The sequence below is a fragment of the Vibrio sp. TRT 21S02 genome, assembly GCF_050113675.1.
Taxonomy (GTDB): Bacteria; Pseudomonadota; Gammaproteobacteria; order Enterobacterales; family Vibrionaceae; genus Vibrio.
The window spans coordinates 115,343-173,013 of sequence record NZ_JBNJOI010000010.1; the positions used below are offsets into that span (position 1 = coordinate 115,343).

The window sequence follows — 57,671 nt, forward strand, 5'->3', positions numbered from 1 at the left end:
AAAATCTTCTACTTCTACCGTTGTGGCATTAAAAAGCGAGCCACTAAATGTCCCGACTACTTCAACCCAGACACCATTTGCAAGCGAGTCACCTTCTAAAATAGAAGCATTACTATAATCTACCGTTACAAGGCCACCTATCGTAAAGGTTGATGACGTCAGATCGCTCACAACACCTTCAACTTCTGCCTGACCCAATAATTCCGAGTCATCAAATTTCACGACCGATAATACAATGTAACCACCGCTACCATCAGGAAATGCAGAAACCATTACCCAGTCCGAATTCTCTACTTCTGATGAAAGCCCGATGAAGGTGAGGGAGATACCATTCACCTTAAAGGAACCCGTCGAATAGTTGATCTCTGAAATAATGCCCGCAATGGTTGGTTCTAACTCTAAGTTAATGTGGTTACTGTAAGCCAACTCTCTTGTTTGCGTGCCAGAGCTTACAATCGCAATCATATCTTTACGGACATCAGATAAAGATAAGCTAGTTGCACCATAATTAACCGACGATACATCGTAAACGTGGCCATTGACGGTAACTTGGCTACCAGATATCGAATCGATAGTCCCATAAGCTGAAGATGGTATTGATTGAGTGCTGTTACTTTCACCACCGCCTCCTCCACATGCCATCATCATCAGGCACGTAAACATCACCAATAGACGACTCATCTTAATATCCCTCTTCATCAATGACGTACCAAGCTCTAAAGCTTATCGAACAACGTTAATGATAAAATTATAGACAACCTTAATGAGCACTATGTGAAAAAACTCAGCGAATTAAAGAACCTCATACTTCAATACGATGGATGTTGAACTGCATGCATTCAAAGCCTTGATTAGCGACAAGCCGCTACGAGAGCGGCTTCAACATTGAGTAAACTTATCGAACGGCATTTAACGTTACATCCGGATTCCACCATCGATCTCTAACACTCGGCCTGTCACATAATCATTTTCTAAGATGAATTTGACTGTATGAGCAATTTCGTTCGCTTCCCCCATTCGCCCTATCGGGATCATCTTTTCAAATCGCTCAATGGCTTCTGGCTTCATTTGTTGAGCCATGGCTGTATGAATTAATCCCGGCGCAATGGCCGCAGCACGAATGCCATATCGTGCAAGTTCCTTCGCCCATGTAGTGGCTAACGCCGCGACAGCAGCTTTAGATGCCGCATAATTGCTTTGTCCGATATTCCCGGCACGAGAAACACTGGAAATGTTAATGATCACGCCCTTAGTATGTGTTTCAATCATCTTGGCGGCGGCTTCACGCCCACACAAAAAAGTACCGGTTAAGTTAACGTTAATAACAGAGTTAAACTGTTCCAACGACATTTTCGTTAATTGACCATCTTTTGATTTGACCAACAAACCATCACGTAAGATCCCAGCGTTGTTAACCAAGCCATCAAGCTGCCCAAAGTCAGCCACAATATCGTCAAAAACCTGCACCACATCCGCTTCTTTGGTGATATCGAGTGAGTAACATAAGGCTTTAGTGCCCAGCATATTACACTGTTCTTGTGTGCTATGAAGGCCCTCTTCATTGACATCAATAAGCGCCAATTCAGCTCCTGCTTGAGCAAGTGTAATTGCCATCATTTGGCCTAATCCTTGCCCTGCTCCAGTAATCGCAATCACACTCTCTTTCAGTTCCATGTTACTTCTCCAATTAAGGCTTCGACTGTTGCCTGTAAAATTCAAACAAACTTGAAAAGTCTAGCTCTTCATTGCCATTCGCGTTATGAAATGCATATAAGTTTCTTGCCAGTGCCCCCATTGGAATAGAGGATTGGCTCTTAGATGCGGCTTCCAAGCCAAGACCAAGATCTTTTAGCATCAGTTTAGCCATAAAACCCGGTTGATACTGATTACTTGCCGGTGAATTTTCCATGATCCCCGGGCATGGGTTGTAAAGTTCCAATGCCCAGTTACGCCCTGAGCTCTGCAACATAATATTCGACAACACTTGAGGGTCGAGCCCATTATCAATACCCAGATTAAGCGCTTCACAAGTACCGGACATCAAAATTCCGAGCATCAGATTATTGCAGATTTTACCCATCTGTCCGTCACCAGCCTTACCGGCGTGGAAGATGTTTTTACCCATATGGGTTAAAACCTGCTCAGCTTTAGTGAATGCAGTATCACTACCACCAACAATAAAGGTTAATGTGCCTGCCTTTGCGCCTGCTACACCGCCAGAAACGGGGGCGTCGACAAACTCAAGACCATGCTTTTCAGCCTCACTTGCTACTAACCTTGCGGAATCTGGATCAATGGTTGATGAGTCAATCAAAAAGGTATTTTGTGCCACTAGCTTTAGTAGCCCCACACCACCACTATGATCGCCTAGATACACCGCACGAACATGCTCGCCAGCCGGAAGCATAGTGATCACTACATCGGCTCCCGCAACCACTTCCTCGGCACTGCTTGCAACTTTTGCTCCCTGCGCAGCAATACTTTCCGTTGCCGCTGTATTGAGGTCAAACACTTGTACTCGCTTACCAGCAGCAAGTAAGTTTGCTGCCATGGGGGCCCCCATGTTACCGAGGCCAATAAAGGCAATTGTGTTCATTTGTTTCCCCCTATTCTGCTTCCTGCCCAAGATCTTTTAATGGATGCTCACCTTCCGGCCACAAAGAGGTGAAGAGCTCGTCAATCACCTTTTCATCAACCGCATTAACGCTATTAAACATCCAGTTAGGTTGATCATCTTTGTTTATGAGCCGCGCTCTAACGCCTTCTTGAAACTCGCCGAGCAGAGCACTTCTAACGGATAGATTGAGCTCCACTTGAAAACACTCGGCCAATGATAAAGTGTGACAGCGAGTAACCTGACGAAAGCATATATGAGCGGTAATCGCACTGCCTTCGGCCAGAGTATGCTTCGCCTGAGACAGCCATTTGCTGTCTCCCTTCAATGACAAAATTTGTTCGCACATCACGCTAAGATCTTCACCTGAACAAATCTGCTTGATGGCCGGGAGATACAAAGTCATCTGACTGACTGGTACGTTGTCCCGAAACTGGCGTGATAAAGCTTCGATCACTTCGGTCACCGCAAGGTGGGCATTCTCTTTCTTATTCCAATGCGTACCTTGCAGCGTTTTAATGAGCTCTTCTTTTTGCTCGGACAATAAAAAATGATCCGCCATATTAATCGATAGCGCATCACAAGCATTTACTGATGCACCCGTTAAGCCCAAAAACAGCCCGACTCTTTCATCCAATTGATTAAGAAACCATGTACCGCCCACATCAGGGTATAGACCAATGTTGATCTCTGGCATGGCTAAACGTGAGGCTGGAGTGACGATCTTATGGCTCGTTCCCATAAAAAGCCCCATTCCACCGCCCATAACGATGCCATCACCCCAACCAATAATGGGTTTAGAATAAGTATGAATGCGATAGTCACATTCGTATTCGACGGTAAAAAACTCGGTGCAGAAGTCTTGGGTTTCTTGCTTTGTTTTGTCTCGCATCACGTTGTGCATCGTCCGCACATCACCACCAGCGCAAAATGCTCTTTCACCCGCACCTTGCATGAGCACACAGACGAGATGCGCGTCATCTTCCCAAGCCTTTAGCTGCTCATTAAGCTGCTTGAGCATCGTCAGTGTTAGCGCGTTGAGTGATGTAGCGTTGTCGAGTGTCGCAATGCCAATTTTATGCTGACCATCACTACAATAACGTTCTTCAAAACTCACCCTATCGACCATAAAGCCTCCAACCTGATTTTCATTGGTTCTTCCATTGTGCTTTTCGTTTTTCTAGAAACGCTTGAACGCCTTCCTGCTGATCTTCGGTATCAAACAAGTTGATAAACAGTTCTCGCTCTTTTACTAACCCATGTGATAACGGCGCATTTCTGGTGTTTTGGATCAATGTTTTACAAGCAGCAACTGACGAAGGAGACTGATTAGATACTGAACTGGCTAATGCAATTGCTGTCTCTAACGACTGGCCTTTTGCCACAACTTCTTCCACCAAACCAATCTTGTACGCTTTTTCTGCACAAAGTTGCTCGCCACATAAAATGACCCGTTTGGCCCAACCTTCTCCCACCAACGCAGTGAGATTCTGCGTTCCTCCAGCACAAGGCAATAACCCGACTTTCGCTTCCGGAAGTGCCATTACCGCTTGCTCTTCGACAATACGAATATCACAAGCGAGTGCCACTTCGAGTCCGCCACCCATGGCGTAGCCGTTAATTGCGGCAATCGAGACGCCACGAAACGCAGACAGCGTTTCAAATGCTTCGCCAAAAATGCGCGACATCGTGACAGCAACCGACTTATCACCACTTGCAAACAAATTCAGGTCGGCCCCTGCTGAGAAAAATTTCTCACCTTGCCCGGTTAGGACTAAGGCATAAATGTTTTTATCTTTATTTAACGAAAGGATAAGCTGCTTTAATCCTATGAGGCTCTCTGCCGTCCAGGTATTCGCAGGAGGGTTGTTCATGGTGATCACGGCAATGTGACCTTCGATTCGAGACTCAATTGCAGCTATTTCAGACTGTGGCATCACTCACTCCTTGGTTAATGACGGCTGAACTTAAAGTAGCTCTGCACTTTCCGTTAATAATCGGCGGGCGATAATCAAGCGCATGATTTCATTAGTACCTTCCAGTATCTGATGCACACGAACATCACGAAAATAGCGCTCCAACGGATACTCTCGGATATATCCGTAGCCCCCATGTAACTGCAGCGCCTGATCACACACTTTAAAACCCACATCAGTCGCAAAACGTTTTGCCATTGCACAATAAGCGGTCGCATCATCACTGCCTGCATCCAGCTTGCTGGCGGCGTAGCGAACTAATTGGCGCGCAGCCACTAACTCCGTCGCCATGTCTGCCAATCTAAATTGTAGTCCTTGAAAGTCAGCCAATGGCTTGGCAAATTGTCTTCGCTCTTGCAAGTATTGCTTGGTGTTATCCAATGCTTGTTGCGCCGTTCCTACAGAACAGGTTGCAATATTGATCCGCCCACCATCTAACCCTTTCATCGCGAAAGTAAATCCTTCGCCCTCTTGGCCTAAAAGGTGGCTGGCGGGAATGGAAACCTTGTCGAACGTGATCATTCGGGTGGGCTGGCTGTTCCAACCCATTTTAGGCTCTTTCCTGCCATAGCTAATCCCTTCTGCATCCGCTGGTACCACAAAGGCAGAGATACCTTTGGCTTTTTCGTCAGAAGTTCGCGCCATCACCACTAATATTTGGGTTTCACCTGCGCCGGAAATAAACGCTTTACTGCCGTTTAGCACATAATGATCACCCATTTTTTTGGCCATTGTTGCTAGCGAAGCGGCATCTGAGCCTGCATTGGGTTCTGTTAAACAGTAAGACCCTAAATACTCACCAGTGACTAACTTCGGACAGTAGGTTTCGTGTACCTCTTTTGAACCAAACGACGCCACCATCCAACTCACCATATTGTGAATGGTCATAAAGGCTGTGGTTGAGGTACAACCCATCGCAAGTTGCTCAAAAATGATCGATGAATCCAAACGGCTCAATCCAAGGCCGCCTTGCGCTTCCGGTGTATAGAGGCTCATAAAACCTAACTCGCCTGCTTCGCGTAACACATCCACTGGGAAATGCTGTTTTTCATCCCATTCAGCGGCCATTGGCGCTAGACGCTCCTGCGCAAATTGTCTTGCTGTATCGGTAAACGCTCTTTGATCTTCGTTTAACTCAAAATCCATTTCGCGCCCCTTTTAACGTCCACTTATTGATGGTCATAAACACGTACTCCGATGAATCAGCCACTATTTAAGCTGGATCGTTAAGTTTGGGCCTGTTGGAATATCATCATCGAACCATCGCGCCGTCACCGTTTTTGTTTCGGTATAAAAACGAACGGCTTGTTTCCCATAAGCATGCAGATCGCCATAGAAACTGCCTCGCCAACCGGTAAAAGAAAAGAAAGGCAATGGAACCGGGATTGGCACATTGATCCCAACCTGACCCACTTGAATTTGGTGCTGGTATTTGCGCGCAGCAGCGCCGCACGCAGTAAAAATAGACGTCCCATTTCCATAAGGGTTGGCGTTGATCAGCGCAATCGCCTCTTCTAGGGTTTCGACTTCCATGCACAGCAGAACTGGCCCAAAGATTTCTTCTTGGTAAACCGACATGTCGGTAGTCACACCGCTAAATAACGTTGGACCAACCCAGTTCCCCTCAGGAAAACCATCAACATGGCACTGGCTTCCATCCAATTCACATCGAGCACCCTGAGACTTCCCTTCCTCGATTAACCTTAATACGCGCAGCTTCGCTTGCTGACTAATCAACGGTCCATAAGCAGCATTTTCATCATCCCAAGCGCCGGGACACATTTTTGCCATTTCATCGCGAAGTTCACCAATCCACGCCTTTGAACTGCCAACAAATACCGCCACCGAAATCGCCATACAGCGCTGACCCGCAGCACCGATGGATGAACCAACAAGGTTGTTGATGACCTGCTGCTTGTTCGCATCCGGCATCACCACCATATGATTTTTGGCTCCGGCAAAAGCTTGAACCCGTTTAAAGTGTCGCGTGGCCTCGGTGTAAATATACTGCGCCACAGCAACCGAGCCGACAAACGACACAGTGCGAACATCAGGATGTGACAGTAGGTAATCCACCTGCTCTTTGCGGCCATGCACAATTTGCAACACACCTTTCGGAGCACCTGCTTGCTCAAACAATTGCGCGAGCCGAATGGAGGTTAACGGTACTTGCTCAGAAGGTTTTAGGACAAAGGTGTTCCCAGCGGCAATGGCGATAGGAAACATCCAGAGTGGGATCATTGCAGGGAAGTTGAATGGTGTAATGCCGCAACAAACACCGAGTGGCTGGATCATCGAGTAACTATCAATATCCGTCGCCACATTCTCAACGGTTTCGCCCATCATATTGCTGGCTATATTAGCGGCTTGTTCCACCACCTCAATGCCACGCCATACATCCCCTTTCGCATCGGCAATGATCTTACCAGTTTCTTGAGACAGCAACTCAGCCAGTTCATCGTGGTGCTCTTTTAACAATTGTTGGTAGCGCAGCATCAGCCTTGCGCGTTCAGACACAGCAACTTCTTTCCACGTTTCAAAAACCTGAGCCGCACTCGCAACGGCTTCAGCCATTTCATCCTCGGTGGCACATGGCAACATGGCAATTTCCTGATTGGTTGCTGGGTTCGTAACTTCAATCCACGTTTCGGTATCTGATTGACGAAACGCTCCAGCAACAAATAATGGCACTGGTTGTGACATAGTGTTGTCCTTATGCTTTCTGGCTATCACATGTGTAATAGCCATTCAGTTTAAACCGGTATCTCGATTCCAATAGCGGTCGCTTCTCCGCCACCAATACAGAGTGATGCCACACCACGCATCACCTTTCTTTCACCATGATTCGATTCGGAATCCGCTTGTTGTAACTGCCGCAGCGCATGCGTTAACGTAACAATAATCCTTGCTCCGCTAGCACCAATAGGATGGCCAATTGCACATGCGCCACCTTTTACGTTCACCTTATCTTGAGAAATACCGAGCTGCTGAATCGCAATTTGAGTCACAACCGCAAACGCCTCGTTGATCTCCCATAAGTCCACCTCATCCACTGCCCAATCAAGCTGTGACAAAAGCTGTTCAATGGCATAAACAGGCGCGATGGTAAATTCTGCAGGTTGGCGTGCATGTGATGTATGACCGCGAATAACAGCAAGTGGAGACAAGCCATTGTTTTGCGCTTGTTCCGCCTGCATTACCACCAGTGCCGCTGCACCATCTGAAATTGCGCTTGAGTTGGCCGCAGTGACGGTACCATTGGCATCAAACGCTGGCCTAAGCATGGGAATTTTATCTGGGTTTATCGTGGTTGGGTGCTCATCAAAATCCAACACTTCTTCACGGTTTTTCCGCTTATGAAGAATAGTAATTGGCACGATTTCATCATCGAAAAGCGATTGTTCCTGAGCATTTATCGCCCTCGTCAATGACGTTTTGGCCCAAACATCCATCTGTTTACGTGTATATTGGAATTTATCGGCCGTACTCTGAGCATAAACGCCCATGAGCTCGCCTTCGTAAGCATCTTGTAATCCATCCAGAAACATATGGTCAAAAGCCGTGCTGTGCCCCATTCGCATGCCTTTACGACTGTCTTTGAGCAAATAAGGCGCATTGGTCATACTCTCCATGCCACCCGCCACTGCCGAGCAAATGGTGCCCGCCTTAATCAAATCATAAGTCAGCATGACTGCCTTCATCCCGGAGCCACAAACTTTGTTGATGGTGGTACAGGCAACATGCTCACCCAACCCAGCCCCTAAAGCCGCTTGTCTTGCTGGCGCTTGGCCGATGCCGGCAGGCAGCACACACCCCATGTACACTTCATCCACCAGTGAGCTCAAACATACATCAGTCGCTAGCGCACCTTTAATCGCATACTGCCCCAGCTCTGGAGCTGAAAATGTCGCTAACTTTCCTTGAAAGCTACCAATTGGTGTTCGTTTTGCTGCAACAATCCAAATTTCATTTTCCATGACGTCTTCTCGGTATCCTCACTATTCGGAATGGCAGAAGAGAAAAAAGCGCATGAGCGTGAATTTCTTATCTATCGACCTACCAACAACCTATCCGGATTTCAAACTTGACGTTTACGTAAGCATAGCACTAACATTTACGTAAACGTCAACAAACAAACCGATAACACAGTTAGATTTAGAAAATTCCTTGTTAAATAAGCAGTTTTTGAAGCCAAATTAATTTACATGATTGGGGAACGTCACCAGGTGGAAACATTTAAGATCAGTGAACTTGCAAAAGAGTTTGATATCACAACCCGAAGCATTCGATTTTATGAAGATGTCGGCTTAATTCAGCCCGATCGCAAAGGGAAGATTCGTGTTTATCAGCGCCGGGATAAAGTGCGCCTTAAACTTATCTTACGCGGCAAAAGGTTGGGGTTTTCCCTTGCCGAAATTAAAGAACTGTTTGCGCTTTATGATACCCACCAGAGTGAAAATCAATTGATCAAAATGCTCAAGATCATTGATGAGAGACAAGCATTATTGCAAAGACAACTGGATGATATTCGCGTCGTAATGGATGAACTGAATACAGCAAAGCTGCGTTGTGAGGAAGCCTTAAAACGCACTGAGGTCAGCTAATTCAATTGAATGGTTCATTCATACGCTCTCGTCTACGCTGAGGAGAGGTTATGAAGAGTCACTATAGCGCACTAAATTTTGGTCATGACGAAACCCTCAATTTACTGCGAGAACATGTGAATGCGTTTGCCGCAGAGCATATTGCGCCAATCGCAGCTGATATTGATCGAGACAACCAATTCCCCACCCCTTTATGGCAAAAGCTTGGGGAAATGGGGCTGCTCGGCATCACTGTCGACGAAACGCTCGGCGGTGCGGGTATGGGATATTTGGCTCACACCATCGCAATGGAAGAAATTAGCCGAGCCTCGGCCTCTGTTGGCCTAAGCTACGGTGCCCACTCCAATCTCTGTGTTAACCAAATCTTTCGTAACGGGAATTCTAATCAGCGCAAAAAATTCTTGCCCAAACTCATCGATGGAAGTCATGTCGGCGCACTGGCTATGAGTGAAGCCAATGCGGGCTCTGACGTGGTCAGTATGCAATTAAAAGCGGATTTGCACGGCGATCATTTTGTCCTTAACGGCAACAAAATGTGGATCACTAACGGCCCAGACACAGACGTGTTAGTGGTGTACGCCAAAACCGATCCAGCGGCAGGTTCCCGTGGTATTACGGCTTTTATTATCGAACGCAAATTTGCTGGATTTAATCATGCTCAAAAACTCGACAAACTGGGTATGCGGGGCTCAAACACCAGTGAGTTGGTTTTTGAAAACTGCAAAGTTCCTATAGACAATGTGCTTGGCCAAGTAAATCACGGTGTCGAAGTGCTGATGAGTGGGCTCGACTATGAACGCGTCGTACTCGCAGGTGGCCCACTTGGGATCATGCAGGCATGCTTAGACTTGGTTGTGCCATATATTCATGATCGTAAACAGTTTGGTCAATCTATCGGCGAGTTTCAGTTAGTTCAAGCCAAGCTTGCCGACATGTACACACGCACCAATGCTGCCAGAGCTTACGTTTATACCGTCGCATCTGCCTGCGACCGCGGTGAAACCACACGCAAAGATGCCGCAGGAGCCATTCTCTATAGCGCTGAACTAGCCACCCAAATTGCACTCGATGCCATCCAACTTTTGGGCGGCAATGGTTATATCAATGAATTCCCTGCGGGCCGTCTTCTGCGTGACGCCAAATTGTATGAGATTGGTGCTGGTACTTCTGAAATACGACGAATGTTGATCGGCCGAGAGCTGTTTGACGAATCTCATTAATTCATTGGGTTACTACCTTTATTGGAGAAACACATGGCCATTATTCAAAGCAGAATCAAACCAGAATCCGAATTGTATCAATCCAATCACAGCATCATGTCTGAGTTGGTGACGAACCTAAACTCAAACTTAGCGGCGATAAAACTGGGCGGTGGTACCAAAGCCATAGAACGGCAAAAAAGTAAGGGGAAACTTCCTGTTCGAGAACGTATTAAGGCTTTGCTGGATAAAGACAGTCATTTTCTTGAAATCGGCGCATTTGCTGCATGGCGCGTTTACGACGAAAACGTACCATGTGCTGGTGTTGTGGCTGGTATTGGATTGATTAACAATGTGCAATGCATGATCGTGGCAAATGACCCCTCGGTTAAAGGTGGTACCTACTATCCACTTACGGTGAAGAAACATTTAAGAGCGCAGGAGATCGCTCAGCGCTGCCACTTACCTTGCCTATATTTGGTTGACTCCGGAGGCGCAAACCTGCCTCACCAAGCCGAGGTTTTCCCTGATAAAGAACACTTTGGCCGCATATTTTTCAATCAAGCACGGATGTCTGCCTTAGGCATTCCCCAAATCGCGATTGTGCTTGGTCCCTGCACCGCTGGTGGCGCGTACATTCCGGCGATGGCGGATGTGTCTATTATCGTGAAAGAGCAAGGCACCATTTTCTTGGCCGGCCCTCCTTTAGTCAAAGCCGCGACTGGTGAAGTGGTCACTGAACAAGCATTAGGCGGCGCTGATGTTCATTGCAGAAAATCGGGCGTCGCTGACTATTATGCTGAAAGCGAAGCCCACGCATTTACCTTAGCTCGTGAAGCAGTGTCCAGTGCCCATGCCGTGGAGATTTCGCCTTCAACATCGGCTCTACCTCCTCGTTATGGCAATGATGAACTCTATGGCATCGTCAATGCCGATTTAAGACTTTCTTTTGATGTTAGAGAAGTGATAGCCCGGCTTGTGGACGATTCCAACTTTGATGAGTTCAAAGCTCTCTATGGCGCCACGCTTGTTTGTGGTTTCGCCCAGCTCAACGGCTTCCCCATTGGTATTGTGGCAAATAACGGCATTTTATTTTCAGAGTCAGCCCAAAAAGGCGCACACTTTATTCAGTTGTGTGCCAAACGAAAGATCCCACTGCTCTTTTTGCAAAATATCACTGGATTTATGGTTGGTAAAAAAGCCGAGGAGCACGGTATCGCCAAAGATGGCGCCAAATTGGTGATGGCCGTGGCCTGCGCTGACGTCCCCAAATTTACCGTGATTATCGGTGGTTCTTATGGTGCAGGAAACTATGGCATGTGCGGACGAGCTTATGATCCCACTATGATTTGGATGTGGCCAAACGCACGGATCTCGGTGATGGGCGGTGAGCAGGCCGCAGGCGTTCTCGTCCAAGTAAAACAAGATAAGTTACATCGTCACGCAGAGAATTGGAGTGATGAAGACAAGCAAGCCTTTCGCAAGTCAGTGATCAAACGATATGAATCAGAAGGTCACCCTTTCTACGCCAGTGCGCGCTTGTGGGATGATGGCATTATCGACCCCAAAGAGACCAGAAAGGTACTTTCTCAAGCACTATCGGCAACACAAAATGCCTCCACTCAAGAGAGCCAATTTGGTATTTTTCGCATGTAGGGAACCAGCTTATGTCCACCGAACAACAGAAAGATCCATTGTGTGAGGTTAATGACTACGGTGTTGCGACATTAACGTTAAATCGAGTCGATAAACACAATGCATTTGACGATCAACTCATTGCAGGCCTCACCAACCAGCTCAAACAACTTCAGCAACTGCCTAACGTTCGAGTATTGATATTGCGTGCCAACGGAAAGCATTTTTCCGCCGGTGCCGATTTGCACTGGATGAAGTCAATGGCACAACAAAGCCATGAAGCAAACTTGAGTGATGCACGCGCTTTGGCTCACTTAATGCGAACGCTCGATACCTTTCCTCACCCAACGATTGCCCTTGTTCATGGGTGCGCCTATGGCGGAGCTCTGGGACTCATATGTTGTTGTGACATTGCGATCGCTGAAGATCGATCTCGATTTTGCCTGAGTGAAGTGAAGTTAGGATTGCTCCCTGCCACCATCGCGCCCTATGTGCATCGCGCAATAGGAAACCGCCATTCGCGACGTTATATGCTGACTGCCGAAGCCATCACAGCTCAAACCGCAAAGGACATCGGCTTGATCCACGAACTGGTCGACGTTGGAACATTAGACAGCGCACTCTCTCCCCTTATTAAACACATCCTTAAAAACAGCCCTGCGGCCATAACCCAAGCAAAATTGCTGTGCGCCAAATGTTATCAGCAAACCATCGACAACGACCTCATCAACCACACCAGCCAGTTAATTGCCGACATACGTGTTTCCAAACACGGACAGGAAGGATTAGACGCCTTCTTTTCACAGCGCCCTGCGAGTTGGGTCAGAACAACCGGAGATGACGAAGATGAACATCCAACTTCCTGACTCGGTCACTATTGTCGAAGTCGGTGCACGTGATGGTTTGCAAAATGAAGCCAAAATTGCAACTCGTGACAAAGTCACGCTGATTAATCAGCTGTCACAAACGGGTTTGACACATATTGAAGCGGGTGCTTTCGTCTCCCCGAAATGGGTGCCACAAATGGCAGACTCAGATGCTGTCCTTACTCAAATATCACGTCAAACTGGTGTGATTTATTCCGCCCTCACGCCAAATCTAAAAGGCCTTGATCTTGCGCTTCATGCCAAAGCTGACCAGGTCGCCGTGTTTGCGTCTGCATCCGAAGGTTTTAGCCAGAAAAACCTCAACTGTTCAATCGCTCAAAGCTTAGAACGATTCGCACCTGTGATTGAAAAAACCAAGCAAAGTAACATCAAAGTACGTGGTTATTTATCCTGTGTAGCAGAATGCCCCTATGACGGATTCACAACGCCAAAACAAGTTGCCACCGTTGCCAAGCACCTGTTTGATATGGGCTGCTACGAAATATCTCTCGGAGATACGATAGGAACAGGAACACCTTTACGTATCGCTAAAATGATTGAAGCCGTGTCAAATGAAGTTCCTGCGTCGCACCTTGCGGTCCATTTTCATGACACATGGGGACAAGCGCTGCCTAATATCTACCAAGCGCTACAAATGGGAATACGGGTGATCGACAGCAGCGTGTCTGGGTTAGGTGGATGCCCGTACGCACGTGGTTCAGCCGGGAATGTCGCAACGGAAGATGTATTATACCTTTGCCGTGGGTTAGGTATTAACACCGGGATAGATATGGATAAAGTCATTGAAGCGGGTCGGTTTATTAACCAAAAACTCAAGCGGAAACCGACGTCTAAAGTCGCCTTAGCTTACACGTCTCATACCCGACACAACTAACTTACTACACCTCATAGTTGGACTTTATCCCAATATCAAAATGCAATGGCATGCGCCATTTAGCAAAAGAAAGGTAGCCCATAACAAGTGAAGAAAAAGCAAGTGCAGCGGATGCGATCATCGGTTGTTCAAACCATATCGCAAACGCAGAAATGGCGAGTAAGACAGGAACCGCCTTTAGGCCAAACACCTTAAAGCAGAACGATTCCTTTAAAGCGATACCGGAAAAAGTGATAAAAATAAACCCCAGAGACATGCCCATACGAACCTGTTCTGGGTCGCTGATCATCAAGGCTAACCCAATCCAAGCTGACCAACTGATAGCCGCTCGTACATGTTTGCTGTAAACATGAATATTCGCCGCACACAGTGCCGCAGAAACCGCAATCATTAACAACGCTGGATTAGTGAAGCCAATCAGCCCTTCAACCTTGCCAGACAAAGCCCCCGCAAGCAGTAATATCGATAAAGAAAATAAGCTAATACCGGTGCGATAAAGACAAACACTGAGTTTATCAAGACTATCCAATGTTTCTTTGTATTCTGGGTTCGCCATAATGTGCTCTAACAACATCCACCTAAGTGCACAATAGTATCAAAGTAATCGCTCAACTTACGACTCTAGTTTGCTAAAGAATTACTGTACATCAGTAATTTCAGTGACCCCATAACAGCTTGCTTATATCTTTCATTGTAGAAGTTATCGAAGTCCGTTTGTGTCCCATTACAAATAGGGTGATTTGTATTACCGAATCCCTCGTTGCCACATTTACCATAGCTTGAGAAGCCTTGTTTCACATCGCCTTTATAATGTGGATATACCATCCAATAATCTCGCCAAGACAACGACTCATTAATATCACCGTCAATGGCTGCTAATGTGTTTTGAGCCGTTTGCTCAAGGATTTCGACAGGCGTTTGAATGTGTTGAAGCATCGACGAACATTCAGATTCAGAAATCGTCAGCACCACTGCATCTTTCGGAGAATAACCATCAAAGGCATCTTTTTGCGTGGAAAGATGGTAGATAGGTGCGACATGAGCTGGGACGGCCATATCTTGGATCAAATGCATTAAGTGGCCAATGAGTTCCAGCGATTGGTGACTAGCCGTTTCTTTTTGCTCAAGTAACTTATTAGCTTGTTTAACAAAATAGGGATGTAACGAGCGATTCATGCCAATTAAATTAGGCAAAATTGAGCCGGGCTGCATTTTTTCATAATCAAAGCGTGCATCGTAAAAGTGCCAGTTCCACAACCGGGAGAAGGTAATGTTGTCCAAGTCTTTATTCGCGTCGGCAGTATAGTTGGCCTCTTCATCACCAAATTCAGTTTTCAATTTATCTGGCATCAATTGCTGGCAGGTTTGGTATAACTTAAACGCATCGAGAGACGGTTGTTTATGCTTTTCCGCATCATATGCCATGGAAGGTAAAGGAAGAAACAATACGGGTAGAAGGTAGCGGCACAATGATCTCATTTGTTCTCCTTAGAGTGTGTTGCTGTAAACCTAGAGTCAGCATCACCATTCATTAACAAAACCGATAACTCAACAAACTTTTATAAAGTCTTAAAATCCTTCATCAAAATCCATCTAGCCGCCTTCATATGGAAGTAACATCACACAATGTAAAAGCCCCTTCATATCGATAAGGGGCTTTCAATAAAATCCGTTAACGTTGAATGTTAGTGCTATAAATCAATATATAAGCGAAGCATGTCTTTGTGCTGAATGCCCTGCTCCATAATGGGTTCAGGATAATGATCCAGAAAATAGTCTTTCACCACTTTATCAACTCGAAACCCAACGCGTTGATAATAGGTGAGTTGATAACCAAAGCTACCAGTGCCCAGCTCGACACGTCTCACCTTCTCTTCTGCTAATGTCGCTAAAGCAAACTTTAAAAGTTCTGAGCCAATACCCTGCCCTTGGAACGCTGGCAATACCGCAATATTTAGCACTTCAGCACTGTACTCATCAATCTGTTTGACGACACAAGCACCAATGATCAGATCGCAATCTTTTGCCACATAGCAGGCCGATTCCAAAGGATAAGATTCGATACTAGCTTGGCTTGGGTCCGCTTCTAGTAAAAGTAACGTAGGTATTTTGTCTATCGTAGTTCTTATATATTCCATAGATGACTCGCGTTATTTTATTTCAACACGTTATTAGTCAAGATTAGCACGTTAACTAAATGCCAGTTACACAAACCTCAGTACGGGAGCTATGTCAGTTTTATGCTGAATCTGCTGACAGGACTCATTGCCTATTCATTTCAACCTAAAAAGCCGAGTATTAAAGTGACTCGGCTTGAAAAAGATGCGCTTATGCAGATCTGAGATTAGGCTAGTGTGGTAGCGGATAAAAAAGTAGATTCGACTCTACTTCTAAGCCACCTTTATTTTTAGCTCGCTGTGGGAACATTTCAAAAAAGAGAAGGTGTGATTGTGAAGTCGCCTCCGCCACCGATTTAGCTACAACTTCACCAGTAAAGTCCCGAATAGTCACTTCGTAAGTTGCATCGAACCAAAAGTCATTTTCCGATACAAAATCTACTGCTAACAAGTATGAACCGTACTCAACAGGCTCACCATGACAGTGTTCCCAAGCATAAGTATGTCTCCCTGCTGCAGGAGATGAAGAACTTAGGTATATTGGCGTTTCCTTTGTGAGGATTGTACTGATATAACCGTCCCAAAGGACCCGTTCATTGCTCTTACTTTCAGAAAATCTACCAGCATCGCATGCAATGTAATCGATCTCATCGAGATACAGATCATCTGGTGTATTATCACAGTAATAACTTCTTTCAGGGTCATTGTTTCTCTCCTCAACACTCATACGATCAATAAAACCATAATCATGGCGAGTATATCCACCTCTCGAGATATTCTGTTTAACTTCAACTTCAAACATGTAATCTTCCCACTCAGGGACTGTTACTTCATCAAATGCTCGATGCATAGATGATTGCACATCAATTTGCGGATAAGGGGGTAAATTAGACAAGTATGTAGCATTTAGCCCATGCCCAAAACCGAACCAATCATTTGAACCGTCAAAGTCCATAGTAAATGTACTCGCTATAGGGGTTAGGCTTGATTCCTGTAAAATACGAATTACAAGATCTTTTGAATTGAGGTGATGCTCACCATTAAGTTGGATCGAAGCTGGCGCAATATGCACTACCTTCACATTCTCATCACTGTATCCGTAGCTATCGGTAACATAATTATACGCTTCGTTTAACCACAAGTTACCCTGTGAATGCGCAACAAAAACGAATCCATTACCAGCTAGAATTCTGTCATCTAACAGTTCTTTATGCTTATTTCTAACCTCGTGGGTATTTGGGGAGCTGCTAAATTGTTGAAGAAGAGATGTACTTGCAGCAGTGATTAGCTTGCTTAAGTCTTGTCGTAAGTCCGCAACCAATAAATGCCATATTGCAGAGTCAGTGTCTTGATTAAACAAAGTTGTCTCACCGTCAGGTGATTTAAGCTGTCCATCCAACATCATCCACATGATTTCCCAACGCTCAGACTTGGAGTCAGTTAGATTTAATTCTCTCAACCGTTGGTCAAATGTCTCAACAAAATCTTCAACGGTGCTTAACCCACCACCCGTATCATTATATAATTGTAATGGCTCACTATCCTTGGAGGTTCCCGATTTCGCCATGCTATACAGTCGAAACATATCTTGGCGTGCAGTTCTCAATGTGGTTACTACACCATTTAAGTATCCAAAAGTATATCCCTTCTCATTCGAGCAATAGGCAAATGCAGAGCTATTGAACAGAAAGGTAACAGTTATTATAAACATGATATATTTACTCACAGTCATCTCCTGTAGGCTCCGTACCTATAATAGCGGTACCATCTAACGCTTTATTGTAATGAACATAGTGCTCGCTTCTAAGCTTCGTATTTAGTGTCATGGCAAACAAAATATTCCCAGAACCTGTAGCATCATCCCAATCAAGATTCAGTTGCATCATACAGTGAATAACCGGATCAAGTGTAATTGCTCTCGCGCTTGCAACCTCTGTATCTATTTCGGTCCCCTCCGAGTAGTCGTAGTCAAATACCGTTTGTAAATGCCTTGCACTTTGCTGATAGTATCCGCGCTCATTTTCTGGGATTATCAATACATTAATAAACTCATCGATATCATCTCGGATGCCATTTTCATCGACATCAATACCTTTTAAAGTGTCATCTCGATTAAGGACAGGCTCAAAATTCTGATACAGATACGTTAATTGCTCTTTTGTTGTTGATGCGCTCTCTAAGGCTTGGCGGTCTTCTTCTGACAATATAATTTTGTATTCCTTATTCTCCTCAGGAATACACCCTACCAACAATAAACATCCAACCAATGCTGCAAAAGTTTTATTCATTTTAATTATCCTATTAACTTATGTATTAGCTTGGATATAATAACTTGCCTTTATTCTCATAATTTAGACTAGATTTAATTGAAGTCACTGAATTAACAAAGTGTGAATAAGATCTGGTTCTTACCATCATTTAATTATTCCTTTAAAGTCATTCTGTCCTTAGGTTTGTCATAAATACGGCCTATACTTTTCATAACTTACAGCAACAGTTCCCATCGAATACCAATTAACATTGTTCTTAGCATAATTTTGCGTTGTGGTTTGTTTTAAGCGAAATAAGTTTTAACTCCTTAGCATGACGTTCAAAAAACACTCACGAAAGATCAAGATACCCTAGCCAGATTCGCAAGAATTTCTTTTCGTCCTTGTTTGTGACAGATTTTCTTTAGGAAGCAATCAAAGAGTATATTTGAGAATAGATTTCGTTATATAATTACAGCTTACTTGCACTTTGCTTTGATGCTTAGAAAAAGCAACTGACGGTTCATCACAGAACTTTAATAAGATCATGTCCTGTATTCTTAAATAGTGTGATGGGCCTGAGATTTTTATTAATTAATTGCTCACTAAGTACACAACCATACATTTATAATTACCTATCTTTTTATTTATGTTAACTCATTGTTAATATTATTTCTTAAATGTTAACTACGACCCTCCCAAATCGCCGATAAAATCACATCACACTAAAAATTTAACAATATCGCAACACAAAAACACCTATCGATTAACATTAACGTGCTTAGATCACAATGAGACATCAAGTACTCAAACTCTTATTGAAAGGCACCTTAAGATCGTTTCATCGATTCACCTTACCCCCTACCCATAACAATTAAAGGATTGATGAAGATGAAGAAGGTCTTATTAAACGTGGCAGCTTTAACGCTCGCCCTTGCTGCTACAGCTACTCAAGCGAAAGATTATGAAATCGTAAACGTGGTTAAAGTTTCGGGTATCCCTTGGTTTAACCAAATGAACAAAGGTATTGAGCAGGCGGCTTCAGATCTAGGTGTTAACGCACGCCAACTGGGTCCATCAACTCCTGACCCAGCTCAACAAGTAAAAATTATTGAAGATTTAATCGCCAAAGGTGTGGACGCGATTACCGTCGTACCAAACGACGTGACGGTACTAGAACCTGTGTTTAAAAAAGCCCGGGAGAAAGGGATCATTGTGTTAACCCATGAGTCTCCGGATGGACATGGCGCAGATTGGGACATCGAAACGATCGATAACCAAGCGTACGCAAAAGCGACCATGGATGAGCTAGCAAAAAACATGGATAAAAAAGGTGGCTACGCCATTTATGTTGGCTCATTAACTGTGCCACTACACAACAACTGGGCGAATCTTGCGATCGATTACCAAAAGAAAACCTACCCAGATATGCATGAAGTAACCAGCCGTATGCCAGTTGCAGAAAGTATCGACCAATCTTATGCCGCAACCAATGATTTGATGAAAGCACACCCAGATATGACTGGTATCATCTCTTACGGTTCACTCGGTGGGATTGGTGCTGGAGAAGCTCTTAAGAAGAAACGTGCTAAAGACAAGATCAGCGTAGTTGGCATTATGATGCCAAGCCAAGCCGCACCTTACTTAGCGCGTGGCGAAATCGATAAAGGCTTCCTATGGAACCCTGCGGATGCGGGCTATGCCTTAGTGGCTGTCGCTAAGCAAATGCTTGAAGGTAAAGAAGTCTCTCAAGGTGTAACCGTTCAAGGCCTTGGCGATGCAGAAATCGATACACAAAACCGCGTAATTAAGTTCAACAAAATCCTAGAAGTCGACAAAACCAACGCTCGTCAACTAGGTTTCTAAGCACGGCACTTTCTGTCGTAAATGGGCGGTGCAATGCCGCCCCCCTCATTCGTCCTCTCATTGTGGAAATGGTTATGTCTGATACTCCTTTTATTACCCTCAAACAGGTATCTAAACACTTTGGCTCGGTGAAGGCATTGGATGGAATAGACCTTACGTTCAATCAGGGTGAAGTGCACTGCTTAGCTGGCAAAAATGGGTGTGGTAAAAGCACGTTATTTAAAGTTATTTCCGGCGTTCACGCACCAGAAAAAGGGGCTAAAATCATACTGGGTGACAAAAGCTATTCTCGACTCTCCCCGCAGCAATCAATAGAACACGGCATTCAAGTTATCTATCAAGACTTGTCTCTATTTCCGAATTTAACGGTCGCTGAAAACATTGCCATTCAAGATCATGTTGAGTGGGCCAAAGGATTCGTCCAAAAAAAGCGTATCCAAGACATTGCAATTCGAGCGATGGCAAAAGTAGGCGTCAAACTGCCGTTAGAAAAACGCATAGAACAGCTTTCGATTGCAGAATGCCAACTTGTTGCGATATGCAGGGCAATGGCATCAGACGCTAAACTGATGATCATGGACGAGCCGACGGCATCACTCACACGTACTGAAGTAAACCAGCTAATCGACGTTGTCGCCGATCTGAAATCCAAAGGGGTTACTGTTGTATTCGTGAGCCACAAACTTGATGAAGTGATGGAAATTTCTGACCGAATCACCGTTATTCGCGATGGTCGCACCATTGGAACCTATCAAGCAGATGACGTCGACAGTGATGAGTTAGCGTTTTTAATGACCGGACAACGCTTCGAGTTCACTCCCCTCCCGAGTTATCATCAGCAAGGTGAAGTCAAACTGGACGTCGAGAATCTCTCTAAACACGGTCAGTTTAAAGACATTTCATTTCAGGTTCGTGCAGGTGAAATTGTTTCTATTACTGGGTTACTTGGCGCGGGCCGCACAGAACTATGTATGGCGCTATTTGGCATAACGCAGCCAGACAGTGGTGTGATACGCGTAAATGGTCAGCCCACGAAATTCAAATCTAATCGAGATGCAATTTCTCAAGGCATTGGTTACGTATCTGAAGATCGAATGTCGACGGGACTAGTGATGGACCAAGCCATTCAAGACAATATCACAGCCTCAGTCATGCCACGCCTCAAGAAAGCATCTGGATTTCTTGATCACCTAAAAGCAAGCAAGCTTGTCGATAAGCTAATTTCTTCGCTCTCAATCAAAGTGGCTGATCCAATGCTGCCCGTGACCAGTTTATCTGGTGGTAATGCTCAGCGTATCTCTATTGCAAAATGGATCGCCGCAGAGCCTGATGTCCTTATCCTCGACTCACCGACTGTTGGTGTCGATGTTGCCAATAAAGAAGCAATTTACACCATTGCTAAAGACCTTGCGGCAAAAGGAATGGCCATCCTTATGATCAGCGATGAGATCCCAGAAGTGTTTTATAACAGCCACCGCGTGATTGTGATGAAAGAAGGACGTTTCACTCATGACTTCCAACCAACCCACTCTACTGAACAAGAAATCATGGAGGCTGTTAATGCTTAACCAATTTCGTTGTTCTTTATCTTCATTCGCCAAACGTCATGAGTTCTACTTATCTTTAATGATTGTGTTGATCGTTAGCGTGCTGACCTTCATCTCAGATGACTTCCTGACTCTGGGCAATATTTTCGATATGTCAGTCAGTTCAGCATTACTTGGCATCATGGCTTGTGGTTTGTTTGTTGTGCTCATCGCAGGCGGCATTGATATCTCCTTTCCCGCGACCGCCGCGATCGCTCAGTACATCACTGCAACGTACATTTTGACGCTTGGCGGTAATTTTATGATTGCGTTTGCGATTGCAACACTTGTCGGGGTTTTACTGGGCATGATCAATGCCACGCTGGTATACAAACTCAAAGTACCAGCGATCATCATTACTATTTCAACACTTAACGTTTTCTTTGGCTTACTGATTTACTTTAGCAACGGCGAATGGTTATACGGTTTTCCTGACTGGTTTATGGATGGTATTGAGCTATTCACATTCACAGGCAGCGATGGATATGACTATGGTCTATCACTTCCCATCATGACCGTAGTTGCCATGATTGCTCTCACTTCATTTTTGATGTCTAAAACACGCTTAGGTCGTCAGATCTATGCCGTAGGAGGAAATGCAGACGCTGCGAGTCGTATTGGTATCAACCTCTTTGGTATTAATCTCTTTGTTTACGGTTACATGGGGGCGCTAGCTGGTATTGCCTCTGTTGTCCAAACCCAAATCACCCAGTCCGTAGCTCCAAATTCTCTTATGGGATTTGAGCTCACGGTATTGGCCGCTGTTGTGTTAGGTGGGACCAGCATGACAGGCGGTAAAGGCACACTATTTGGCGTGGTTCTTGGCGTTATTTTGCTCGCCGTTGTGAAAAACGGCCTAACGTTACTCAGTGTGCCTTCTTACTGGCACACGGTCGTAACTGGCTTAATCATTGTTTGCAGCATCAGCATGACCGCAATCAATGAGAAAAAACAGACGCTTAAAGGAATATAAACTATGGAACACATGCTAAATAGTTTAAAACTGCCAACCGATAAGAACATTCGCTACCTATTGGTTATTTTGGTCGGCATCCTCGTGGTTATGGCGTTTTCAAGCGGACAAGCCTTTTTCTCGATTGATAACTTACAGTCAATGTCGTCACAAATGCCATTACTCGGCCTACTCGCACTTGCAATGGCGGTTTGTATGCTCACTGGTGGGATCAACCTGTCGATCATTGCAACGACGAATGCGTGTGGTTTGGTCATGGCGAGCATCATTACGCAAGCTCCAGATAGCTCAGCAGTACTCATCCTCGCGCTGATTGGAGGACTTATTACGGCCATTGTTGTCGGTTTGCTCAATGGTGCATTGATTGCCTACATAGGTGTTTCTCCTATCCTCGCAACGCTGGGGACCATGACACTCATCAATGGTCTCAACGTTTTGATCTCCGGGGGTAGCGTCATCTCAGGTTTTCCTGAAGCGTTGCTAGTTCTGGGGAATGGCACCGTATTTGGCGTACCAATGCCACTGATTTTATTTATTGGCTTTGCCATCGGCTTATGGGCGCTACTTGAACACACCAGTTTAGGTAAAACTATCTACCTCATGGGCTCTAATGAAAAAGCCACTCGCTTTTCTGGTATCAACACACACAAAGCCATTTTGTATGTTTACGTTATCTCCTCGGTGCTCTGTTGGGTTGCTGCTATTGTGATGATGGCAAAGTTCAACTCAGCCAAAGCAGGTTATGGAGAGTCTTACTTACTGATCGCGATTCTTGCGTCAGTGCTTGGGGGAATCAACCCTGATGGTGGCTTTGGACGCATTGTCGGCATTGGCCTTGCACTTATCGTATTACAGACACTAGAAAGTGGCCTTAACTTACTAGGGGTGAGCAGTTACCTCACGATGGCACTGTGGGGCGGTATCTTGATCTTATTCATCTTCTTACAAAAAAATAAAACTTAACGGAGCGGTATATGAGTATTTATTTTATCGGCGTTGACGTAGGCAGCGGCAGTGCTCGAGCAGGCGTATTTAACGCCGAAGGTCGCAAAGTGGGAGAAGCCAAACGCGATACCTTAATGTTCACACCTCAAGCGAACTTCGTTGAACAATCATCCGACAACATCTGGCAATGTGTGTGTCTTGCGGTAAAAGACGCCGTATCAAAAGCCAATATTGACCCTATCCAAGTCAAAGGGATTGGTTTTGATGCGACCTGTTCATTGGTTGTATTAGATAAAAGTGGTCAGCCGCTAACCGTCAGCCCTACTGGACGCAGTGAACAAAACGTTGTTATGTGGATGGATCACCGCGCAATGACCCAAGCAGATCGAATCAACAAAACTCAGCACCCTGTTTTAGCTTACGTGGGTAATCGTATCTCACCCGAAATGCAAACACCTAAACTGCTATGGTTAAAGCAAAACATGCCAAACACATGGGCGAAATCTGGCTACTTCTTTGACTTACCAGACTTTCTTACGTGGAAAGCAACATTTGATGCGAGTCGTTCACTGTGCTCAACAGTATGTAAGTGGACATACCTAGGTCATGAAAATAAATGGGATAAGGATTTCTTTGAGCTGATTGGTCTAGAAGAGTTACTAGAAAACGACGCCAAGGCTATCGGCGATAGAATTTTACCAATGGGCCAACCTGTAGGTAATGGCCTCACCGCTCATGCAGCAGATGACTTAGGTTTAATAACCGGTACGGCTGTGGGCACCGCTATTATCGATGCTCATGCTGGCGGTATAGGAGTGCTAGGAGCACCTGGCATGACAGGAGAAAAAGTGGATTTCAATAAACGGTTAGCGTTGATTGGTGGTACTTCCTCCTGCCATATGGCCGCGTCCAAAACAGCACGGTTTATTGATGGCATTTGGGGAGCGTATTACAGCGCTATGATTCCGGGATATTGGCTCAATGAAGGTGGACAATCGGCCACAGGAGCACTCATCGACCATATCATTACGTCGCATCCACTTTATGAAAGCACGAAAGAACTAGCGAACAAGCAAGGTAAAACGGTTTATGAATACTTAAATGACCACCTGTTAAAGCTTGCTGGAAATAAAGAAGACATCGCTTTTCTAACCAAAGATATTCATGTACTGCCTTACTTCCATGGCAATCGCTCTCCACGAGCAAATGCACATTTAACCGGTTCCATCACAGGGTTAAGGATGTCCAAAGTACTGGATGATATGGCCCTTCAATATTTGGCCACCATTCAAGGGATTGCACTTGGTACTCGCCATATTATCGAAGTGATGAACGAAAGCGGTTATGACATCGACACCATCATGGCATGTGGCGGAGGAACCAAAAACAGCATCTTCCTGCAAGAACATGCCAATGCGACGGGATGTATCATCCTTCTTCCTGAAGAGAGCGAGGCCGTCATACTAGGTTCGGCAATGTTAGGCTCGGTAGCCGCCGGTTTTTACAGTGACATCCCTGATGCAATGAACGCTATGAGCCGAATTAGCAAGAGCGTGATGCCACAGACTGAAAAGATAAAACGTTTCTACGACGCCAAATATCAAGTCTTTCACAAAATGTATGAAGATGACATGCGCTATAAACGGCTAATGGCAGATTTTTAAAAACACCGAAAACCGAACCAACAAGCGAGCCATATAGGCTCGCTTTTAATAGTCAATTTGGCTTGGAGTTACAGTAAATCAACAAATTGGTGTTCGATGACGGACTCCTTGTTAGTTTGCAATTTATTAGTATGTTTTGTTCTAACATGCTTTTGGACAGAGCTAATCTTCAAATAATCAAACATTAGTAACTCATAAATTAATGTAAGTATGGCAGTGTTACGAAATTAGTAACCCACCGATGTTAGTGTAGTCACGTTTAGCATATCGAATGATGAAACTCACTAGAGTTATAAGCTAGTGCACTTAAAATCAGGCTGCATCACTAAGACGAAGGCTTTCGTAATAGTCTTCCGCTAGAGCAGTCATTTTAAACTCAGCATCTACTCCAGCGATCTTTTCAACAGCGTCTTTAATATCTTCTAGATCGACATTAAAAAACTCCTTACGAAGATTAACTGCATTAACACGTTGAGAGTGGAACTCACGGTGTAATGCTGTTTCGAGTGCAGGCGCATCATCTGTATAAATCATGGCATGTACATCAAACGGGAATGGTACACTGGCATCACCAAGTTCTTTAACCCTATCCATCGGCTCGAGCCGGCGCGTTAAACCTATCTTGTAGATATCTTCACCAAACGAGCCAATGTTACTTATCACATAGACATGGCCTTTGCGAGTTTGCTCAGCCATACTTTTAGCACGCTCTTCTTTAGCTTCGGCTGCGGCTAGTTGTTGTTCTAAAATCGCTATTCTTTGTTCCATTTCAGTACGTTCTTGCTCATTCGCTTGAGCAAGCTCTTGCTGAGCTTTATCAAGAAGGTTTCGATACATTTTTTCTTCTTTCTCAGCTTCAGCAATAGCCTTTTCAAATTCCTTTATTGCTCTCTGCTCTTCACGAATTTGCTCTTTGATAAGTTTCTGTTCGGTAATTTCTTCCTGCTTCTTCAAAATATATTGATACTGAAGCTTACATTCTTCGAATTTTAGTTCGATGTAGTCGATATCAAAGCCACACTCAAGTGTCGCAGCCGACTTTTCTAGAGTGTTTGCTAATTTCTCGATTCTTTCCAGTGTACGACCAAATGAGCTTGGAGATACTTTGCCAATAAGCATGTCACATTCAATGTTGAACGCTATGAGCATCAACTTAACTTGGCCATTAAGAATTTTCTTATTGAAAGACTTGTCATTAGAAATAACAGTAGTTTCTGGGAAAGTGACTGCGGTCTTCGCTTTAATCATGTCTTTTTGTTGCTGCCTGATATCTTTGATCTCTTCAGCATAGCGAGTAGACGTTTCGTAGAGATATTGAGGCATTTCGAAATGACCATAGGCAGTGTATTCATCGAGTCGTGAATACAAGTCTATTTCACCCATTAGCTCGTTCAGGTCAAGTTCGCTTTTTTCAATATTGGCATTAAGTTTATTTAGGGTATTTTTAGCAGCGTCAAGAGACTCTTGCTGTTCTTGAATACTAACTTTAAGAGAATCATCTTGTCCTTTCAAAGCTTGAAGGTCAGCAGTTTCAGCATGAATTTGGGAAAGCGACTGCTTTGCTATCTCAGTAGTATGTTTTAGTGAGTTATTAGCTTTCTTTAATGCATCGTGTTTTTCTTTAGCTTTCGTTAACGCTTCATCAATTGACTTATATTGCCCAACTTTTTTATCCGCAGATCGTTTCGTCACTATATAGGTCAGCAAAACTGCTAACAAAGATATGCCTGCCAACATCAGTAAATTATTATCCATTTTTACCTTAAAACCTCTTGTATAAATTGCTTTCTAAGGGCGGCTCGTTCTTCGCAGCGCTCTTGATACTCCTGACTTGCATCAGCTAAAGCATTCTTAAACTCTTTCTTTGCGATGGATTTTTGTTCTCTTACTTGTCGCTTTAGTTCTCGCTGAGCCTCACGCACTGCTCGTTCATGTTCTCTAAGTGCTTGAGCTTCAGCACGTTGTCGAGTTTTCTCTCTACGTTGAGCTTCACGAGCGGCTTGTTTATTGGCCCTATCTATTGCCTTAACTATCTTTATAGCTGTCCTTAAACCACTTCCTCGCCTAGCCAATACATTTCTCCTTCAAGCAAACAAAAACTTTACTTGCGATGCTAGCACAACAAAATTGGAAGAATTGTTATTTAAATCAAACAGAATACATAAACTATATAATTACAAAAATGGATATAAATAAACTTTACACTGATCCATCTAGTCTAAATAAACCACCATTAGAAACCAAAAAAGCGAGCCACTAGGGCTCGCTTTTTACTATTAAGTTTGGAAATCTATTACAGTAGTTCTACTGACTGCTGCGCAATCACGAACTCTTCGTTGGTTGGGATCACCATAGCAACAGCATCTAGCAATTCAGATTTTGCGATAACGCCAGCGTTACCAAAACGTGCGTCTTCGTTGCCTTTTTCATCTTCAACAAAACCAAGCAGTTTCAGGTTACGCAGAATTTCACGGCGAATTGGCAATGAGTTTTCACCAATACCACCAGTGAAGATAACCGCATCTAGCGTGCTTAATGGGATCAGGTAAGAACCGATGTACTTAGCAACGCGGTAAGTGAAGACTTCAAATGCGAGCTTGGCACCTTCATGGCCATTTTCCATCGCTTCTAGAATGCCACGTGCATCTGAAGTTAAGCCAGAAACCCCTAAGAAGCCAGACTTCTTGTTTAGCGTTTCAAACACTTTCTCTGTCGTCCAACCTTTTTTGATTAGGAACTCAATCACGCCTGGGTCCAAGTCACCAGAGCGAGTGCCCATCATTAGGCCAGCCAGTGGTGTAAAGCCCATTGAGGTGTCAACTGAACGGCCATTTTCAATCGCACAGACTGACGCGCCATTACCTAGGTGAACCGAAATAAAGCTCGATTGCTCAACGGATTTGTTCAGCATTTTCGCCGCTTCACGACTTACGAAGTAATGACTAGTGCCGTGGAAACCGTATCGACGGATGCCGTACTCTTTATACAGTTCGTTAGAGATAGCGCCAGTAAATGCTTTTTGAGGCATTGTTTGATGGAACGCGGTATCAAATACAGCAAATTGAGGAAGGCTTGGAAACGCTTGCATTGCCGCTTCGATGCCTTTTGCGCCTGCCGGGTTGTGGAGCGGAGCTAGATCAGACAAGCTCTCAATTTCTGCTAGAACTTCTTTATTAATACGAACTGTAGAGGTGAACTTCTCACCGCCATGTACGATACGATGTCCCACGGCAACCAGATCATTAGTAAAACCTAGTGTTTCAATTAAGCCTACAATTCGGTTAATCGCGTGCTGGTGATGGTTGTCCGGTGCTGAAATCGGTTCTTCGGTTTTCTCACCGTTGTATTTCCAGCTAATTACCGCTTCAGGTAAACCAAAACACTCTCCTAAACCACTAACAATGGCTTCACCAGTATTAGAATCAATAACAGCGAATTTGAGAGAAGAACTACCTGAGTTGATAACCAGCACAAACGAATTTGACATGGGGGTATGTATCCTGTTGCAGACTGAACTATAGAAGCCGTGAACTTCATTGTTTGTATGATGTCATTATTCAATAAATTTTGAATCTTTCAACTTTCTTTTATAGACTCAACAAAACAAACAGTTTTTTCTTGATCTAACGCAATTCTCGTTTTTTTTTGAACCCAGAATTAAATCTACGCGATCACAGTTATGACAATGGATTGAGTACATATGCATATGCTCAATCTCAACCACTTCTATAAATTCCATTAAAAAATAGTTGAATACTCAACTCAACGTATAAGAAAAACTTTGGTTACCTTCCAGCTCAGGTTAAAATTATAGTGTCTCATAAGATGCGGAGTAATTTATGAATATTGGCGCTGTTGCAAAGTTGACCGGGCTTTCCAGCAAATCTATCCGTTTGTACGAAGACAAGGGTATTATCAGCCCACCGAATCGTTCTGATGCTGGATATAGAGAATACAGCGAGAAGCATATTCAGGAACTGAATTTGGTTTCGCGAGCAAAAAATGCAGGCTTCTCTCTTGCCGAGTGTAAAGAGTTCGTTTTGTTAGCCCAAAACCCAAACCGAAAAAGTAGTGAGGTTAAAGCTCGGACATTGGAAAAGCTTGAAGAAATTAGTGTAAAGATCCGAGAGTTAAAAGAAATCGAGAAGCAACTCAAGAGCTGGGTTTCTGCATGCCCTGGTGATTCAGGTAGCCACTGCCCTATCATCGAAGACCTAACAAAATAAAGGCCTAGCATAGCTAGACCTGTTTCTTGAACTGAGTTAATGGTAAGTGCACATGCGCTTACCATCCATTTCTATAATATTGAATGGTGTTTCATAGATGGACTCCAGAACGTCACTTCGAATCACTTCTTCTACGGTTCCATTGGCAACAACCTTGCCCTTTTTCAATGCAATGATGATATCGGAATAACACGCGGCAAAGTTTATATCGTGAATCACAACCACAAGCGCTTTATTCAACTCGTGGGCTAACCGTTGCACGTTACGCATGATTTGCAATGAATGTTTGATATCTAAATTGTTTAATGGCTCATCGAGAAATACATAATCTGTATCTTGCGCGATCACCATGGCAATAAATGCCAATTGACGTTGGCCACCACTCAGCTCGTCTAAGTACTTATCTTGAATATCGGTTAAGTCGAGGTAGTCTATCGCTTTGGCAATGACCTGTTTGTCTTCTTCTGTAAGCTTACCCTGACTGTAAGGGAAACGACCAAATGCAATCATTTCTCTTACTGTAAAACGCATGGTGATGTTATTCGCTTGGCGAAGAACGGCTAAACGCTTAGCCAACTCTTTTGTGTCCCATTCCGCCAGTTCCTTGCAGTCAATATGTACGCTACCGCTATCCTTACTGACTAAGCGACTTGCCATAGATAGCAGTGTGCTCTTTCCGGCGCCATTTGGCCCGATAATGGAGGTGACTTTGCCTTTTTCAAACTCAGCACTTGCTGTATCAACAACAGCTGACTGCCCAAAAACTTTTGTAAGACCTTTTAATTTAATCATGGCAACACTATACAATCCGGTTGCGCAGCAGCATTGACAAGAAGTAGATGCCACCGACAAAGTTAATAACTACGCTCAGCGTGGTTGAAAAGCTAAATAGATTTTCAACGATCCATTGCCCACCCAATAAGGCAACAATTGAAATCAGCGAACAGCCAATCAATAACACTTTATGTTGATAGGTTTTGAATGCTTCCCGAGCTAAATTGGTTACTAGGAACCCAAAGAACATGATCGGCCCAATCAGTGCTGTTGAAATCGCGATGAGTATTGCAGAAAGCATCAACACCTGACGCGTCACTCGCTGGACATCTAACCCTAAACTGGTCGCGTTATCTCGGTCTAACCAAAACACATCGAGCTTGCGACGCAAGTGAAACAATGCCGCACTAACCAACAGCAATAACGGAGTACATAAATACACTAGCTCGACTTTAACGTTATTAAAACTCGCGAACATGTTGTCTTGTACTGCCGCGAACTCATTTGGGTCCATCAACATGATAAAAAATGAGGATATATTGCTAAATAACTGCCCCAAAATCACACCAAGCAACAATAAAACCATTAAGTTTTGCCGTTCACCACGGAAGTAAAAGCTGTATAGCAAAAATGAAAAGCCTAACATCACCACCACTGACAGCGAGAAGTTGATATAGGCATTCAACATAAATGCACTCAATCCACCAAATACCGCGACAACAACAACTTGGGTAAAGAGGTATAACGAGTCAAACCCCATGATACTTGGCGTTAAAATACGGTTGTTGGTGATTGTCTGAAACGCAAGCGCAGACTGGCCAATAGCAATACCCGCTAAAACCATAGCCAATACTTTGGGTACACGACGAGATAAGAAGTAGTGATAGTTATCAGCGTTCAAACCAATACCAATAAACAAACCAGAAAATACGATGGCTGCGAGAGCCAATACAATTAATTTATGCTTATCCTGCACGACGTTGACCTCGCAAGATAAAGAAGATGAACACACTGCCACCTAAGATACTGATGATCATCGAAATAGGGATTTCATACGGGAAAATAATCACGCGTCCAACCAAATCACAGCCGAGTACGATCAATGCGCCTAAAATTGCGGTAATTGGAATGTTTCGCCTTAGATTGTCACCGAAATAATGACTGACCAAGTTGGGCACAATCAGCCCTAAAAATGGCAATTGACCAACAATCATCACAACACTGGCCGACATCACGGAGACCAGTAAAACACCAATAACCAATACCTGTTGATAGTTAAGCCCGAGGTTAACAGCAAAGTCTTTTCCAAGCCCGACCGCAGAGATTCGCGTCGCGAACATGTAGCTGAAAATCGCTACAGGTAACGCGATATAGAGTAGCTCGTAGTCACCTTGTAGCAAGTTGGCAAAGTTCGCAACGGCCCACGCAGACACGTTTTGTACCGCATCATATTTGTAAGCTAAGAAGGTCGCTAAAGAATCAACGACACCGCCATAAATGATCCCGATTAATGGTACAAAAATCGCGTTTTTAAATTGGATACGATTAATAAACTGAATGAACAGTAAAGTGCCCGCCATCGCGACTAAAAAAATCAGCCAAAGCTGTTCACCGTCACCAAATAATACCAAGCTAAGCACATAGCCAAACATGGCACATTCGATCGTCCCGGAAGTAGAAGGTGCTGCAAAACGGTTTTGACTAATTTGTTGCATGATGAGGCCTGCAATACTGAGCCCTCCCCCCGCTAACAAAACAGCGACAAGTCTTGGAATACGACTGGTGATCATCAGGTGCCATGCATCTTCATCACCTGATAACAATGCCCCTAAATTTAAATCGCCTACCCCCACAAAAAGTGAAGATAGGCTCAATAAAATCAGGAGCAGCAATAACTTCTTCAAAGTTAACCTCTGCTTAAACCCTTCGAATTACATACTTAACGATGACTTCACATCATCAATCATCTGTTCAGTTGCACGCATACCAGCAATGGACAAATACCAAGCATTGATGTCTAGATAGGCCATGTGCTTGTTTTGGTAAGCTTTCGTCGCTTTCACTAAATCATTTTCAAAGTCACGCTCTGTAGTGCTTTTGCCTTTATTGATCAGTTTGTCTTTATCGATGATCAATAGCGTGCTTGGGTTTTTATCTTTAATGAACTCGTAAGAGATCAGATCACCGTGGCGACTCTCTTTTATACCTTCAACTGTTTCTTTGAAACCGAAATCTTTGTAGATAGATGCAAAACGCGATTTAGCACCAAATGCTGTAATATTGCCACCAGCACTCATGACAGTTAATGCATCCACATTATTCGTTTGGTTGTATTCACGAATAGCCTTGAAATCCGCATCAACTTGCGCGATTTTCTGCTCTACATAATCCTGCTTATCGAAGACCTTGCCTAGATTACGCCACTGTTGCTGTGTGCTTGCCCAGTAACCTTGTTTGCTGTCTGCGGCATATACAATCGTTGGTGCAATTTCAGATAACTCATCGTATTTGCTTGCACCACGAGCACCGACAATAATGAGATCTGGCTTTTGCGTAAAAATGGTTTCGTAGTCAGGTTCAAACAAACTACCAGCCGAAACATAGTCACCTTTGCGGTACTCAGCTAAGTACTCTGGAAACATACTTACCGTAGAGATTGCTACTGGCTCCACACCAAATTCTTTTACGGTATCCAGCGCACCTAACCCGATAACCACAACACGCTTTGGTTGGGTCTCAACCGTCGTTGTTCCCTGTGCATGGGTTATTTCAATTTGCTCAGCCTGAGCACCGAATGCAATCAGTCCGGTAACCAATGCAATTGCTGATAATTTCATATCTCGACTCCATTAATACAAACGCAATGCATTATCATTTAGATTTCTATTGGTGTCATCTGCTATTTACGTTCTTTACCTTTGTAGGCCAAAGTGTGTGAAGTTTGTATTGCGAGTCGACGATCAAAAAAGCCACCTTGAATACAAGGTGGCCTACGTAGAAGTTTGCTCAGTGGGATTTAAAAGAAATCAATCGATGATCGGCCATTCGACTTTGGCTTATTCTTTTGTTTCGGCTGTTTTTTCTCTGCTTTTTTGCTCTGGGCGTTTTTCTTATCTGACTTTTGGCTCTGTTTAGGTTTTGGGGTTTCTAGGACTTCAACAGGTGGAGTGTCACAAACCACCACATAATACTCTTGATTGAATTCAAAGAAATCGCCATCGTACATCTTCCGGCGTTTACGTGTCTCCAGTTCCCCGTTAACCGCAACATAACCTTCTGAGATGAGGTGTTTCGCTTCACCACCACCGCCAACTAAATTAGCAATTTTAAAGACTTTATAGAGCTCTATAGGCTGAGATGAAACTTCGATACCAATCGCTTCAATTTCAATCTCTTCTGCTTGTTCTGCCTGATGATCTTGGCTCATACATTGCCCCAATTGAAAAAACACGAGTCTAGCGGTTATCTTAGTAAAAATATAGCGCTTCTTACCTACACCTGACCTGTAGCTCTGCTACGCACATAATTTTTTCATAAAATTCAACGACACTTAATTTAAGCCAAACAACAGCTAGATCACTGACCCCGCCTTAAATCAAGCACCTTAAGCTGACAAGCAATTGACGCATATGACACTTTCATGACGATTTTTCCTTTAAGGAAACAACGCTTTTCCACCTTTTCCGTCAGCTTTGACCTACATTACTCTCCTAACGGAGTTGGTACACAAGGACCTTTGGTTAATAACAACGAGAATATGGTCATGTCATTTACAAAAACACTTATTATCGATACTCAGCCCATCATGCGTGAAGCGCTTGAACAGATTGTTTACGATTCTCTGCCACAAGCTCAAGTCTTTCAGGCTAACTCAGCAACTTTTGGTGTTCAGCTGATCCGCAACCACGATATTAAGTTGGTGATACTTGATGTTGATTTAGATAACTCTGATGGCTTCGAATTTGTACGTAGAGCACGTGCCCATGGTTACCAAGGTAAGATTTTGTTTATTTCTGGTAGCAAGCATCCAATGTATTCAGATACCGCTTATAAACTTGGTGCAAATGGTTATGTGGCTAAAACCGAATCTGCACTGGTGTTAAAAGAGGCGATCATCAGCGTTGCCAGAGGCTACTCTGTCTTTAAACATGAGCAACACAAAACACGCCGAAATATCGCACTTTCCAACCGAGAAACGGTTGTGTTTAATTATTTGATGAAGGGCTACACAAACAAGAAGATTTCAGAGCTTTTATCACTGAGCTCTAAAACCATCAGTACTTATAAGTCACGCATTCTCGACAAATACAATGTGGGCTCAATTGTTGAACTTATGCATCTTCAGGATCATGTAGTTTGTGGGGCTCAAACAGATGATGCGTCAACTTCTTAACCAACAGTTGGTGTAGCGGGTTCCCTCTATTGGCCAATTTATAATTGGCCACAATAGACAGCCGACAGTTTCGCTGCACTGACTCTGGAAGTTCTTCCCCAACGAGATTGTCGGGTAAATAATGTGAATAAGGAAATAGCGTTGCACAACCCAGTTTTTCAATTGTCTTAAACAAACAACTGGTGCTATCGACCGTCGCTATTTTCTTAATATCATACCCTGCTGCGACCAATGCTTGCTTGGTGACTGCCTTGTTATTCAACCACCCTTTCATTTCCATTAAAACAAAGGGCAACTTCAACTTTTCTTCCAGACTCAGGTCACCTAAAGAAGCCGGTGTAACGATCACACCCCGGTAAGCACTGAGTGGTTGTTGATAGATGGTTTTGGTCTGCGCTTCATTAAAATAGTGAATACCGACATCAATTCGGTCTTCAAGAATGTACTTAGCCGTTAGATCATGCCATGAGGTGAGCTTAATCGGTGCATTGGGAAATGTATTAAGCAGATCAATTAAAATCTGGTCTCCTAATATACATTGAGCAATATCCGGTAGTGCAATGACAATTTCTTTCTTATGACTCTTTGGATCAAACGCTTCTCGAGTTAATGCAGTATCAATCAATTGCATCCCTTCCGAGATTTTAGGTAGCAATTGTAGTGTATATTCAGTGGGCTCAAATTCATGCGCTCCGCGAACAAAGAGTGGGTCCCCTAACTGTTCACGAAGTTTCGCTAATTGCTTACTTACTGCACTTTCCGTTTTACCAAGTGATTTTGCCACTGGCTTTAAGTGACGATACTGATCAAGAAGTGTTAGCACCTTTAAGAGGTTCAAATCCAATTGAGATTTCATTGCTGCTCCGCGCCCTAAATTAACAGCCAACGTGTTGTCATCATGCGAGTTTACGAGATAAACCGCGAGCTTGCCCTTTGGAAAAACAATTATTGATTGCAGTCTCACAATCGGTGTGTTTTCCGTTTATTAATTGGGACGGACGTAGAGAGTAAACAGATCGTCAGCGTAGCTTAAAGATCTTTTAGCCAGTGAACCTCAACTATCTTAAACCTCTGCTAAGGTTTCGGTGGCCTTAGCCAGCTCAAGAATGGATTTGACTTTGTATTTTTCCAAAATGCGCATTTTATAGGTGCTGATGGTTTTTGCGCTCAAATTCAAGATGTTCGCAATTTCCTTGTTAGACGTGCCATCAAGCAAGTAGTTTAACACCATCGTTTCTCGGTGAGATAATTTCACTTCCGGGCTGACCCCTTTCTGAGCCCCAGCGAATTTAAAGAAAGAATAACCATTGAGTACCCCTTCAATGGCATCCCCAATCAATCCCATATCTTCAGATTTACTGATGTAGGCATCGGCACCAAGGCGGAAAGCGGTCTCACTGTACATTCGAGATTCATTAGCAGATAAGAACAATGTCTTACCAAGATAACCTTGTGCTTTGGCTCGACGTAAAAATTCAAAGCCATCAGAACTTGTCAATTTAACATCCAATACCATCAAATCGATATGATGCTCACGAAGTATCTTCATGCCCTCATTGATGTCAGTAGCGGTGTAAACCGAGCCAATTCGTTTTCTATTGTTCAATAAGGTTGCTATCGCAGAGCAAACTAGAGGATGGTCATCTAAAATCAAACATGCATACGATCTAAACTGCATTTATTACTCTCTTATTATGCGTCCATCTTTAAAAATTCATCCAATGGCATTGGCATTCCCGTCAAACTTCCCTGGCATAGCCCAACGCCTACACGCTTGAGGTAATCCCAAGTGGCTTGATCTTCTACACCTTCTGCTACGATTCTAAGGTTCATACTTTTCGCTAAACCACAGATCATTTCGACAATGGATTGAGTTCGAATATCGTAGGTACAGGTCGTTACAAACTCTTTATCAATTTTGATTTCAGTAAAAGGCAGCTGTGATAACTTCAATAACGACGAATACCCCGTACCAAAATCATCTAAAGAGAGACCAATCCCATTCATTCTTATGCGAGCCAACTGCTCTAGCATTGTCGGGGAGAGTTCTGTCACTTCATGCTCTGTCAGCTCAATAATGATGTGGCTCGGCGGTACACCGTGATGACGGCATTGTTGCAATATTGTATCGGCGAAATTTTCTGTCTCGATGTTTGTCTGCGTGGCATTGACTGAAAAGATGCAGCTTCCAGACGTTTGCGCCGCAGCGGTGACGGTTTGTTCTAAAACGCAATCAAATAAAGAATTTTGAAGCCCATACTGAAAAACCAAAGGCATGAAGTGTGCTGGGCCAATAATGCCGTATTTAGGATGCTGCCAACGCACTAACACTTCACAGCCTTTCAACTTCATTGAGTTGAAACTAAATTTTGGTTGGTAGTAGTTGACCAGCTCTCTGTTTTGAATCGCAGAGATAAGATCTTGCTCTGTGATATCTAAAGGCTGAGCAATACAATTCTTTGGACGCTCAGTTCTATTAATCTCAGTAAGCAAATTAAACAATGCATCTCTCGTTGCTGGCTTTTCCAATGCCGTGACAAAAGAAAAGTCCATTAATTTACACATGGTGCTTGCGGTTTTTAAGACACCATCATCCATCCCACTTAATATACAAATTGCCGCATTGTACCCAGTGAGATTTAGCTTTTTCAGAAAATGCAGGCCATCCATATGTGGCATGCTTAAATCACATATCAACAAATCAAACTGTTGTTGTGCACACAGTGATAGTGCTTCTTGCCCAGAACCGGCCAAGGTGGCATTTTCAATACCACACGCTTTTAATTGCAACAAAGTTCCATGTTGCTGAAGCGGACTATCATCGAGTATTAAAACCTTAGATGTAAGTTTCATTGTTTGTTAACCAACGTGTTGTTTCTTCTATGGTTGCTTCGATCATTTCGACCACGGTGTCCAAAGCTCCCTGGACGTTGGTTTCTCCTGCACGGATCATTTTTTCTAACTGTCCTGCATGTGCAGCCAGTTCACTTAAACCGACCGATGCCGCTCCACCTTTAATGCGGTGTGCGATCTCACCTTTATCTTCAATAGACGCCGCCGAAGATTTCAGATTCTGAGTGTCTTCGGCCATTGTGTGAAGAAAGATTTGACCTAACTGAAGCGCGTCTGATTTTTGATAATTTTCAAGCCAAAATGTGTTCGTTTCTTTGGCTAAACTTTCTTCAGATGCGACGTCTTCAGCAACAATCTCTAATTCTTCTTTGAGTAAATCGTTAAGTTGCTTAATTCCATACGGTTTATACAAAATATCATCGAACTTAACGTCATGGTTTTCTAAAGAACGAACTCTAGAATCTTCGGCCGTACAACCAAATATTTTCTTGTGATTAAATTGCGGAATAAGGCTTCTAACTTTACTCGTAAGTTCGTAGCCATCCATGTTTGGCATATGACCATCAGTGATCAGTAGATCGTATTTTTCATAATGACTTTGAAGCGCTAAGAAAGCTTCCAAGCCATCAGAAACGATGTCTGCGGTGACACCCATTTCTTCAAGTTGCCCTTTGATCAACATCTGGTTAATTGGGTTATCCTCTGCAACCAGAATGTGTCCTCGTAGCTGACATGTATCACTTTCTTGAACAACATCACCGTCATTCAATCGTTGCAAGCACTCATACAATAGGTCAGGGAAAAGTGGCGAATTTGATATCTCGGCAATGTTGTCCGAAATACGTAGAAACTCTCGCAGCTGCCTAGTAATGAAAATTGTAAAATCACTATCAGATTCAAGAGACAACATGTTCTCAGTCACTTTAACCGTCTTACGGCTCTCTTCTGTGACACCGTTTTGATTCCAAAGTGTAATCCAGCGTTTCACCTCATGACTCACATCGTGAGTACAAATATCAAGATGAGGAAAATCATTGTTATATCGTTCAAGCACTTTGTGCGGAAGCGTAAACATGACTTTTGTCCCTAGGCCTTTAATGCTGGATATATCAAACTCTCCCCCCATAAGTTTGACCAAATCACGTACTATAGTTAAACCTAGGCCAGTACCTCCAAATTTGCGAGCCGTTGTATTGTCTGCTTGCATAAATGGCTGGAACACACGTTCACACTCATCCGTCGTCATTCCTTTGCCTGTATCTGTAACAGACAGCGCCAATGATTCTTCGTTCACACTCAGCTCAACCGTAACCTCACCTTTTGACGTAAACTTAACCGCATTTGACAAAAGATTGTTAACGATTTGCCCATAACGAAGCGCATCGAATTCGATCACCTTAATTTCACTGGGTACCCACTTAAAATCAAACGATAAGTTCTTCTCAAGTGCAGCCGCTTGATGAATTCGTAACAGCTCTCCGGTGGAGCGCACGATTCGACAAGGTTGCGGATCAAGCCTTAATTGCTTCGCCTCAAGCTTAGAAAAATCAAGAATATCGTTAACCAGCAATTGAAGGTTTTTCGTCGATGTGGTGAGGTTTCTTAGAATAAGAGAGTGTTCTTCGCCTTTGATCTGCATGGTCAGCATTTCAAGCAGCCCACTCATGCCTGCGATAGGCGTTCTAAGTTCATGACTCATTGTGGCGAGGAAACGTTCACGTGACTGAACAGCTTTATGAGCGACATCATTAGCCTGACGTAACTCTCGCTCTTGCAGTTTTTGTTGCGTGACATCATTAACAACGGTCAACACCAAGCGCTTCATGCCCGGGCCATTCAGTACGCGTTTTCGGTAGTAATCTATCGTTTGGAAACTCGCAGCACAGCCTTTAATGTCAATATTTCGGTGGATCACGCTGCCAAAGTTCAGCACTTCGTCGAGCTCTTTGCTGTCACTAATGATTGCGGTGCCATCACCGTTCTCAAGCGACATATCGCACTTGTTACAACGACCTTGTTTGTATTCAATACAGTTGTTCAAGAGCAACTGATGGCTCTCATTATGGATAAAGATCTTGCTTGGCAGCGTATTGATAACATTCTGCAAAAACTTAAGCTCATCTTTCGAATGCTTAATATCACGCTCTTTGAGCCTAACTTGTAATTTTAGGTTCTTTAACCAGAGGTAGATGATGAAACTCAGTACAACAACAACAAGAACTGCAACCCCAAATAAAGCGAAAACCTGCCACTTTTCATAACCATAAACAATATTAAATTGGTTGTAGCCATTTTTGATCTTACGGATTTCACTGTTATCAATGGTGTTCAACATGCCATTAAGTACATCTTTCAGTACTGGGCGTTTTTTGGAAATACCGAGGGAAGTGTTTAAGACTTTAAAGTCATTTCTATTAATCACGTATTTATCGTTGTAGTACTGAGCAAGCATTACTTCAACGATGTCATCTCGAATATAAGCGTGACGGACTTTGCCTTTGTCTAAATCGGAGAGCAGGGTTTGAATGCTGCTATACACCTCAATATTTGGCCCAAACACGAGGTTCTTAAATAAGGCTTGTCCTGAGCTCTGAGAAAATAACACCCCTTCTTTATTCGTTGATTCTGGCGGCGTGATCACCGGCTGTACGCTCACGTACTTTAACCGCATAAAAGGCTGTGTGAGATCAACAACATCCTGATAGCCTGATTGCTTTAATGCGATCGGCAATATGTCGATTCGATCTTCTTGCAACATTTTTCGAAGGGTATCCCCTTCTTTCATTTTTACGTAAGTAAATTTAAGCCCGGAACGTGCTTGCAGAAGACGGATAATGTCATAAAGGTAACCAGAAAGTTCTCCCTCACTGGTTCTAAACAGAAGTGGGTAAGAGTCTTCACTAAAAGAAAAACGGACAGGTTTTTCATCAAGCTTACGTTCTCTAAATTTGATGTTAACCAAGTCACTCTGATGATAAATATTCTGCGACTTAATCGACTCGCGATTTAAGTTCTTTTCTTCTCTATCAATAATTTTATTGATGATGCTAATTAAAATTTGATGGTCTGGTTTCGCCATAATGGCGACTTTTTCGGTATCGAGCCAACCGGGCGTTTTAACCTGTCCAACCAAAGTGTTCTTATCATTTAGGTGTTGCATCACCGAGATATAGTCTGCAACGAGTGCATCCGCCTCACCTTCGTCAACAAGATGAACAGATTCGGCAAAACTATCCGTATGAATAATGTCGGTAATACCGCGTTTGGTGAGGCTTTGACAGTAAATGGAGTTAGCAATACACGCCCAAGTCACTTTTTCTGGTGCCATATACGGCATATGACTTTTACGATACCAAATCGCTAGGCTTCCTTGGTATAACGGTTTGCTGAAAATGAATTCTTTTTCTCGCTGAACGGTTTGACTAAACCCAAGCCCTAGGTCAGAGTCACCCTCACGTATCGATCGGAATACTTCAGCAATACTAGAGTAGGAATTGATTTTAATGGTAAAGCCGGCTTCACGAGCAATACCTTGTAAATAATCGGCATTGATTTGCTGAGACTGATCGATTGACGCCGTCTGCAGACCATCATCAGAAATTCGAGCTAAAACAGCAACATTAATAACATTGTGCTCTTTCAAATAAAGCTTCTCTTTCGGGCTAAGAACATAGCTTTGCGCGAAGCATGGAAGCGTTATAAATAAGCATATTATTGAAAGAACGAGTTTATTCAGCACAATGATTTATCAATTTCAGTAATGTGCAGCGCAGCTTAGTGCGGTCAATGACATTGTCAATTCGTTCTATGGCATGAAATAAATCTTATCCTATTGTTTTTTAATGACTTTATTTTTGTCGGTCAGTTTATTCTTACATCAATATCATCCTTTACAGACAAGAGATTGGAGAAAGCCACAAAAAAGGCTTACTGAAAAACAGTAAGCCTTTGTTATCCATAATTATTGCGTAACCATCTGGCTAATGCGCTTCGCTCGCTCTTCCTGAGTTTCACTCGATGGCGTCGGTACCGCTAAACCTTTTTGTACCGCTGGGCGTTTCGCTATCTCATCTAACCAGCGTTGAAGGTTATCAAGCCCTTCGATATTGATACCACTCCATTCGTAAATACGAACCCAAGGCCATGTCGCAATATCGGCTATCGAATATTCATCGCCTGCTAAGTATTTTGACTTTCCAAGTTGCTTATCCATCACTTCAAAAAGGCGACGACCTTCATTTTGGTATCGGTCGATAGCAGGCTGAATTTTTTCAGGGAAGTAACGATAAAATACGTTCGCTTGACCCATCATCGGCCCTACCCCACCCATTTGGAACATTAACCACTGAATCACTTTTGAACGTGCTTTCTCATCAGTTGGTAAGAACTTGCCTGTTTTCTCAGCTAGGTACAATAAAATAGCACCCGATTCAAACACGATGAAATCATCGTTATCTTTATCGATGATGGCTGGAATGCGGCCATTCGGGTTAATGGCCGTAAATTCAGGCCCTTTCTGGATATTGGTCGAAATATCTAGTGCATTGACATTATAGTCTAATCCCATCTCTTCAAGTGCGATTGAGATCTTGTGTCCATTTGGTGTTGCTGCGGTGTACAGTTCAATCATGCTTCACCCCTTATTGAAATGCAGGACGGGTTGAAACCACATCAAACCAGCGACGAATATTTGGATATTGCCCTAAAACATCAAGTTCCAAACCATTTTGTGCAAAGCCCACAAAGATGAAAGCCGTGATGTCTACGATAGTGAATTGCTCAGAAGCAACGTATTCACTTGCAGCCAAACGAGCATCCAATTGCGGCAAAAATGCGGCTACACGTTCTTTTGATTCTGCACCCCATTCGTATACACAAGTCTCACGGTCATCATAGATTGCAGTTAAGTTACGGAAAGCTTGGAATCCAGTATATAGACCTTGGAATTCTACAACACGATGCCACATTTCAACTTGCGCTTTTTCTTTTGCATCTCGACCAAACAATGCGTTGTTGTTTGCTGAGCTCTCATCAAAGTAGCGACAAATTGCCACACTTTCACAAATCGTCGTGCCATCATCCAATTCTAATAATGGAACGCGACCATTAACGGCCTTTGCCTTGAACTCTTCTTTTAGGTTGTCACCACCCTGAACATTGATTTCTTCTCTTGGTACTTCAACACCTAGCTCTTTTAGAAAGATTGATACACGACGGCAGCTTGGTGTCATTGCAGTTTCATAAATTTTCATTCTCGGTTCCTTTTACTCTTTTTCTGAACGATCGTTTAGTTTAGAATAAAGAATATCTAACCGATCAGTCAAGAACTTTTTAAGGAATGATCTTAATGGCACGTAAAAGCAAATTTGATAGGACTGAAAAATTGCATGAAGCGATGGAGCTATTTTGGCGTAAAGGGTACGCCAATACTGCCATCTCTGACTTAGTGGATGAACTTCAGATCAACCGTTTTAGCCTCTACAACACCTATGGTGATAAGCAGCAGCTCTACTACGAAGCACTCAATACTTACTTAAAACAAGTACAGGTGCCCAGTATCAAAGCGCTGGAACAAGAAAATGCAAATATTGATGAACTGAAGACATTTTTACTCGACTTCGCAGCAATTCAGCGCGAACGTCATTGTGGCTGTTTTATGCAAAATGCATTAGTAGAACATGCTGGTGAAGATGAGGTGGTGTTAAAAGCCGGCCATGGTTTATTTAACCATTTACTTGAAGTCATTACTCGTGCACTTAAAAATGCCCAAGACGATCAAAAAGTGATTCACCATATTCCAGCCGCACAACTGGCCGCTTTGGTATTGAGCCACATGCAAGGAATGCGTGTCCTTGGTAAAGCGTTTAGATACGAAGAAATCGATACAGCCACCACTGGCTTATTAAGCCTGTTAGAGCCGATCAAATCATGATCGTACCTATCGTAAAACGTCTAAAACGAGATCAAGACTTAAAGCAGGCAATCCAAGCATTAGTCACCGAGCATCAAATCAAAGCAGGCAGCATCGCCTCATGCGTAGGCTGCTTATCAAGTATCCATATTCGCCTTGCTGGTGCTGAATCAACACTGTTACTTACTCAGCCTTTTGAGATCGTTTCACTTATGGGCACGCTAACACCCAAACACCAACACCTACATATTGCGGTGTCTGATCGTGATGGGAAAGTCTGGGGAGGCCACCTGCTGGAAGGTAGCCTTGTCGACACAACTGCGGAACTTATTATTCACCACTACCCTAAACTCTCTTTATCACGTGAACAAGATGACACAACAGGCTATACAGAATTGGTTGTAGATTCGAATCAATAATAACCACAGTGATTACTTTGTAGCTCATTGCTGTTAAGAAATGTCGAAACTATCAACTAACAAACATTTTGCCCTAGTAGTTAATTACCAATTCATGTTAAACATGTACTACTCAACAAGTTCTTAAACAAATGGGTTAACGGATTAACATTGTCCGTATCAACGAGCCACTATTAGACCAAATGCATAAAATGGCCGTGATATGCACCGAATTTAACGATAACTTCTGCGTTTTCAAAAACCTAAATAGGATCGCAGAATTAGTTAAAAAGAGTGATTACAGTATATAGCCACGGAATTGGCTTGCCATGAGATGTAATGGGTAGGTTTTATACAATGTCAGAAAGTTACAAATTAGTTCGTTCGAATTTTGATTTGCCACCTCTCGCAGACTCTACTGTAATAAGCCCCCAACACAATATACCGTCCATCGTTCACTTTCCTGCTGAAGCACAAGAAATTGCTGAGCTAAAACGAGAGTATCTGTCCGATATGTTCGACGTTTTTAGCGATGGCCTGTTTTACATGTCGGAACAAGAACAGTTTCATTTATACAATCCAAACTTTTACAATAAATTTGGTATTGAGAACAATGAGATCTCCCTTGAGACTTGGATGTCTCTTATTCATCCTACCGATCGACTTAGCCTACATAAAAGGCTAAAAGAGCTTCGTTATATAGAAGAAAAGAAGATATCCACGCAATACCGAGTATTACGCTCAGACGGTCAATATTCTTGGATTGAAGGAACCGTTATCGTTAAAAATAAAGACGGAAAGCGCTATTTTATAGGCTGTCATCGCGATATCTCCCAAGAAAAGTTGATGGAAAACTGTGCTAAACGTGCCGTTTTCAGAGACAACACCTCTGGCCTTGCCAACACAAATCAGCTAACCATTGATCTTGAAGCTCTTCGACATAAAAATACCGTTAACTATTCCATCATTTACATTCAAATTGATGATATTAAGTCATATCTAAACTTGTATGGCCCACAGATCCTCAAAGACTTGATCTCACATTTAGTCACTTCGCTCAAAGATCTTCCAGAAGACTTTATTGGTATCTATCGTGTTCACTCTGATGATTTTGTCGTGCTATTGCGTGGTTATAACGATCAATTTCAATTGGAAAACTTAGGCAAACGTATTCTCAAAGGCTACCACCGCTCACTTGATGAAAATGGTTATCTCTATGGGACAGAAATTAATATTGGAATATACCCAGATATTGATATCTACAATACAGCCGAGGAACTCGTCAAAATTGCATCACGCACCTGTCAGTTTGCCGGATCCAATGAAACCAGACGAATTAGCGTGTATGGTGGACACACCAAAGATAAAGTCGATCGTCATTTCTACATCGAACAAGAATTAAAGCGTGCGATTACCACTAATACCCTTAGCCTCAAGTTCCAACCAATTATCTGTACCAAAGAAAATCGCGTCTCTAGCTTTGAAGCCTTAGTAAGGTGGAAAAGTGCACAAATTGGTGAGATTTATCCTGATGAATTTATCTCAGTTGCAGAGAAGAAGGGGCTTATTATCGAGCTAGGTTACTCAGTTTTTGCCAAAGCATGTAAGTTTATTAAGCTGTATCAGAAGCATCACGAAAGTGATGTAAAGGTAAATGTAAACGTCTCGGTGCTCCAACTGCTCAACAGCCAGTTTCCCGATACGGTCAAGCAAATGGCACATGATGCCGGTGTGGAACCCCATAAAATCGTGCTAGAACTCACGGAAACTATGATTCTCGATGGAAACAAAAGTGCTGCCAGCCAACTACAAAAATTGAGTGAGTATGGATTTCAACTGTCTTTGGATGATTTTGGTTCGGGTTATAGCTCGTTAAACAGCTTTTTTGACCTCCCACTCAACCAAATCAAGATAGACAAGTCGATTGCATGGCGCTCGCTCAACAATCCAGCAACGACTGAGTACGTGAAATTTATCATTCAGTTATGCCAAAACAATAACGTCGACATTGTTGTAGAAGGAATAGAAAGCGCTGAAATGCAAAGAAAATTCATTGCTCTCGGTGCCTCTTACTTGCAAGGGTACTGGTTTTCCAAGCCATTATCTTACGCCAGTGCCAGTCGTTATACCCACATTTGATACCATCAAAGCCCATCTTTTGTATCATTTTTGAGAAACAGCAAATGACTAATACTTAAGCATTGACATATTTGCGAATCAAATCAAAAATCTGCCACTTCTAATAAAAAATAAACAGTTAAAGTTCATCCCAGAGTGCTAGTTCAGTATAGCAACCCTACATGTGATTGGATTTCACATGCTACCACTCTCGAACACGGAGCAAGCTGTCATATTCCTGGTCTATTCGTCTTGGAGAAACGTATGCTTTGCTACCTGAAAAAAATGGGTCAACACTTATTATCGTCTAGTTTGTCAGTATTTCTGGTAACTGGAATGCTGCTACCAACACCTTCGTATGCCAAGGTATCGCCTGAGCTTTGGTTTACCCCATCCGATATCCAACTACCAAAACAAACTCATGTTGGTCTGCTGGATAATGGGTTACGTTATGTCATTTTACCAACCAGTAAAACATCTCCGGATGTGGCTATTCGCATTCGAGTGGGCTCAGGAGTGAGTCAAGATACTGAGTCTGGCTTAGTGGCAAGTTATACCGCAATGAAAACCATTTCTGGTACACAGTGGTACGCAAATGCTCTGTTCAGTCAAACGGTATTCGCAAAAGATTTATCACAGCCAACTCAAATGGTGCTCGCCAGTGAATTACGAAACTTCTCTGATAAGCTCATGCACTTCAACGCAGCACCACGTACTGTCGACAGTGATAAGTTACTGTATGAAGAAACCAAAATGCATTTTACGCACTTTAATCAGACAGCACAAAATAATGCCTACTATGGCCTTGACGCTGAAGAGCTTAACGAGGTGCTAAGCCCGAGTGAAAAAGCTATTCAGGCACTTTTCAGCAATGAGATTAATCAGTTTCATAAAGCGAATTACTTTCCTGCAAATACCACGGTTGTGATCACTGGTAATGTACGTATTCGAGAAAGTATTAAAGCCATTGAAAGTGCATTTGGCCGTTGGAACAACTCGGCTAAAGCGGTTACATTGATCAAACCTCAAGCTTACTTGATTGATGGCAATGCACAATCGGACTCTGACACCAATGAGTTTTCCATCAGTACATTAACTTCCGTGAATTTTGTACAAGATAGTAAGTTTTATCGCCGAAACTTGTTATTAAAACAAATTGCAAACGTCGCTTTAGAGCAGCGCCTTCAACTAGCTTTGAGTACTATTGCTCCGAATGCCAGCGTAAACGTTGAGTCAACAGTATTATTTAATGATAACGTTTGGTCGAAAGTACGAGTTCAATACAACAATGAAGATATGGTGCAACTAAAACAAGCCGTTGAGCATGAGATAAAACGCGTTATCTCGGCAGGTTTGAGCCAATCAGAGTTCGAACAAGCGCTCAGCCAAATCCGCGAGACACTCAAAGCACAAGCCAACTCAAATGCTGAAGGTTACGCAGGAAAACAAGCAGACATTTTGGTTAACGATATCAACTCAGGCCTTGTCTATCAGACGCCATCTCACTTACTGGAGCTGATCGATTTTCATGCCGCTCACTTAAACGAGTATGACGTCGTAAAATCATTTGAAGAGATGTGGGCTCAGAATAAAGCCGTATTCTTAATGACAAGCAAATAACAAAAAACCGCCCTATGGCGGTTTTTCTTTAAAATGCAGATAAAGCAACGAGTTCTTGTGTGTAGGACTGTTTAGGAGAAGCAAAGAGGGTTCGCGTTTCTCCTTGCTCTACAATCTCCCCATGCTTCATTACGATGGTGTAGTGACATAAAGAACGCACAACATTGAGATCGTGACTAATAAACAAATACGTCAGGCCAAATTTCTCTTGTAAGCTCTTCAACAACTCCAAAACCTGAGCCTGCACCGTTCTGTCTAACGATGACGTGGGCTCATCAAGTAAAATGAATTCCGGCTTCAGTACCAACGCTCGTGCAATTGCGATGCGCTGACGTTGGCCACCAGAGAACTCATTTGGGAATCGATGCCGAGTTTCTATATCTAAGTCGACTTCCTTCATCACAGCACAAATCATTTCATCAATGGTTTGCTCGTCAAATGTATGGTGCACCCTTAACCCTTCACCTATCACTTGGGCAACGGACATTCGTGGGTTAAGTGCAGAAAACGGGTCCTGAAATACAACCTGCATTTTGCTTCGATAAGGCAGCATTGAGTGACGATCTAATCCCTGAATCTCTTGTCCTTGGTAGCTGATAGAGCCTTCTGAGTTCACCAAACGTAAAATCGCCATGCCTGTCGTCGACTTACCGGATCCACTCTCTCCAACCAAACCAATGGAGTGTCCCTTCTTCAAGTCGAACTTCATGTCCGTCACCGCTTTTACATAGGATAACGTACGCTTAAACAGCCCTCCCGTAATGGGAAACCATACCCTCAGTTGATCAACGGTGAGTAAGGATTGCGAATCACCCAGAACCGCGACAGGTTCTCCTTTAGGATCCGAATCGATGAGCTCTCGGGTATAGGGATGTTTCGGTGCAGAAAACATCGCTTTACATTCTCCTGTTTCAACCAGCTCACCTTGCTGCATGACGGCGACCCTATCAGCAATGCGCCTAACAATACTCAAATCATGCGTAATAAACAGCATCGCCATGCCCAATTCTTGCTGTAAGGTTTTTAGCAAATCCAGAATTTGGGCTTGAACAGAGACATCAAGTGCCGTTGTCGGCTCATCAGCGATAAGGAGTTCAGGTTCGTTAATTAATGCCATCGCAATCATCACTCGTTGTCTTTCGCCACCAGATAACTCATGAGGATAGGCATTTATTTTAATATCGGGGTGTCGTATCCCAACTTTCGCAAGCCAATCTATCGCCAATGCTTCTGCTTGACGAGTTCGCATACCTCGATGGGTCGATAGCGTTTCAACGAGTTGTTTGCCAATTTTATGCAGCGGATTGAGCGATACCATGGGCTCTTGAAAAATCATCCCGATTCGGCCCCCACGAATGCCTCTCAGTTGACGTTCAGAGCAACTGAAAATATCAAGATCATCAAACTGGATCTTACCTTCCAAGTAATGAGCCGAACCTTTAGGAAGCAATTTTAGAATCGCATTCGCGGTAACAGATTTACCTGAACCACTCTCCCCTACCAGTGCTAACGTTTCGCCCTTGCTAATGGAAAGTGACACATTCTTTGTTACGGTTTCAACTGCGTTTTCTCGGCCAAAGCCAATAGAAAGGTTTTCAATAGATAAGATTGGTTCACTCATAGCTACCTTCCTTGATGGTGTGGGTCAAAGGCATCGCGCACCGCTTCACCAATAAATACTAATAGAGTCAGCATCATTGAAAGAATCAGGAACGCAGAAATCCCGAGCCAAGGTGCTTGTAAATTGGCCTTACCTTGTGCAAGGAGCTCTCCTAAAGACGGAGAACCAGCAGGAAGCCCAAAGCCTAAGAAATCGAGAGATGTCAACGTGGTTACAGAGCCGGAAAGAATAAATGGCATCATCGTCAGTGACGCAACCATAGCATTGGGCAACATATGTCGCAGCATTATGCGATTATCGGAAACGCCCATCGCCTGCGCTGCGCGAACATAATCAAAATTACGGCAACGTAAAAACTCTGCCCGAACAATTCCGACTAGGCTCATCCAACTAAATAGAACCATAATACCGAGCAACCACCAGAAATTTGGTTCTACAAAACTGGATAAAATGATGAGTAAGAATAACGTTGGCATGCCTGACCAAACTTCGATAAAACGCTGGCCCAATAAGTCTAACCAACCACCGTAATACCCTTGTGTTGCCCCCACTATTACGCCAATCACGCTCGATATGATGGTCAGAACAAACCCAAACAAAACCGATATACGAAACCCGTAGATCACCCGAGCAAGCACATCTCGCCCTTTATCATCAGTTCCTAGCCAATTGACATTATCCGGTGCAGAAGGCACCGCTGAGGTAATATTGAAGTTAATCGTGTCGTAACTAAAAGGAATCAGAGGCCAGACAATATATCCATTCTCTTCGATTAACTCGATCACAAAAGGGTCGGTGTAATCCGCTTCTGTTTCAAATTCACCGCCAAATTCTGTCTCTGCATATTCGTGAAAAATTGGGAAATACCATTGCTGGTCAAATTCGATTAGTAGCGGCTTGTCATTGGCAATAAACTCAGCAAATAGGCTGACAACGAATAATAATGAGAAAACCCACAGAGAATACAAACCACGTTTATTGGCTTTAAATCGATGCCATCGGGCTTCGTTTAATGGATTACGTCTGACGTTTTTTTTATGCCACATCATCTCGCCTCAAAATCAATTCGCGGATCGACCCAAGTGTATGTGAGATCCGAAATAATGCTCAAAATTAGACCCAGCAAAGTCATGATATACAAAGAACTAAATACCACCGGATAATCACGCTGAATGGTGGACTCAAACCCAAGCAAGCCAATACCTTCTAGAGAAAACATGACTTCAATGAGCATTGAACCCGTAAAGAAGATGCTAATAAACGCACTTGGAAAACCAGCGATAATGATCAACATGGCATTACGAAACACATGCTTATACAAGATGTTGCGCTCATCGAGCCCCTTTGCCCTTGCCGTTACAACATATTGTTTATTTATTTCATCAAGGAATGAGTTTTTCGTCAGCATACTTAACGTCGCAAAGCCACCAATTACCATCGCACAAATAGGCAAAGCTAAATGCCAAAAGTAATCGAGGATCTGTTGATACCAAGTGAGCTGTTCAAAATTGGAAGAAACTAAACCGCGCAGCGGAAACCAACTGAAGTAGTTACCACTGGCAAACAAGATAATTAAAATGATGGCAAATAAGAAGCCGGGAATAGCGTAACCAATGATCACAAGTGCACTTGACCAGATATCAAACCGAGAGCCATGGTGTATCGCTTTGAGTATCCCTAGCGGAATTGAGATCAGGTAGATGATCAGCGTACTCCACAGCCCGAGTGAAATTGAAACAGGTAATCGCTCTACAATCAGATCAATCACATTCCCTCCTTTGAAAAGGCTCTCACCAAAGTTGAATGTGACGTAATTTTTGAGCATTTCGAAATAGCGCTCATGTAATGGCTTATCAAAACCAAATTGCTTTTTAATCTCTTCAACTACTTCAGGATCTAAACCTCGCGAACCTTTGTATCCAGATGCACCTTCAGGCTCTACCTCTCCGAGATCAACTTCACTGCCACCACCAGCAAAACGCTCCATGATGCCTGAAGAATGCCCTTCCAGTTGAGCAATGGCTTGCTCAACCGGTCCACCCGGCGCAATTTGAATAATGAAGAAGTTAATCGTGATGATCGCCCACAAAGTGGGGATCACCAACAATAAACGACGAAAAATATAGGCAGCCATTGAAACCTCTAACGACGTTTTTCAGGGAGTTTCGCCGCTTTGGCGTCTGACACCCACCACGTATCTACACCTAAGTCATATTTAGGCATCACACTTGGGCGTTCAAACTTATCCCACATTGCTACGCGATAAGAACTTAAATGCCACTGCGGGATAATGTAGAAGTTCCACTGCAACACACGGTCAAGTGCGCGTCCCAATGGCAGCAACTTATCTGGATGTTGCTGATTTTTTGCGATCTGTTCTGTGAGACTATCCACCACTGGGTCCATCACACCAGCAGTATTGTAAGTGGAATCAATATATTGAGAGTTCCATATGATCAGTAGGTTAGAGCTTGGGTAAGGATTCGCAGAATACCCGCGCGATACCATATCAAAGTCTCGGTCACGTAAACGTTTTATGTATTGTGTCGTGTCCACCGTACGGATTTTCATGTTGATCCCCATGCGCTTGAGGTTTTTCTGCAATGGGATCGCAATACGTTCGGTTGTCGGGCTATAAATGAGCAGCTCAAACTCAAAGGGTTGACCAGTAGCTTTGTTGGTCATTACCTTGTTTTTCAATTCCCATCCAGCTTCTTTTAGCAGCTTGAATGCTGTACGCATTTGCGCGCGAATACGACCGCTACCATCTGTCATTGGTGGTTGGTATTCATCAGTTAGAGCACGAGCTGGGATTTTATCTTTGAAGGGGTTGAGAATAGCCAATTCTTCCGATGTTGGTTTCCCTTTCGCCTCATAATCGGTGTTTTGAAAGTAGCTGCGAGTGCGTGTGTATTGCCCATAAAACATGTTGGTATTCATCCACTCAAAGTCCATCGCGTAGCTCAAGGCTTCGCGAACTTTGGCATCTTTAAAGACGCCCGATTGGGTATTAAATACAAACGCTTGGGTAGATTCAGGCTTCTGATGGGGGATCTCTTCTTTTTTGATATAACCTTTATCAAAGTTCGAACCGGTATAAGAGTTAGCCCAGAATTTGGCTGATGTTTCCTGACGAAAATCAAACTCGCCCGCTTTAAAAGCCTCAAGCATCACGGTGTCATCACGGTAATAGTCATATTGGATCGTTTTGAAATTATTTCGTCCAACGTTTACAGGTAACTCAGCAGCCCAATAGTCGTTTACCAATTCATAGGTCACACTTTGACCTGACTTATAATCCACGATTTTATATGCCGAACTTCCAACTGGGGGGCTAGAGAGTGGCTCAGAGAAGTTCTTATCTTTCCAATAATGTTCAGGTAGAACACGTGTCGATTGCGCAAAACTAAAGAGTTTTTCTCTATTTGGTGTCGCCATATCAATGCGCACTGTTAAATCAGACTTAGCAGAAACTGATTTGATCTCTTTATAGTAAACACGATATTGCGGCACACCTTCTGTCATAAATTTATTGAAGGTAAACACAACATCATGCGCGGTAATTGGCTTGCCATCATGGAATCGAGCTTTCGGATTAATATCAATCTCCATCCATGAGTAGTCGTCAGAATAGCGGACTTTTTCGGTGATTAAGGGGTAATAAGCATCGATTTCATCATTCGGGGAATACATGAGGGTATCGTACAACTGGCCAGTAGCCGCAGCAGGAACACCACGGGAAGCAAAGCGGTTAAAGTTGTCATACGTTCCTACTTGGCCGTAGGTGATTTTACCTTTTTTGGGTGCTTCAGGATTGACGTAGTCAAAGTGTTTGAAGTCAGCAGGATATTTTGCGCTACCAAAACCAACAAGAATCGTTGATTCAATCACCTCAGCATAAGATGCCATTGCAAATACGGATAACACACTCGCTAGAACGGTTTGATGGATCTTCCCCATAGTTTACTCCCTTAAGCATAACGTCCCTTTATACCGTGCACGACACGGAATCATTACTTATTTATAAGCAATTACTATTCATATTTCAATCACTTGGATAAGTATAGGAAGGAGTGGCACTAAAGGCGAATAACCTTGAGAATTTGTCCACGTGTGATGATAAAAACGGAGGGACTTCCTCCGCTTTTTTATACCACCGGTTACAACATCTCTTTAGCAATCAGGTGCAGTAAGAACGTTTCACGCTCTATACTCATCCCTTTCTTTTCGCTTTCCGCCATGGTCTTCTCATTATGAGCGATCGCATCGTGAATATTCATCCAGACCGCCTTCATACCATTTTTTATTTCATAATCTTCGTAAGAAGTTTCGCCCAGTTCACGATCTATTTTGCAGGTATAGCAGTACGACAGCATATGCATGACGTCCGCATCAGCTTTATACCAAGGGCGAAATTCCTCATAAATCCCAAACGGTTTAATGTTGTGGATGTTCTTAGCGCCCGTTTCTTCTTCAAGCTCTCGAACCATCCCAGCAATCACATCTTCACCTTCGTCTAAACCGCCCCCGGGGATTGTATAGTCGTGATAACGCTCGGTATAAAGCAACAAGATATCTTCGCCATCAACAACAATGGCTCGAGCTGCATTTCGCTTAAAAATAATCTTATTATCAAGGTGATCGATATCAGGATGAATCGTGGTATTTAGGTGTCTCATTTCAGGAAGGGAATATCAAGAATTTGCGGCGATTCTAACACATCGTTTCCCCACAACAAATAAGGTGCTATGGGGAAACTGCCGTGTTTGCGGTTGGTTTACTACGCAATCTTGAAGCGATTGATCATGCCGACTAACGTTTGTGATACATGGTTTAGCTCTTTACTTGCACTTGCCATTTGCGCCGATTCAGCAGAGACCGATACCGTCATATCTCGCAAGCTAACCACATTACGGTTAATATCATCCACCGTCACCGTTTGTTCCTCTGCTGCTGTCGCTATGTGCTGGTTCATCTCTTCAATGGTATGCACTTCAGCATTTATTTTCTGCAATGCCTCTCCAGCATTCTCAGACATACTTGACGCATAAGCGGCTTTCTTCGCCCCAGATTCCATCACACTCACCACATTGGTTGCACCATGTTGCAGCTTTTCAACGATAGTCTGGATCTCAAGTGTCGACTCTTGTGTGCGTAAGGATAACGTCCGAACTTCATCTGCAACCACAGCAAAGCCTCGACCTTGTTCACCGGCTCTTGCCGCCTCTATAGCGGCATTTAAGGCAAGTAAGTTGGTTTGCTCTGCGACGCCGCGTATCACTTCTAACACAGTATCCACGTTGCGTGCATCATCAGCCAGTTTTTGTACTACCTCACTTGCTCGTTCAATTTCTTCGGCAAGTAAATTCGCTTCACTGACGTTCTGGTTAATGATTGTGCGACTATTTTGCGTTTCGTCTGCGGCTAATTTACTGGCATCATTTGCTTCCACAGTGCGACCTGCCACTTCTTCAACCGTCGCAAGCATTTCGGTCATTGCCGTTGCCAATTGGTCAACATCATTTTGTTGTTGATTGAGATGGTCATCGATATGGTGAACTGAGCTGGATAACTGTGTCGCGGCTGAAGACACTTGGCTGCCAGCATCACTGATACAAAGCATGATGTTTTGAACAGACGCCACAAACTGATTAAAGTACCGCGCTAATTCCCCAAGCTCTTTCGTTCCATCTTCATTGAGCCTTTGGGTTAAATCCCCTTCTCCTTTGGAAAGCTCTTTCATCGCATTCACAGTTTTCTTAAGTGGGGATGTGATCGTTCTAATAAAGAACCCAATGAAGATTGACAGTACGACTAAAATCATCAGTGCGTTGAGTATAGAAACCCATTCTGAGCGTTGAATGTCTGCTTCCAGTGCCACCATATTCATCCCAGAACCAATCATCCACTGCCATGGTTCAAACATCACTGCATAACTGGTCTTTGGCGCAGCCGTTGATTTGTCTGGATTGTGCCAGAAATAGTCAACAAACCCACCGCCATTTCTTGCCGCCTGATACAGCTCTTCAACAAACAGCTTACCGGTTGAGTCTTTCAGCGGCATAATATTCTTACCTAATAACGAACTGACTCCAGTAGCTAACTGCACGCCGTCGTTATCACCAATAAAAATGTAATTCCCGCCATCAAATCGCATAGCGGACACAGCAACAAGAGCCCGACGCTTCGCCTCTTCTTCATTGAGTGAACCATTTTTAAATAAGTTGTAATGTTGCTCAACAATGCCTTCCGCACTTTCAACCAACACTGCCACACCGCGCTCGTAATTCTCTCGCATGTGTTTTCTGGTTTTAGATGCATCCAACAACGTATTTACAAAGAGGCCAATGGCGAAGAGTGCCAAGATAGACCAAGCCCGCCCAGCAATAGAGACTTGATTAAGTCGTTTGAAAATCATAGTCATTTCCCTAACTAACCGTTTGTTGTAATCGATAAGAATTTTTTAATTCTTTAATAGTACAAAGTTAGCAGTTAAAACTAATGACAATGGGTACTTCTATAAAAAACCGTATCTACACTACCTACTGATATTAATATTTATTTAACAGACTGAAAGCTCGTTATACATTAGAGATTCATTAGCATAATATGCTGCGGGCCAGCTGCGCCACCATGATATAATTCGCCCGTATCAACGAAATAAGCATTGGCATAACATCGGTATGCAATTGGATTTTTGCAGTTTACCGTTAGATAAAGGTACTCAGAATCTAAATAGTGCTGATTTATGTATTCTCTTAGTTCCTTCATTACAGCAGAGGCGTACCCCTTACCTTGATGTTTTTCGTCAATAAAAAATGCACGAAAGCCTAATGCCTTATCACCACAGAAGTCGTATTGCAGATGATATTGGGTGTCGATAAGAAAAATTCCAACCACTTGGTTTTCAACGACCACAACATGAGGATGTACAATATCACTCACATTGACCAATATTTCTTCCATAGTGCCAACATACTTAAGCTGTTCATCAGACACCTTGAGGTGTTCGAGTTGTTGTAGGTGGGGTTCTTGCAGTGGATGTAGGCTGATCATCGTTCCCTCTTTGATAAGATATCCGGCAGTTTAGTTGTATTAAAAATGGCTCGATTTACTGGCAAACCGAACCATAACAACAGGTGCTATCCATCCTGTAGATAGACTGACGAGAAAGCGCAGAGAGAAATGTATTTCTCACTGGCTATCATTATGTTCTATATAGAACTTTCACAACATGCCAGCCAAATTTCGTTTTTACAATGTGTGGAACCAGTGTTTCGCCACTAAAACACACTTTGTCAAACTGAGGCACCATTTGCCCACGACGAAACTCTCCTAAATCCCCACCACGTTTTCCAGATGGGCAGGTAGAGTATTTCTTCGCTAGCGTTTGAAACTTAGCACCTTTCTTTAGCTGTTTAACAATGTCTTCTGCTTGCTCTTTATGCTTAACCAAAATATGTAAAGCGGCTGCTGTATTCGCCATATCTTTTCTCTAATTTGAAGTCATTGGGGCGGATTGTACCTAAAGACACTTTTATCACAAATTTAAAGTGGATCAATAATCGGTCAATTAAAACAAGTAGCAACATTACTTTGATTGAAACCCTCCCCAAATGGGTTAGTATTTTAGTTTAGATACGTATGAATTTGAGAAGATGTATGCCCAAAGTAGTAAGTAAAGCGAATCAATCTCAAGGTATGCTCATGTTTACTTTGAATGCCCAAAAGCAACTGTTTGCCATCGGGACATTAAAAGTAAGAGAAATAGTGCCTTTCATGCCGATGACTCAGATTCCTTATTCTCATCATCATGTTGTTGGAACCGTCACCATTCGTGACCTCACCGTCCCTGTCATTGATATGGCCGCAGCGATTGGCTTTCGCCCAATTACTGAAGAAGAGTACAGTTCTTGTTATCTGATCGTGACAGACTGTTTGAGAACCGTCGTTGCTTTTATGGTCAAGTCAATCGAGAAAATTATTGAATGCGACTGGAAATCCATTGAATCCACCCCATCAAGTGCTGGTCATAATGTGTTTGTTACTGGCATTACACGCTATAACGACAGTATCGTTCAGATGTTGGATGTCGAACTGCTGCTCTCAAAAATCTATCCACAATATGAATCGACAAAAATTCCGATGCTAACCGATATTGAGCGTGAGAGGCTTAAAGCATTAAACATTTTACTGGTAGATGATTCCTCCATTGCACGTAAACAGTTGTCTGATGCATTAGACAGCATCAATATTCCTTATCAGATCTGTAAAAACGGCTTAGATGCATTGGAGTTAATGAGAACTGAAGCTTCTCAGGGTAGTCCCATTGACTTATTAGTCAGTGATATAGAAATGCCGGGCTTAGATGGTTACGAGCTGGCTTTTGAGACTCAAAATGACTCTGAATTAAATGGTGCCTATTGTATTCTTCATACCTCACTTTCTAGTCAAATTTGTCTAGACCGAGCACATCAAGTTGGCGCACATGAAGCACTAGAGAAATTTAATGCGGCGGACTTAATCCAAGCCATGCTACGTGGCGCATCGAAGCTGGAACAGCAAAAA

The 57,671-nt window shown here is 43.3% G+C and carries 52 protein-coding genes and 1 pseudogene (2 of these 53 running past the window's edge); 18 read left to right on the forward strand and 35 right to left on the reverse strand.

Translation table 11 applies throughout. From position 1 onward, the window contains the following. From ACQEXU_RS14345 to ACQEXU_RS14380, 8 genes are all read right to left on the reverse strand, one after another. Window positions 1-681: the 5' portion of a DUF5666 domain-containing protein gene (locus tag ACQEXU_RS14345; protein WP_427011338.1), read on the reverse strand. 465 nt of this gene lie to the left of the window's left edge; only the first 681 of its 1,146 coding nucleotides appear in the window; it begins with the start codon at window positions 679-681; its stop codon lies beyond the left edge, outside the window. Between the two features lie 234 nt (window positions 682-915). Next, a complete protein-coding gene (locus tag ACQEXU_RS14350) occupies window positions 916-1,674 on the reverse strand; it encodes an SDR family oxidoreductase (RefSeq protein WP_367990059.1) in 759 nt (252 codons plus the stop codon). 13 nt (window positions 1,675-1,687) lie between these two features. Further along, window positions 1,688-2,596: a 3-hydroxyisobutyrate dehydrogenase gene (gene mmsB / locus ACQEXU_RS14355; RefSeq protein ID WP_427011339.1), complete on the reverse strand. Its 909-nt coding sequence runs from the start codon at window positions 2,594-2,596 to the stop codon at window positions 1,688-1,690. Between the two features lie 10 nt (window positions 2,597-2,606). Next, window positions 2,607-3,743, reverse strand: a complete 1,137-nt coding sequence (locus ACQEXU_RS14360; protein ID WP_427011340.1) for an enoyl-CoA hydratase/isomerase family protein — start codon at window positions 3,741-3,743, stop codon at window positions 2,607-2,609. 19 nt (window positions 3,744-3,762) lie between these two features. Beyond that, window positions 3,763-4,551, reverse strand: a complete 789-nt coding sequence (locus ACQEXU_RS14365; RefSeq protein WP_427011341.1) for an enoyl-CoA hydratase — start codon at window positions 4,549-4,551, stop codon at window positions 3,763-3,765. 30 nt (window positions 4,552-4,581) lie between these two features. Next, window positions 4,582-5,736 carry an acyl-CoA dehydrogenase family protein gene (locus ACQEXU_RS14370; protein WP_427011342.1) on the reverse strand — a complete coding sequence of 385 codons (1,155 nt, stop codon included), beginning with the start codon at window positions 5,734-5,736 and terminating at the stop codon, window positions 4,582-4,584. 63 nt (window positions 5,737-5,799) lie between these two features. Beyond that, entirely contained in the window at window positions 5,800-7,293 is a 1,494-nt protein-coding gene (locus tag ACQEXU_RS14375; protein WP_427011343.1) for a CoA-acylating methylmalonate-semialdehyde dehydrogenase, read from the reverse strand. 50 nt (window positions 7,294-7,343) lie between these two features. Continuing rightward, window positions 7,344-8,567 carry a thiolase family protein gene (locus ACQEXU_RS14380; RefSeq protein WP_427011344.1) on the reverse strand — a complete coding sequence of 408 codons (1,224 nt, stop codon included), beginning with the start codon at window positions 8,565-8,567 and terminating at the stop codon, window positions 7,344-7,346. A 249-nt stretch (window positions 8,568-8,816) separates the two neighbouring features. Here ACQEXU_RS14380 and ACQEXU_RS14385 point away from each other — a divergent pair, with 249 nt between their 5' ends. The 5 genes from ACQEXU_RS14385 to ACQEXU_RS14405 are packed head-to-tail and all read left to right on the forward strand — an operon-like array spanning window position 8,817 to window position 13,789. Continuing rightward, window positions 8,817-9,194: a MerR family transcriptional regulator gene (locus ACQEXU_RS14385; protein WP_367990066.1), complete on the forward strand. Its 378-nt coding sequence runs from the start codon at window positions 8,817-8,819 to the stop codon at window positions 9,192-9,194. A 50-nt stretch (window positions 9,195-9,244) separates the two neighbouring features. Continuing rightward, entirely contained in the window at window positions 9,245-10,414 is a 1,170-nt protein-coding gene (locus tag ACQEXU_RS14390) for an isovaleryl-CoA dehydrogenase (protein WP_427011345.1), read from the forward strand. Window positions 10,415-10,447: 33 nt separating this feature from the next. Then, on the forward strand, window positions 10,448-12,049 hold the full coding sequence (locus tag ACQEXU_RS14395) for a carboxyl transferase domain-containing protein (protein WP_427011346.1): 1,602 nt from the start codon (window positions 10,448-10,450) through the stop codon (window positions 12,047-12,049). Between the two features lie 11 nt (window positions 12,050-12,060). Beyond that, window positions 12,061-12,894 (forward strand): enoyl-CoA hydratase-related protein, encoded by an 834-nt coding sequence (locus ACQEXU_RS14400; RefSeq protein WP_427011347.1) that lies wholly within the window; start codon window positions 12,061-12,063, stop codon window positions 12,892-12,894. Next, the gene (locus ACQEXU_RS14405; RefSeq protein WP_427011390.1) at window positions 12,881-13,789 is read left to right on the forward strand and encodes a hydroxymethylglutaryl-CoA lyase; all 909 of its coding nucleotides are present in this window, start codon (window positions 12,881-12,883) and stop codon (window positions 13,787-13,789) included. Before ACQEXU_RS14400 ends, ACQEXU_RS14405 begins: the two co-directional genes overlap by 14 nt. A gap of 4 nt (window positions 13,790-13,793) precedes the next feature. On the opposite strand, the gene ACQEXU_RS14410 is transcribed toward ACQEXU_RS14405, so the two are convergent. The 3 genes from ACQEXU_RS14410 to ACQEXU_RS14420 all read right to left on the reverse strand — a co-directional run bounded on the left by ACQEXU_RS14410 (window position 13,794) and on the right by ACQEXU_RS14420 (window position 15,927). Then, a complete protein-coding gene (locus ACQEXU_RS14410) occupies window positions 13,794-14,345 on the reverse strand; it encodes a DUF2301 domain-containing membrane protein (RefSeq protein WP_427011348.1) in 552 nt (183 codons plus the stop codon). Window positions 14,346-14,410: 65 nt separating this feature from the next. Next, window positions 14,411-15,268, reverse strand: coding sequence for a hypothetical protein (locus ACQEXU_RS14415; RefSeq protein ID WP_427011349.1), 858 nt, complete (start codon window positions 15,266-15,268; stop codon window positions 14,411-14,413). A 212-nt stretch (window positions 15,269-15,480) separates the two neighbouring features. Continuing rightward, window positions 15,481-15,927, reverse strand: coding sequence for a GNAT family N-acetyltransferase (locus ACQEXU_RS14420; protein ID WP_427011350.1), 447 nt, complete (start codon window positions 15,925-15,927; stop codon window positions 15,481-15,483). Window positions 15,928-16,014: 87 nt separating this feature from the next. On the opposite strand from ACQEXU_RS14420, the pseudogene ACQEXU_RS14425 reads away from it, so the two are divergent. Next, a pseudogene (locus ACQEXU_RS14425) lies at window positions 16,015-16,131 on the forward strand (IS982 family transposase); the annotation flags it as partial. Between the two features lie 7 nt (window positions 16,132-16,138). On the opposite strand, the gene ACQEXU_RS14430 reads toward ACQEXU_RS14425, so the two are convergent. Both ACQEXU_RS14430 and ACQEXU_RS14435 read right to left on the reverse strand, forming a co-directional pair. After that, window positions 16,139-17,632, reverse strand: a complete 1,494-nt coding sequence (locus ACQEXU_RS14430) for a hypothetical protein (RefSeq protein ID WP_427011351.1) — start codon at window positions 17,630-17,632, stop codon at window positions 16,139-16,141. Continuing rightward, complete coding sequence (locus ACQEXU_RS14435) at window positions 17,625-18,194, reverse strand: hypothetical protein (protein ID WP_427011352.1); 570 nt, start codon at window positions 18,192-18,194, stop codon at window positions 17,625-17,627. The genes ACQEXU_RS14430 and ACQEXU_RS14435 overlap by 8 nt, the downstream gene beginning before the upstream one ends. 852 nt (window positions 18,195-19,046) lie before the next feature. Between ACQEXU_RS14435 and ACQEXU_RS14440 the strand changes: the two genes are divergently transcribed. The 5 genes from ACQEXU_RS14440 to ACQEXU_RS14460 all read left to right on the forward strand — a co-directional run bounded on the left by ACQEXU_RS14440 (window position 19,047) and on the right by ACQEXU_RS14460 (window position 25,189). Next, a complete protein-coding gene (locus ACQEXU_RS14440; protein ID WP_427011353.1) occupies window positions 19,047-20,021 on the forward strand; it encodes an autoinducer 2 ABC transporter substrate-binding protein in 975 nt (324 codons plus the stop codon). Window positions 20,022-20,095: 74 nt separating this feature from the next. Then, window positions 20,096-21,589, forward strand: coding sequence for a sugar ABC transporter ATP-binding protein (locus tag ACQEXU_RS14445; protein WP_427011354.1), 1,494 nt, complete (start codon window positions 20,096-20,098; stop codon window positions 21,587-21,589). Continuing rightward, complete coding sequence (locus ACQEXU_RS14450) at window positions 21,582-22,580, forward strand: ABC transporter permease (protein ID WP_427011355.1); 999 nt, start codon at window positions 21,582-21,584, stop codon at window positions 22,578-22,580. The genes ACQEXU_RS14445 and ACQEXU_RS14450 overlap by 8 nt, the downstream gene beginning before the upstream one ends. A gap of 3 nt (window positions 22,581-22,583) precedes the next feature. Beyond that, window positions 22,584-23,543, forward strand: a complete 960-nt coding sequence (locus tag ACQEXU_RS14455; protein WP_427011356.1) for an ABC transporter permease — start codon at window positions 22,584-22,586, stop codon at window positions 23,541-23,543. An 11-nt stretch (window positions 23,544-23,554) separates the two neighbouring features. Further along, the gene (locus ACQEXU_RS14460; protein WP_427011357.1) at window positions 23,555-25,189 is read left to right on the forward strand and encodes an FGGY-family carbohydrate kinase; all 1,635 of its coding nucleotides are present in this window, start codon (window positions 23,555-23,557) and stop codon (window positions 25,187-25,189) included. A gap of 312 nt (window positions 25,190-25,501) precedes the next feature. Here ACQEXU_RS14460 and ACQEXU_RS14465 read toward each other — a convergent pair whose 3' ends face one another. The 3 genes from ACQEXU_RS14465 to ACQEXU_RS14475 form a co-directional block, all read right to left on the reverse strand. Continuing rightward, on the reverse strand, window positions 25,502-26,944 hold the full coding sequence (locus ACQEXU_RS14465; protein ID WP_427011358.1) for a DUF4041 domain-containing protein: 1,443 nt from the start codon (window positions 26,942-26,944) through the stop codon (window positions 25,502-25,504). A gap of 2 nt (window positions 26,945-26,946) precedes the next feature. Next, on the reverse strand, window positions 26,947-27,261 hold the full coding sequence (locus ACQEXU_RS14470) for a hypothetical protein (protein WP_427011359.1): 315 nt from the start codon (window positions 27,259-27,261) through the stop codon (window positions 26,947-26,949). Window positions 27,262-27,482: 221 nt separating this feature from the next. Then, window positions 27,483-28,676, reverse strand: coding sequence for an acetate/propionate family kinase (locus tag ACQEXU_RS14475; RefSeq protein ID WP_367990080.1), 1,194 nt, complete (start codon window positions 28,674-28,676; stop codon window positions 27,483-27,485). 352 nt (window positions 28,677-29,028) lie between these two features. On the opposite strand from ACQEXU_RS14475, the gene cueR reads away from it, so the two are divergent. After that, window positions 29,029-29,415: a Cu(I)-responsive transcriptional regulator gene (cueR, locus tag ACQEXU_RS14480; protein WP_367990081.1), complete on the forward strand. Its 387-nt coding sequence runs from the start codon at window positions 29,029-29,031 to the stop codon at window positions 29,413-29,415. A 36-nt stretch (window positions 29,416-29,451) separates the two neighbouring features. Here the strand turns inward: cueR and vctC are convergent, their stop codons facing one another. From vctC to ACQEXU_RS14505, 5 genes are all read right to left on the reverse strand, one after another. Then, on the reverse strand, window positions 29,452-30,207 hold the full coding sequence (vctC, locus tag ACQEXU_RS14485) for an iron chelate ABC transporter ATP-binding protein VctC (protein WP_427011360.1): 756 nt from the start codon (window positions 30,205-30,207) through the stop codon (window positions 29,452-29,454). 7 nt (window positions 30,208-30,214) lie between these two features. Next, the gene (locus ACQEXU_RS14490; protein ID WP_427011361.1) at window positions 30,215-31,165 is read right to left on the reverse strand and encodes an iron chelate uptake ABC transporter family permease subunit; all 951 of its coding nucleotides are present in this window, start codon (window positions 31,163-31,165) and stop codon (window positions 30,215-30,217) included. Continuing rightward, window positions 31,155-32,093, reverse strand: a complete 939-nt coding sequence (gene vctD, locus ACQEXU_RS14495; RefSeq protein WP_427011362.1) for an iron chelate uptake ABC transporter permease subunit VctD — start codon at window positions 32,091-32,093, stop codon at window positions 31,155-31,157. Before vctD ends, ACQEXU_RS14490 begins: the two co-directional genes overlap by 11 nt. A gap of 27 nt (window positions 32,094-32,120) precedes the next feature. Then, window positions 32,121-33,026 carry a siderophore ABC transporter substrate-binding protein gene (locus ACQEXU_RS14500; RefSeq protein WP_427011363.1) on the reverse strand — a complete coding sequence of 302 codons (906 nt, stop codon included), beginning with the start codon at window positions 33,024-33,026 and terminating at the stop codon, window positions 32,121-32,123. A gap of 179 nt (window positions 33,027-33,205) precedes the next feature. After that, window positions 33,206-33,616 carry an RNA-binding S4 domain-containing protein gene (locus ACQEXU_RS14505; protein WP_427011364.1) on the reverse strand — a complete coding sequence of 137 codons (411 nt, stop codon included), beginning with the start codon at window positions 33,614-33,616 and terminating at the stop codon, window positions 33,206-33,208. A 336-nt stretch (window positions 33,617-33,952) separates the two neighbouring features. Between ACQEXU_RS14505 and ACQEXU_RS14510 the strand changes: the two genes are divergently transcribed. Further along, on the forward strand, window positions 33,953-34,582 hold the full coding sequence (locus ACQEXU_RS14510; protein WP_427011365.1) for a response regulator: 630 nt from the start codon (window positions 33,953-33,955) through the stop codon (window positions 34,580-34,582). On the opposite strand, the gene ACQEXU_RS14515 is transcribed toward ACQEXU_RS14510, so the two are convergent. The 6 genes from ACQEXU_RS14515 to ACQEXU_RS14540 form a co-directional block, all read right to left on the reverse strand. Continuing rightward, the gene (locus ACQEXU_RS14515; protein ID WP_427011366.1) at window positions 34,521-35,438 is read right to left on the reverse strand and encodes a LysR family transcriptional regulator; all 918 of its coding nucleotides are present in this window, start codon (window positions 35,436-35,438) and stop codon (window positions 34,521-34,523) included. The genes ACQEXU_RS14510 and ACQEXU_RS14515 overlap by 62 nt on opposite strands. A gap of 207 nt (window positions 35,439-35,645) precedes the next feature. Beyond that, complete coding sequence (locus tag ACQEXU_RS14520; RefSeq protein WP_427011367.1) at window positions 35,646-36,260, reverse strand: response regulator; 615 nt, start codon at window positions 36,258-36,260, stop codon at window positions 35,646-35,648. 14 nt (window positions 36,261-36,274) lie between these two features. Continuing rightward, the gene (locus ACQEXU_RS14525) at window positions 36,275-37,435 is read right to left on the reverse strand and encodes an EAL domain-containing response regulator (protein WP_427011368.1); all 1,161 of its coding nucleotides are present in this window, start codon (window positions 37,433-37,435) and stop codon (window positions 36,275-36,277) included. Beyond that, on the reverse strand, window positions 37,419-41,078 hold the full coding sequence (locus tag ACQEXU_RS14530; RefSeq protein ID WP_427011369.1) for an ATP-binding protein: 3,660 nt from the start codon (window positions 41,076-41,078) through the stop codon (window positions 37,419-37,421). The genes ACQEXU_RS14525 and ACQEXU_RS14530 overlap by 17 nt, the downstream gene beginning before the upstream one ends. A 318-nt stretch (window positions 41,079-41,396) precedes the next feature. Beyond that, window positions 41,397-42,065, reverse strand: coding sequence for a glutathione S-transferase family protein (locus ACQEXU_RS14535; RefSeq protein WP_427011370.1), 669 nt, complete (start codon window positions 42,063-42,065; stop codon window positions 41,397-41,399). 10 nt (window positions 42,066-42,075) lie between these two features. After that, the gene (locus tag ACQEXU_RS14540) at window positions 42,076-42,687 is read right to left on the reverse strand and encodes a glutathione S-transferase (RefSeq protein WP_427011371.1); all 612 of its coding nucleotides are present in this window, start codon (window positions 42,685-42,687) and stop codon (window positions 42,076-42,078) included. Between the two features lie 95 nt (window positions 42,688-42,782). Between ACQEXU_RS14540 and ACQEXU_RS14545 the strand changes: the two genes are divergently transcribed. The 4 genes from ACQEXU_RS14545 (at window position 42,783) to ACQEXU_RS14560 (ending at window position 47,482) form a co-directional block, all read left to right on the forward strand. Continuing rightward, on the forward strand, window positions 42,783-43,367 hold the full coding sequence (locus ACQEXU_RS14545) for a TetR/AcrR family transcriptional regulator (RefSeq protein ID WP_427011372.1): 585 nt from the start codon (window positions 42,783-42,785) through the stop codon (window positions 43,365-43,367). Then, complete coding sequence (locus ACQEXU_RS14550) at window positions 43,364-43,765, forward strand: PPC domain-containing DNA-binding protein (protein WP_427011373.1); 402 nt, start codon at window positions 43,364-43,366, stop codon at window positions 43,763-43,765. Before ACQEXU_RS14545 ends, ACQEXU_RS14550 begins: the two co-directional genes overlap by 4 nt. A 336-nt stretch (window positions 43,766-44,101) precedes the next feature. Beyond that, a complete protein-coding gene (locus ACQEXU_RS14555; protein ID WP_427011374.1) occupies window positions 44,102-45,883 on the forward strand; it encodes an EAL domain-containing protein in 1,782 nt (593 codons plus the stop codon). Between the two features lie 243 nt (window positions 45,884-46,126). Next, on the forward strand, window positions 46,127-47,482 hold the full coding sequence (locus ACQEXU_RS14560; protein WP_427011375.1) for an insulinase family protein: 1,356 nt from the start codon (window positions 46,127-46,129) through the stop codon (window positions 47,480-47,482). A 28-nt stretch (window positions 47,483-47,510) separates the two neighbouring features. Here the strand turns inward: ACQEXU_RS14560 and ACQEXU_RS14565 are convergent, their stop codons facing one another. The 8 genes from ACQEXU_RS14565 to ppiC all read right to left on the reverse strand — a co-directional run bounded on the left by ACQEXU_RS14565 (window position 47,511) and on the right by ppiC (window position 56,589). After that, the gene (locus ACQEXU_RS14565; RefSeq protein ID WP_427011376.1) at window positions 47,511-49,103 is read right to left on the reverse strand and encodes an ABC transporter ATP-binding protein; all 1,593 of its coding nucleotides are present in this window, start codon (window positions 49,101-49,103) and stop codon (window positions 47,511-47,513) included. 2 nt (window positions 49,104-49,105) lie between these two features. Beyond that, on the reverse strand, window positions 49,106-50,152 hold the full coding sequence (locus ACQEXU_RS14570; RefSeq protein WP_367990099.1) for an ABC transporter permease: 1,047 nt from the start codon (window positions 50,150-50,152) through the stop codon (window positions 49,106-49,108). Beyond that, window positions 50,149-51,237 (reverse strand): microcin C ABC transporter permease YejB, encoded by a 1,089-nt coding sequence (locus ACQEXU_RS14575; RefSeq protein ID WP_427011377.1) that lies wholly within the window; start codon window positions 51,235-51,237, stop codon window positions 50,149-50,151. The genes ACQEXU_RS14570 and ACQEXU_RS14575 overlap by 4 nt, the downstream gene beginning before the upstream one ends. A gap of 8 nt (window positions 51,238-51,245) precedes the next feature. Then, window positions 51,246-53,012, reverse strand: coding sequence for an extracellular solute-binding protein (locus ACQEXU_RS14580; RefSeq protein WP_427011391.1), 1,767 nt, complete (start codon window positions 53,010-53,012; stop codon window positions 51,246-51,248). A 251-nt stretch (window positions 53,013-53,263) separates the two neighbouring features. Beyond that, on the reverse strand, window positions 53,264-53,782 hold the full coding sequence (locus ACQEXU_RS14585; protein WP_427011378.1) for an NUDIX hydrolase: 519 nt from the start codon (window positions 53,780-53,782) through the stop codon (window positions 53,264-53,266). Between the two features lie 101 nt (window positions 53,783-53,883). After that, on the reverse strand, window positions 53,884-55,521 hold the full coding sequence (locus ACQEXU_RS14590; RefSeq protein ID WP_427011379.1) for a methyl-accepting chemotaxis protein: 1,638 nt from the start codon (window positions 55,519-55,521) through the stop codon (window positions 53,884-53,886). A gap of 170 nt (window positions 55,522-55,691) precedes the next feature. Then, a complete protein-coding gene (locus ACQEXU_RS14595) occupies window positions 55,692-56,159 on the reverse strand; it encodes a GNAT family N-acetyltransferase (RefSeq protein WP_427011380.1) in 468 nt (155 codons plus the stop codon). A 151-nt stretch (window positions 56,160-56,310) separates the two neighbouring features. Further along, a complete protein-coding gene (gene ppiC, locus ACQEXU_RS14600) occupies window positions 56,311-56,589 on the reverse strand; it encodes a peptidylprolyl isomerase PpiC (RefSeq protein WP_367990104.1) in 279 nt (92 codons plus the stop codon). A gap of 176 nt (window positions 56,590-56,765) precedes the next feature. On the opposite strand from ppiC, the gene ACQEXU_RS14605 reads away from it, so the two are divergent. Then, window positions 56,766-57,671 carry the 5' portion of a chemotaxis protein gene (locus ACQEXU_RS14605; protein WP_427011381.1) on the forward strand. Its footprint extends 24 nt past the window's final position, so only the first 906 of its 930 coding nucleotides appear in the window; the start codon lies at window positions 56,766-56,768; its stop codon lies off the right edge, out of view.

Bases quoted from the DNA above. Each gene is read 5' to 3' on its own strand.
- ACQEXU_RS14350 (WP_367990059.1), bottom strand. From the start codon at position 1,674: ATGGAACTGAAAGAGAGTGTGATTGCGATTACTGGAGCAGGGCAAGGA.
- mmsB (WP_427011339.1), bottom strand. From the start codon at position 2,596: ATGAACACAATTGCCTTTATTGGCCTCGGTAACATGGGGGCCCCCATG.
- ACQEXU_RS14360 (WP_427011340.1), bottom strand. From the start codon at position 3,743: ATGGTCGATAGGGTGAGTTTTGAAGAACGTTATTGTAGTGATGGTCAG.
- ACQEXU_RS14365 (WP_427011341.1), bottom strand. From the start codon at position 4,551: ATGCCACAGTCTGAAATAGCTGCAATTGAGTCTCGAATCGAAGGTCAC.
- ACQEXU_RS14370 (WP_427011342.1), bottom strand. From the start codon at position 5,736: ATGGATTTTGAGTTAAACGAAGATCAAAGAGCGTTTACCGATACAGCA.
- ACQEXU_RS14375 (WP_427011343.1), bottom strand. From the start codon at position 7,293: ATGTCACAACCAGTGCCATTATTTGTTGCTGGAGCGTTTCGTCAATCA.
- ACQEXU_RS14380 (WP_427011344.1), bottom strand. From the start codon at position 8,567: ATGGAAAATGAAATTTGGATTGTTGCAGCAAAACGAACACCAATTGGT.
- ACQEXU_RS14390 (WP_427011345.1), top strand. From the start codon at position 9,245: ATGAAGAGTCACTATAGCGCACTAAATTTTGGTCATGACGAAACCCTC.
- ACQEXU_RS14395 (WP_427011346.1), top strand. From the start codon at position 10,448: ATGGCCATTATTCAAAGCAGAATCAAACCAGAATCCGAATTGTATCAA.
- ACQEXU_RS14400 (WP_427011347.1), top strand. From the start codon at position 12,061: ATGTCCACCGAACAACAGAAAGATCCATTGTGTGAGGTTAATGACTAC.
- ACQEXU_RS14410 (WP_427011348.1), bottom strand. From the start codon at position 14,345: ATGGCGAACCCAGAATACAAAGAAACATTGGATAGTCTTGATAAACTC.
- ACQEXU_RS14415 (WP_427011349.1), bottom strand. From the start codon at position 15,268: ATGAGATCATTGTGCCGCTACCTTCTACCCGTATTGTTTCTTCCTTTA.
- ACQEXU_RS14420 (WP_427011350.1), bottom strand. From the start codon at position 15,927: ATGGAATATATAAGAACTACGATAGACAAAATACCTACGTTACTTTTA.
- ACQEXU_RS14435 (WP_427011352.1), bottom strand. From the start codon at position 18,194: ATGAATAAAACTTTTGCAGCATTGGTTGGATGTTTATTGTTGGTAGGG.
- ACQEXU_RS14440 (WP_427011353.1), top strand. From the start codon at position 19,047: ATGAAGAAGGTCTTATTAAACGTGGCAGCTTTAACGCTCGCCCTTGCT.
- ACQEXU_RS14445 (WP_427011354.1), top strand. From the start codon at position 20,096: ATGTCTGATACTCCTTTTATTACCCTCAAACAGGTATCTAAACACTTT.
- ACQEXU_RS14450 (WP_427011355.1), top strand. From the start codon at position 21,582: ATGCTTAACCAATTTCGTTGTTCTTTATCTTCATTCGCCAAACGTCAT.
- ACQEXU_RS14455 (WP_427011356.1), top strand. From the start codon at position 22,584: ATGGAACACATGCTAAATAGTTTAAAACTGCCAACCGATAAGAACATT.
- ACQEXU_RS14460 (WP_427011357.1), top strand. From the start codon at position 23,555: ATGAGTATTTATTTTATCGGCGTTGACGTAGGCAGCGGCAGTGCTCGA.
- ACQEXU_RS14465 (WP_427011358.1), bottom strand. From the start codon at position 26,944: ATGGATAATAATTTACTGATGTTGGCAGGCATATCTTTGTTAGCAGTT.
- ACQEXU_RS14475 (WP_367990080.1), bottom strand. From the start codon at position 28,676: ATGTCAAATTCGTTTGTGCTGGTTATCAACTCAGGTAGTTCTTCTCTC.
- cueR (WP_367990081.1), top strand. From the start codon at position 29,029: ATGAATATTGGCGCTGTTGCAAAGTTGACCGGGCTTTCCAGCAAATCT.
- vctC (WP_427011360.1), bottom strand. From the start codon at position 30,207: ATGATTAAATTAAAAGGTCTTACAAAAGTTTTTGGGCAGTCAGCTGTT.
- ACQEXU_RS14500 (WP_427011363.1), bottom strand. From the start codon at position 33,026: ATGAAATTATCAGCAATTGCATTGGTTACCGGACTGATTGCATTCGGT.
- ACQEXU_RS14505 (WP_427011364.1), bottom strand. From the start codon at position 33,616: ATGAGCCAAGATCATCAGGCAGAACAAGCAGAAGAGATTGAAATTGAA.
- ACQEXU_RS14510 (WP_427011365.1), top strand. From the start codon at position 33,953: ATGTCATTTACAAAAACACTTATTATCGATACTCAGCCCATCATGCGT.
- ACQEXU_RS14515 (WP_427011366.1), bottom strand. From the start codon at position 35,438: ATGAAATCTCAATTGGATTTGAACCTCTTAAAGGTGCTAACACTTCTT.
- ACQEXU_RS14520 (WP_427011367.1), bottom strand. From the start codon at position 36,260: ATGCAGTTTAGATCGTATGCATGTTTGATTTTAGATGACCATCCTCTA.
- ACQEXU_RS14525 (WP_427011368.1), bottom strand. From the start codon at position 37,435: ATGAAACTTACATCTAAGGTTTTAATACTCGATGATAGTCCGCTTCAG.
- ACQEXU_RS14535 (WP_427011370.1), bottom strand. From the start codon at position 42,065: ATGATTGAACTGTACACCGCAGCAACACCAAATGGACACAAGATCTCA.
- ACQEXU_RS14540 (WP_427011371.1), bottom strand. From the start codon at position 42,687: ATGAAAATTTATGAAACTGCAATGACACCAAGCTGCCGTCGTGTATCA.
- ACQEXU_RS14545 (WP_427011372.1), top strand. From the start codon at position 42,783: ATGGCACGTAAAAGCAAATTTGATAGGACTGAAAAATTGCATGAAGCG.
- ACQEXU_RS14550 (WP_427011373.1), top strand. From the start codon at position 43,364: ATGATCGTACCTATCGTAAAACGTCTAAAACGAGATCAAGACTTAAAG.
- ACQEXU_RS14555 (WP_427011374.1), top strand. From the start codon at position 44,102: ATGTCAGAAAGTTACAAATTAGTTCGTTCGAATTTTGATTTGCCACCT.
- ACQEXU_RS14560 (WP_427011375.1), top strand. From the start codon at position 46,127: ATGCTTTGCTACCTGAAAAAAATGGGTCAACACTTATTATCGTCTAGT.
- ACQEXU_RS14565 (WP_427011376.1), bottom strand. From the start codon at position 49,103: ATGAGTGAACCAATCTTATCTATTGAAAACCTTTCTATTGGCTTTGGC.
- ACQEXU_RS14570 (WP_367990099.1), bottom strand. From the start codon at position 50,152: ATGATGTGGCATAAAAAAAACGTCAGACGTAATCCATTAAACGAAGCC.
- ACQEXU_RS14575 (WP_427011377.1), bottom strand. From the start codon at position 51,237: ATGGCTGCCTATATTTTTCGTCGTTTATTGTTGGTGATCCCCACTTTG.
- ACQEXU_RS14580 (WP_427011391.1), bottom strand. From the start codon at position 53,012: ATGGCATCTTATGCTGAGGTGATTGAATCAACGATTCTTGTTGGTTTT.
- ACQEXU_RS14585 (WP_427011378.1), bottom strand. From the start codon at position 53,782: ATGAGACACCTAAATACCACGATTCATCCTGATATCGATCACCTTGAT.
- ACQEXU_RS14590 (WP_427011379.1), bottom strand. From the start codon at position 55,521: ATGATTTTCAAACGACTTAATCAAGTCTCTATTGCTGGGCGGGCTTGG.
- ACQEXU_RS14595 (WP_427011380.1), bottom strand. From the start codon at position 56,159: ATGATCAGCCTACATCCACTGCAAGAACCCCACCTACAACAACTCGAA.
- ppiC (WP_367990104.1), bottom strand. From the start codon at position 56,589: ATGGCGAATACAGCAGCCGCTTTACATATTTTGGTTAAGCATAAAGAG.